We start from the raw sequence: 57,671 nt of genomic DNA, 5'->3' as shown, positions 1-57,671 counted from the left end.
TAAAAAAATTCCCACCTCTTGTATTTGCTGCTGAAGCTAGGTCTTTGCACCAGCAACTTGCTAAGGTTTCTGCAGGTGAAGCTTTTTTGCTTCAAGGTGGAGATTGTGCTGAGTCATTTAATGACTTTAATGCACCTAAAATTCGCGATACATTTAAAACATTATTGCAAATGGCGATTGTCTTAACCTTTAGTGGTAACTGTCCAATTGTTAAAGTGGCTAGAATGGCTGGTCAGTATGCTAAACCAAGATCCGAAGATTTAGAAACGAGAGATGGAGTCAGTTTACCTACCTATCGAGGTGACATCATCAATGGTTTTAACTTTACAGAAGACGAAAGAGTACCCGATCCAGCGAATTTAATTACTGCTTACCATCATTCTTCTTCTACTTTAAATCTGCTAAGAGCATTTGCCCAAGGTGGTTTAGCTGATTTACACGAAGTGAATCGCTGGAATTTAGACTTTGTTGCTAATTCTCCTGTTTCGGAAAAATACCATGAAGTTGCGCACAAAATTCAAGAAGCATTAAGTTTTATGGAAGTGTGTGGCTTAACCGCATTGAATACGCCTACTATAAGAGAAACTGAATTATTTACGTCTCACGAAGCTTTACTATTAAATTACGAAGAAGCTTTAACGCGCAAAGATACTTTGACTGGTTTATGGTATGACTGCTCTGCACATATGGTTTGGATAGGTGAGCGAACGCGTCATTTAGATCATGCTCACGTTGAATTTTTCCGTGGTATCAATAACCCTATTGGGGTTAAAGTAGGACCAACCATTAAGCCGGATGAGTTAATTAAGTTAATAGACGCGTTAAACCCGCTTAATACACCCGGAAGATTGACGTTAATCACGCGTATGGGGGCGGATAAAATAGGTTCGGTATTGCCTGAATTAGTCGCAAAAGTTAAACAAGAAGGTCGACATGTTGTTTGGTCAAGTGATCCTATGCACGGTAATACTATTAAAGCGGCAAATGGCTATAAAACCAGAAACTTCGATAGTATTTTAAGTGAAATAGAGCAATTCTTTGCTGTACATAGAGCCGAATCATCTTATGCAGGTGGTATTCATTTGGAAATGACAGGGCTTAATGTAACGGAATGTACTGGTGGTGCGCATATTATTTCGGAATCTGATTTGGCTCAGAGATATCAAACACAGTGCGATCCAAGGTTAAACCAGAACCAAGTTTTAGAAATGGCATTTAGAATTTGCGATACTTTAAAAACAGCTAGGGCTGATTATCTCGCTCAATAATTGTAAAGCTGAGGAGGGAATCCTGTTTCCCTTCTTCTGGTGTTTGTTACGATTCAATATTATTGAAAACAATAAATTAATTTTGAGTGTTTATTTATCTGCTTTGTTTGATCAACGTTAAAGATTTTCAGCTTATTTATAAGTTAAAATAACTCAGATTTTTGAGTCCGAATCCGCAGTACAATATGAGTTTTTTTGTTAACTTCAACTTTAAAACAAATTAGCGAGTTAAACGCTGTTATCTGGGTAAAGGCCCTTAAGAGAGCACAAGTTGTTATCCCGAGTTGATGTTAGTCACAATGGCTAGCCACTAGAAAAGGTATTACAGGAATTTTTCCTATTTAAAATTGATGAAGCAGACTACTTATAAAATTTATACCTTTTTGATATTTATATTTTTATCGCTCAACATATCAGCTAATACGCTTCGAATTGGTGTCGCAGCGAACTTTAAACCCGCAATGAATCTGATAAAGCCTGATTTTGAATCTAAATATAATGCCAAATTGGTTAGCATTTATGCTTCCTCTGGTAAGTTATATTCACAAATTGTTCATGGTGCGCCTTTTGATATATTTTTAGCGGCAGATGATGTCAAAACTCAGGCTTTAGCAAACCAAGGCTTAATTCTTGATGGCTCTAGGCAGATATATATAAGAGGGCAACTGGGTGTTTGGTCAAGGCACAAAGCTGTCAATTCAATAGAAAGCTTAAAATTGACTATGCGCCAAGCTAATAAGATTGCAATTGCGAACCCTAAATTAGCACCATATGGTCAAGCTGCTAGTCAAGTGATTGAACAGTTAGGATTAAACCAAATCGTTAAATTAAAATTGGTGCAGGGGGAAAATATTTCTCATGCATATCAATTTGTTAAGACAAATAATGCAGAATTAGGTTTTTTATCTTGGTCGCACTTATTAGCAGATAAAGACAAACTTTCAGATTTTATTTACCTGGTTCCTAAACAGTATTATCAACCGATTAATCAGGAAATGATAATCGTAAAAACGACTAAAAATTCAGATTTAGCGTGGGCTTTTCATCAATATTTACAATCCGAAGATGTGCAATCTCGCTTGGTTAAACTAGGTTATATCGCTAGACAGGCACTGAACTAATGTTGACTGAATTAGAATATAGCGCCATCTATTTAACACTCAAGTTAGCTTCTACAGTTACCTTAATTTTATTGTTGGTTTCTTTACCTTTATCTTATTGGTTAGCCAGAACTAAATCCCTTTTAAAAGTCCCTGTATCCAGTTTAATCGCCTTACCTTTAGTATTACCGCCGAGTGTTATTGGCTTTTATCTATTAATCTCATTTGGACATGGCGGTAGCTTGAGCCGGTACTTCGATTTACTTGGCATACAAAATCTCGCTTTTAGTTTTACAGGTTTGGTTATTGCCTCTGTTATTTACTCTTTACCTTTTGTTGTGCAACCAATACAAAATGCTATTGAGTCTATTGGTGAGAGACCTTTTGAAGTAGCCGCGACTTTGGGAGCAAATTCATTAGACACTTTTTTTTCGGTTGTTATGCCTCTCGCTAAACCCGGTATTATCTCAGGTGCTATTTTAGGTTTTACCCACACCATAGGTGAGTTTGGTATTGTGCTTATGATAGGTGGTAATATACCAGGTGAAACTCAGGTGATTTCAGTTCTAATTTATGAGCATGTTGAAGCGCTAGAATATGACAAAGCTCATTTGCTCTCCGCAGGTATGTTGATTTTTTCTTTTGTAGTACTTTTGGTGCTGAACCTTCTCAATCGAGGTTCAAACGGGTTATTTAAAGTAAAATGAATTATTTAGATTTAGCGATAGATTTAAAACTGGCTAATTTTAACCTGAACTTAACCGTTAAATTAAGCTTAAGCGGCATCACGGCTATTTATGGTCACTCTGGTTGTGGAAAAACGTCTTTACTACGTTGCATTGCAGGTCTAGAGGATAAGTTTAATGGTCACGTTCAATTTAATTCTAAAATGTGGCAAGTTGGAAAAACTAAGCTTGCAACACACAAACGTAATATCGGATATGTATTTCAAGAGCCGAGCTTATTTCCGCATTTAACGGTTAAGCAGAATTTATTTTACGGTTTAAATCGAAAACAAACTGTGAATGTGTCCGAGCTGGAAGTACAGAGTATTCTATCGACTTTTGATATTGCAGATTTATTAGCTAGCTATCCAAGTCAACTATCTGGTGGGCAAGCACAAAGAGTGGCTATTGTTAGAGCTTTACTGACTAAACCCAATATTTTATTAATGGATGAACCATTAGCTGCGCTTGATAAAGCACGTAAAAACGAAATTTTACCCTATTTAGTAAAGTTAAAAACAGAAACGAAAATACCTATCCTATATGTCAGCCATTCTTTAGATGAAATTAGTCAAATTGCTGATGATATTTTATTAATTGATAAAGGTAAGTTAGTTGATTATGGCCAGTTAGAATGCGTTTTAGCGAATGCAGAACATCAAGCAGTATTTGCTGATGAGGTTGGCTGTATACTTACGTCTGAAATTGTTGGCTATGATGAAGAATATCAGATTCTCGAAACGTCGATTGCACAATCAGATTTTAAATTATGGCTAAGTACTGGCTCTAACGCAAAACAAAAACAGGAGCAGATTAAAGTTAGAGTCAAAGCCAAAGACGTTAGTATTAGTTTAAATCAGCCTAGTGACACAAGTATCCTGAATGTACTACCTGCGAGAATAGTTCAATTAGAAAGGCAACTTCAGCAGAGTAATTGTTTAATTAAACTGGAAATTGCTGGACAGTTTCTATTTGCACAATTAACTTTAAAATCTGTCGAAAGGTTAGAGTTAAAACCTGAAATGAAAGTATGGGCTCAAATTAAAAGTACAGCTATTCTAATCTAATTTACCGTAAAATTACTTATCTTCGTGTTTAACATCAGATTCTGGATGAGATAAGTTTTCAAGTTCTCGGTAAAGCTCACTTATGTCATTCATATTCAATTCAACTAAACGTTTTAAGTGAGAAGCGCTATCTATATCTAAATGATGCGTTCTTAAGCCAATCTTAATCGAGTCGACATGCGCCAATTTAACAGACATTTGTATTTCAATTTCTGAATTGGGCAACACAAAGCTTAGTGTATATTCATGTGCATCTATGGTTAAGCTTTGTTGGTTTTCTGGCTGGCTAATTAAGGCGCCTTTCAAAGAAAGGTCAATAATATTTACGTCCCAAGTTTGCGATTGTAAACTTAATTGGGCTGGGGTAGAAAAAAAAATTCGGGTAAATTCTCTTCTTTCGTCCATTCTTCACTCGGCTGTTGTCAATAATAAGTAACTTAAATCAAAGATAGCTTATTATCTATTTTTTGCTAGTAAAGTTATGATTTATTTAAGGTTAGTAGAGAATATGATTAAACTTGTGAATACTTAACTTTAGATTTGACCAGCTTAGTGGCAAATCTAAAGTTAGCAATGTATATAAAATTATTTGGTAATTTTTTTATACTTAATTCTATGAGGGTTTAGAACTGCATCGTCACCTAGAGTTTGTTTTAACCAAGCTTCGTAATCAGTATAGTTTCCTTCATAGAAGTTAACTTGACCTTCATCTCGGTAATCTAGGATGTGAGTTGCGATTCTATCTAGGAACCATCTATCATGTGAGATAACCATAGCACAGCCTGGGAAATCAAGTAATGCATTTTCAAGTGCTCGTAGGGTTTCAACATCTAAATCATTGGTAGGCTCATCCAGTAATAAAACGTTACCGCCAGCTTTTAGCAATTTAGCCAAATGAACACGATTTCGTTCACCACCAGATAATTCACCAATTCGTTTTTGCTGATCTGTACCTTTAAAGTTAAAGCGGCTTACATAAGCCCGGCTATTAATTTCAAACGAACCTATTTGGATGATATCAGAGCCTTCAGAAATTTCTTGGAAGACAGTATTTGCGTCATTCATAGAATCTCTAAATTGATCAACACTCGATAATTTAACTGTTTCACCTAATGTAATTGATCCGCTATCAGGCTGTTCGGTTCCAGAAAGCATTTTGAATAAAGTTGATTTACCCGCACCATTTGGACCTATGATACCGACGATAGCACCTTTTGGTAGGCTAAAGCTCAAATCATCTATCAGTAACCTATCGTTAAAAGATTTAGTTAAGTTTTCAACTTCAATAACTTTATCACCTAGACGTTCACCCGGCGGAATATAAAGTTCGTTTGTTTCGTTACGTTTTTGGAAATCTTGATTATTAAGTTCCTCAAATCTAGCCATACGAGCTTTGCTTTTAGCTTGACGGCCTTTAGGGTTTGATTTAACCCATTCTAATTCTTGTTGAATCGATCTTTGACGCGCTTGCTCAGATTTCTGTTCTTGTTTTAATCTTTCATCTTTTTGTTCTAACCAAGAAGAATAATTCCCTTCCCATGGAATACCTTGGCCTCTATCTAGCTCTAAGATCCAACCGGCAACGTTATCGAGGAAATATCTGTCATGGGTGATAGCCACGACTGTGCCTTCATAGTCATGTAAAAATCGCTCTAGCCAAGCAACAGATTCTGCATCTAAGTGGTTAGTTGGTTCATCCAGTAGCAACATGTCTGGTTTTTCAAGCAATAGTCGACACAAAGCCACACGTCTTTTTTCACCACCAGATAGTTTAGTGACATCAGCATCCCAAGGTGGCAGTCTTAATGCGTCTGCTGCTCGGTTCAGAACGTTTTCAATATTATGGCCGTCTTGCGTTTGTATGATGGCTTCTAATTCGCCTTGTTCTTTTGCTAATGCATCAAAATCAGCATCTGGTTCAGCGTATGCAGCATAAACTTCATCTAAACGAGTAATTGCGTTTTTTACTATTGAAACTGCTTCTTCAACATTTTCTCTGACGTTTTTATTTGGATCTAGCTGAGGTTCTTGAGGTAAGTAGCCAATTTTTAAACCGGGTTGCGCTCTAGCTTCCCCTTCGATTTCGGTATCAATACCAGCCATTATTCTAAGTAGAGTTGATTTACCTGCACCATTTAAACCAAGTACACCTATTTTAGCGCCAGGAAAAAAACAAAGATTAATATTTTTTAATATTTCACGTTTTGGTGGGACAATTTTACCAACGCGTGACATCGTATATACATATTGAGCCATATTGCAGAACCATGTAATTGTTAGAAATTATGCGCTTATTCTAGCTTTAGCTTGCAAAGCTTTGAAGTATTTATTCGGATATTTATCAAATATGCACACATTAGGCGTTTAAAAGTGTAAATTTAAATAAAAAGATTGGTTTTTTATTGTAATCAAGCTTTAATATTAGGTTATTGTATTTATAAATAATAAATTGAGTTACGGAAAACTCAGCATAATATGAGGCAATACACTTGCTATGCAGTGGTTGAAAACTAAATTTATTCACTCTATTTCGATTAAGGCTAGTTTAGCCATTTTCACTTCATGTTTGATTGTTGGCAGCATAGCTGCGTTTATCTTCTCTAAATATCAAAATGATTATATTTATAGTGTCGTAAAATCTGAAATAGAAAATTCCGCTAGTCAAACTTCAAATATTATTTCTAACCATTTAGAGCAACTTGTTTACGTTGGCAAACTTGCCAATCACCAGGTAACTGTCGCGTTAAGGAATAAAGCAAGCCAAACCACGGGTTTCTCATTACCACAAGTCACTGATGGTAGTTATCGCTACAGCAAATCGAATGTTGGTGTCTATCTTGCGCAAAGTAAAACAGTTACTGATAAGGTTTTGTTTGAATCTAAGGTAACAAGTGAAATATTTTCCGGCATAGCAACCAACATCCAGCCATTATTTGCTAATTTTTTCTATATATCAGTTAACGGAAATGCTACCGCTTTTCCAAGTGGATTAATTGAAGGCTTAGGCCATGATCATACTTTTACTGATGACTTATTTTATAAACTCGGTACGCCTGAGTTTAATCCTACCCGTCAACCGATTTGGACACCTGTATATTACGACGATATCCAATTTAGCTGGGTAATGAGCCTGATTATCCCTATTTATATAGATAATCAATTCGTTGGGGTAACAGGAAGCGATTTCAAAGTAGATGAGTTAGGTCAACTATTATCAGATAAAATGGATTTAAACCCAAATAAGAAAATTTTTGTTTATGATAAAAAAGGAAATTTAATTTTAGACCCTCAGCTAAGACATATTCAGACTGAACAAAAGCCAGTTCTTAACACGACTTTGAACAATTTTAATACGATATCGCCAGAATTACAGGAGATTATACGTAGCAACATATTGTCTAATAAGTTTATTAAGACCCAAACTTACGAACGTAACGAAAGCAATCAAATCGTGACAATTAATGCGATACCAGAAGTTGATTGGTATTTAGGCGTAGCTGAAAACTTACAAAATAACCCTTGGAGTCCATCAAATGTAAGGTTTTTCTTGTATTTGGGAATTCTATTATCTGCAATTTGTATGGGTGGATTAATCTACTCTTTTATCAATACCCAAATTCTCTCTAGGTTAAAGCAGATTTCAAATGCATTAACCCAAGTTAAACAAGGCGAATTAAATTTATCTGAATTAGCAAGGAACTGTGACGAAATTGGCGCTGTTGCAAAAGCACTGGCAAGCATGTCGGATGATAATCAAAAACTTATTCAAGGCTTGAATTTAAAAATCGAAGAAAAAGAAGTTGCGGAATTATCTGCCATTAAGTTAGCAAATGCAGTGAAACATAGTGAAACAGCAATCGCAATTCTTAATCAAGATTTTGAAATTGAATTTATTAACCCTAAATTTATTGAGTTAACTGGTCGTGAAGAGTATGAATTACAGGGCGCAAAAATAGAGACTGTGGTTGATCCGCAAATGACTTGGGTTTTAGATTCCGCCTACGAACAACTTGCATTAGGCCATGCCTGGAAAGGCGAGCTATTAATTGCACACCCTAACGGTGATAGCATTTGGGTATCACAAACTTTTTCGCCTATGACACAAGATGTTCAAGGCGTTAAACACTATGTTTCAGCGACACAAGATATTAGTTTTATTAAACAAAGCCAGCGTAAAATGGAAAAATTGGCTTACCATGACCCATTGACTAATTTATACAATCGAACATTCTTTAAAGCTCAGCTCACTAAGTCATTAGAGATGACAAAACGTGGACATTTTGCTTTTGCATTATTTTATTTTGATTTAGACAAGTTTAAACGCATCAATGACACTTTAGGTCATGAAGCAGGTGATGAGTTACTAGTCGAAATATCTAAGCGATTGGTTCGACGTTTAAGGGCTGAAGATACTATCGCTAGGCTTGGTGGTGATGAATTTGCAGTCATATTATCTGGCGTTTCAAGTGCTGAAAGAGCGGCTTCCATGGCGCATGATATTCAAAACGTGATTAGTGAGCCAGTTCAATTATCAGCTGCAGAAGTTCTAATCACAACGAGTATCGGTATTACTATGTCACCAAGAGATGCCATTAGCATTGAGAACTTAATGCGAAATGCTGATCTTGCAATGTACCGAGCTAAAGCTGCGGGTAGAAATACACATTATTTCTTTACGGATGATTTAGATAAAGAAGTACAAGAAAGCTTAATTATAGAAACTGAGTTAAGGGAAGCGATAAAAGAGCAGCAATTTGTGCTTTATTATCAGCCTCAAGTTAATCTAGCAGATGGTGAGTTATTTGGTTTTGAAGCTCTAATTCGTTGGAACCACCCAACTAAAGGTATGGTTTCCCCTGCTGTTTTTATACCAGTTGCTGAGCAGTCTGGTCTGATTGTTGCCTTAGGTGAGTGGGTTATCGATGAAGCCAGCCATTTTATCGCAAGATTGAATAAAGAATTTAATAAAAATTATACTGTCGCGGTTAATCTATCTGCACGTCAATTTAAAGATAAGAACATAGTCAGTATCATCAAAGATAGTATCACTAAAGCTAGAATTAATTCTCATTGGCTAGATATAGAAATTACAGAGTCTATGTTAATGGGGGATATTAACGAGGCGTTGAAACAACTTGATGAAATTAAATCTTTGGGCGTTCAAATGTCAATTGATGACTTTGGTACGGGTTACTCTTCATTAAGTTATCTGAAAAAGTTTCCAGTTGATACGCTTAAAGTTGATAGAGCTTTTATTCGTGATATACCAGATGATAAAGATGATATGGCGATTTCAGATGCGATTATAGCGATGGCGCATAAGCTAAACATGCAGGTGATCGCAGAAGGGGTAGAAACTGCAGAGCATGTTGAATTTCTGGTACGTAATAATTGTCAAATCGGCCAAGGTTATTTATTTAGTCAACCATTACCTGAAGCCGAGTTATTTAGTTTTATTAAAACCGAAAAAATCTATCAAAACCTTTTCTAGATAAGCATGCCCTGATGACTCTTAGTTATATCAAATTGAGAGTCAGCTACTCAGTTTAACTTACTTTAATTAGGCGTAAATCGACTTGCATCACAGCATTTGGGCCTATTTTACTGCCATTTCCTTTTTTACCCCAAGCTAGCTCTGGAGGAATTACAAATTCATATCTTGCTCCAACAGGCATAAGCTGAATTCCTTCCTGTAAGCCAGGTATAGCTTCTGATATATCAAATTCGTCCGGTAGACCAGCTTTATAAGTATCCGCTATGACGCTGCCATCTGCTAAGAGTATTCTTTGATTTACTGTAACAGTGTCTGTAAATTTAGGACTAGTTCCCTGAACATCATCAATTACCCGATACAATAACCCTGAATCTAGTGATATCACATCAGCTTTGTTTTGATATTTACTGATGAAGTCTTCCGTTAATTTTTTATTAGATCCGGTAGAGCCTTTTGATGTTTTTTTAGCTTTATTTCTAGCCACAGATTACCTATTATTAAATTTATAATTTTTAGTATTTTAGCAAAAAAAACACTACAGCTACACCAAGATATTAATGTTAGCTATAGTTAGCTGTTAGTGAAGTTTAGTTTCACATATATTTTTAAATGTCGGTTTTGATATTAAAAAGCCTTCGGAGCTAATTTTGCCAATCCGTTACCTAGCAGTTTGGATCGTCTTTTGGGGTTTCCTACCGATTAAATCTTTTGCTCTAGAAAGCATAGTTTTAAATCAAGAGTCACCAATTCATATTAAAGACGAAGGTTTATGGCGAGCGGTACCTGAAAACATCACAGAATTAAATATAAATAACTACAGACAGGTTTGGTCTAATACTCTGCCTATTACAGAAGGCATAGTGGGAAAATCAGGCGGTTTTTTAACAAAAATCAATATTACAAATAATAGTGGTCAAACTTGGTTTTTAATTCCAAATGCTAATTTTCTTGATATTGCCAGAGCGACTTGGATTACAAATTCAAAACAAGAAGAAGAAGTCATAGATTTTTCGCAGTTCCACAATAGTTCTGCTCCTCAATTACTTCACTTTCAAGTGTTGCCGATACAAGTTGATGGTGAAACGAATACGTCAATATGGCTGTATGTTTCTGCTAAACACTTTCCGACACTTGTCTCGTTGACGCTATACAGCTCTGCTGATTTTTATCGTTACCAAACTATGAATAATTCGCTATCCTTGACCGCAATTTCCATAATGTTATTACTCGGCTTATTATCTTTTTTGATCTATACAAGAACCGGTCACCGAATCGCGATAACCTGTGCGGGCTATGTTGGTTTACATGGGGTTGGTTGGGCGGCCGCTTCGGGTCTGGTAAATGATTTATTCAGCGAAATTCAGATTAATTGGAGTTACGCTGGAATGTATATATTTCCATTTGCGATTGCCTGTGCGTGTCAATTTGTTAGTGATTTATTTGAGTGTAAAAACCAACACCTAAAATTAGCTAAATTTCTAAATATATTAACAATAATTTGTACCTTTCTTGGTTTATCCATGGCCTTAATATCATTTCAGCTGAGTTTTTATGTTTCTCATATCCTTGCCATGATTTGGATTTTAGTTACCTTATCTGTCAGTGTAATTATGATGAGCAAAAAGGATTTTAGAGCTAAATATTTTCTAATCGGTAATTTGTTGTACAGCTTTTCATTAGCATATTATATGGCGGCTCATAACAAAATGTTTGGTGCTTTAGATAACCCAGAAGCTGTGGTTTTAATCGCACTATCTGTTGATTGTCTTTGCATTATTTTATGCCTTTCGGAATGGTTTAAATTAAAACAAATTGAGTTTAACCGACATTTTTATTTATCTAGAATAGATCCACTTACCCAGCTAGGTAATCGTTATGCATTAAATGAAACCTTGTCTAATTTAGGCGAACATTATTTTATAGTTTATATTGATTTTGATGGCTTGAAGGCAATTAATGATAAATATGGGCATGCGGAAGGAGATAAACTAATAGAGAAAGGTGCTAAACTGATTTCAAATTTAATCAAGCCTAAAGGCACGACCTTTAGAGTCGGTGGTGATGAATTTATTTGCGTGTTATCAACTAGTACATACGCAGATTTACTGAGTCTTCAACAGATTATAAGCCAGTCTCTGATCGAAATTAATAGCCAGTTAAAGGCATTTTGGGCTGAAGCTGGCTTGAGTTTTGGTATTGCTAATAACCAACAAGGCAATACAGCATCTGAGTGTTTGTCATTAGCAGACAGTGAAATGTATAAATATAAGCAACTAAAAATTAGAGTTGAGACAGCTAAGCAGATTTAACCACTTTATCTAAAAAACGTGTCGGTAATATCCTTTTTAAAAAGCCAATTACATAGGTTGGTTTAGTCACATAATATCTAGCTTGAGGCTTATTTGACTCTAATGCATGAATTAAACGTTTATATACCTGATCAGGTCCCTGTGTAAAAGCCATTCCAGGTCCTTCTTTTTTTAGTCGGGTTAACATTTTTGAATAAGTATTTTTAAACCGGCTTTGCTCTAGATTTATATTTTTTTCAAACTGGGCTAAAGCATTTGCTCTAAAGTGACTTAAAATTGGCCCAGGTTCAATCAAACTAATGTGGATATTTGTGTCCATTAATTCCAATCGTAAAGTGTCAGATAATCCCTCAATGGCATACTTTGATGAATTGTAAGCACCTCGAAATGGCATAGCAACTAAACCTAGCACTGAGCTGTTTTGGATGATTCTACCGCTATTATGTCGATGCATATGCTTAACGCATAAATTAGTGAGTTGGTGCCAGCCGAATACATTTGTTTGGAATTGTTCGAGCAATAAATCTCGGCTAATATCTTCGAGTGCACCTGGTTGAGCGTAGGCTCCATTGTTGAATAATGCATAGATAGATTCATCAGCCTGTTCCTCCGCCCAATTAAATGCATCTAATACACTTTTAGCGTCAGCTAAATCGAGTTGATGGGCATCGAAACCCAGTTCTATTAAGTTTTTTACATCCGGTAATTTACGTGCGGTAGCTAAGACTTGGTAACCTTGTTTCTTTAGCTCTAAAGCGCAATGTAAACCAATTCCAGTAGAACAACCAGTTATTAGAACGGTTTTACGACTCATAGATAAAATCCTGAAAATTTTTGAGGGGGAGGTATTTTCAGGATTTTATCTTATATTGTCCGATTAAGCTAAAGGATTCAAACACTTCGCTTCTATTGTTTCTTTTTTATTATTGGTGTAAATATGTATGTGAAGTGGATAGTCTTTAACACTCATCCATAAATTAGTATGTTCTTTAGCAGGACATATAACTTGCTGTATGTATTGTATTTGTTGGCTTTTAGATAATTCTAATTCATCTGGAATTTGGATATAGGCGTTAATCGCTTGCTTGAAAGCGATTGTGCCTTGAAATCGCCAATCACCATAGATGAAATTTGATTGAAAGGTTTTGTTTACTTGGCTCAATAATTCACTCGGGACTGAGTTATCATTATCACGAACTTGTTTAGCAAGTGCTTTATCACATGCCGTCAAATTCAAGGCTGCAGTTAAAGTAATAACAATAATAATAAATTTTTTAATTAATCGAGTAAACATAACAACCTCTGACAAATGTTATGTTTACTGTATCGGCCTCGGAAAAAAATCTTTAATTTTGTTTTGTCTTAATTTAAATAAATGAGCTTATTTTTATTTTTTTTACTCTTAAAAATAATAAAAATAACAATATTATCAGGTATATAAACGGCTCTGTGATATCAGCTTTACGAGACCAATAAAAATGTATCCAAATTAGTATACTGGCAGGATAGATCCAATTGTGTAGGATTTGCCAATGGCTTCTTAAATGCTTTTTTATTGAATTAGGTGAAGTTAAAGCAAGTAATAATAAAATACTAAAGGCGAGCATTCCCAGCCAAATATATTGTCGTTTAAATAGTTCAGCTAAGAACAAATCAAAATTCAAACCAAGTTCGAACCAAATAAAACTAATTAAATGACAGCAGGCATAAAAGAAACTATATAAGCCAATTAGTCTTCTACATTGCATCAACCAAGCTAGTTTTAACCATTTGGCAATAGGTGAAATGGATAAACAAACCAACAAGCAATGTAAACCACCAATTCCGGTAAAATGTATAATCGCTTTAACTGGATCAGCGCCATTGAGATCGTTAACTGATAGGTAATACTGATATACCAGAATCGGTAATGCTAATACATGTATTACAAGTTTAGTTAGGCGAATTTTAGTTTGATTTTTAATAAGTTAAACCTTATGAATTTGACAAAACCGTTAGAAAAAACGGCTAAGATCCATCCCTTTATACAAAGGGGCAACTTCTTCTTGGTAACCATTGAATGCTTGTGTGGGTATTCTCCTTTGATTTAACAAACCACCACTGGTTATTAATCTTTCAGATGCTTGGCTCCATCTTGGGTGGTCTACCTTAGGGTTTACATTAGCGTAAAAACCATACTCATTTGGTGCTGATAAATTCCAAGTGGTATTAGGCAATTTATCAGTCAGCCTGATATTTGTAATAGACTTAATGCTTTTAAACCCGTATTTCCAGGGGACAATTAGTCTAATTGGTGCACCGTTTTGATTAGGTAATGCTTTTCCATAAAGACCGACAGCTAATATGGTTAAAGGATGCATAGCTTCATCTAGCCGTAAACCTTCAATATAAGGGTAGGGAATGCTACCGCCAATAAATCGGCTAGATTGTCCTCGCATCTCACTCGGTCTTTCTAATGTTTCAAATGCGACATACTTAGCGCTAGATTTGATGTCAGCTAGCTTAAGCAAGTCACTGAGTTTAAAACCAATCCAAGGTACAACCATAGACCAAGCTTCAACACACCTGAGTCGATAGATTCTTTCTTCTAAGCTAAATTTAGAATAAAGGTCTTCATAATTTAATTTAAAAGGTTTGTTTACTAAGCCATTAATTGTTACTTGCCATGGGTCAACTGTGAGTTTATGAGCATGTTCTGCAGGATCGCTTTTACTCGTCCCAAATTCATAAAAGTTGTTGTAACTAATAACCTTACTTTCAGGTGTTAAAGATAGTTGAGAGTTAGTATCACTTTTATAAGTTAACGGTTTTAAGATTTTTGCTTTCGCTGTATCTTGCTTTGGTTTATCGTTATCGAACCAATCTAATAGATTGGCGTTTGCTTTGGCAGTAGGTAACCCTGTAAGTCCTAAAAAGCCAAGGCTAGTTAAAATTTTTCGTCTGTTTTTAAAAATATTTTCATCGGTAATTTGATTGTCTTTAAAATCAGAAATATTCGATTTTATTATTTTCATATGACTCTCATTAATACGAATAATTAGTTAACTAGACCTGCTAAATCGGGTTTTGTATTCAATTTAAAGTGAATCTTTTTTATCATCAGATAAAATTCTAATTTCTCTTTGAGGAAATGGGATCTTAATTCCTGCTTGTTTTAGCCCATCAAAAATCGCTATATTAGCTTGGTACTTAACTTCGTATAGATTCTTTGTTGGTACCCAGAAGCGAACACCTATTTGGATCGAACTGTCGGCAAAACTATCAATACCAACAATTGCAGGACGGCTTGAATCTATCTCACTGATACTATCTATTACTTGTTTGATAGTTTTTATCGCTAAATGTGGATCTGAACTAAAGCTGATTCCGACGATAGTTTCAATTAGTTTCACTTCATGTGAATTTAAGAGAATATCACCAACCAAATACTTATTTGGGATAATAATATCTTCTTTTTCTTCATTTACTAATATGGTGCAAGCTAATTTTACATCTTTTACCACACCGGTTTTATCTTGTACTGTAATCGTGTTACCGACAGTAAAAGGTCGAGTTAAAATAATCGCAAAGCCTGCGCCGTAATTCGATAATAAGCCTTGAAAAGCTAAACCAGCCCCTAATGAGGCTGCACCTATTGCCGCAACAAAGGGGGTAATACTAATACCAATTTTACCTAGTACGATGACGATTGCACAAAATAGAATGATGAACTTTATTAAGTTGGCGATGAATTGGCTAAGTGTAATGTCGACATTTTTAGCCTGCAGAAATTTATAAATGAATCTCGACATCTTATTTGCAAGAACCAAAAATAATAAAAAGATTATTGCTGCACCAACTAATTGAAAGCTATAAGTTAATATATATTCAATCGCCATATCATAATAATGTTGGATTTTTTCGATGTCAGATTCAAACATATTAATCTCGATATATTTTTGTTAAATCAGAATAATGGTCTATTCTTCTGTCTCTTAAATAAGGCCAAATTCGGCGTACAGATTCACTTCTTTCAAGGTCAAGCTCTGCAATGAGGAGCTCTTCTTCACTATCACTCGCATGGGCTAAAATCTCACCTTGTGGACCTGTAATAAAACTATTCCCCCAAAAACGAATACCTTCAGAAACTTGACTCGGATCTGCTTCATGGCCAACTCGATTACAACTTAATACAGGGATGCCATTAGCAACTGCGTGTGATCTTTGTATGATAACCCAAGCATCTAATTGTCTTTGCTGCTCTTCATCTACATCGGTTGGATCCCAACCAATTGCGGTTGGATAAATTAGCATTTCGGCGCCAGCCATAGCCATTAACCTTGCAGCTTCTGGAAACCATTGATCCCAACAGACTAAAACACCTAATTTCCCTAAACTGGTTGAAATAGGTTCAAAGCCTAAATCACCAGGTGTGAAATAAAATTTCTCATAAAAACCAGGATCATCTGGAATGTGCATCTTGCGATACATACCTGCTATAGAACCATCAGCTTCAAACACCACTGCAGTATTGTGATACAAGCCAGCCGCTCGCTTCTCAAATAAAGAGCTAACTATGACTAGGTTAAGTTCATTAGCCACTTCGGATAAACGGTTAGAAGTAGGACCTGGTATAGTTTCAGCTAAGTCAAATTGGTTAGTATCTTCAGTTTGGCAAAAATATAGTGATTTATGTAATTCTTGCAGAACAATTAAATTAGCCCCTTTTTTCGCAGCTTCTTTTATCCCATTAATCGTTTTTTCTAAATTGTGTTCAAGATCACTAGTATTAGAATGCTGAATTAATGCTGCAACGACTTTGTTTTTTACCGTCATTTAAATTTCCTCTCAAGATTACACAAATAACCTGCTGGTAGTTGCATGGTTAAGCAATGCAAACTACCGAACTGTTCAATAATCGGCCTGCAATTTATGGCCAGTACATCATGCTCTGGAAAAGCTTTTTTTAGTATAGTTAAAGCTAGCTCGTCTTGGACAACTCCATAAGCAGGCATTAAAACAGCTTGATTAAGTATTAAAAAATTAGCGTAAGTTGCTGGTAGCCTTTCACCACAGCTTGAATATTGAGCGTCCGGCCAAGGTAATGCTATTAATTGGTATGCTTGGCCTTGTTTATTCTTAAATTCGGCAAGTTCTTGAGCCATGTCGTTTAAAGGTTGGTAATGAATATCATCGGTTTTATCACAAGCTTGGTATATGATTTGGTTGTTAGGCGCGAACCTAGCTAATGTATCTATGTGGGCATCAGTATCATCACCAGCTAAAGCACCTTGAGTTAACCAAAGCATTTTATCTAAGCCAAGTAATGAGAGTAATTCTTCTTCAATTTCAAACTTAGATAGTTGCTTGTTCCTATTAGTATTCAGTAAACAAGCCGCTGTGGTCATTAAAGTACCATTTCCATCCGCTTCTATCGAACCGCCTTCCAGTATCAAGTCTATTTCTTGAAAATTCGTTAGGTTAATTTGCTCAAAAAGCTGCTTATTTATTTGATTATCTAGATTAGCAGAGAACTTATCGCCCCAAGCATTGAAAGTGAAATTAAGAGGCTTAATTTGTTGACTATTACTGTCAACCAAAGTGATAGGCCCATGGTCTCTGGCCCAGGTGTCATTAGATTGAGCAATCACAAATATGAGCTGCTCAACGCCAATGTTTTTGCCTTTTAGTTTGTGGATAACACTTTGTTTTAACTCAGTGTCATGGCAAACAATGACAAGTTTTTGATACTGACTAATAGCGGCTACAAGTTCAAAATATACAGCTTCGACTTGCTTTAGCTGACTTGCCCAATCCGTTTTAGAATGTGGCCAAGTTAGCATAATGGCATCTTGCTTGTGCCATTCGGGTGGTAAGTAATATTGATTCATTATTTTTCTGTTTGATTCGATTTTTCTTGCGCTAGTTTTCTTAAATGTTTACTTTGCTGATGTAAGGCTGTACGGACTAATATCTCTCTGTCTTCATCACGAATTTGACTGTAAACGAATTTATATTCAAAGCCTTGTTCAAACGGTTTCTTTTCTACAATTTCAACATAACAGTATACTGCGCTTGCTTCTTCTGGCATAAATATTTTTAACCTAAATACTTGGTCTATATGCCAATCCTGATTCAAATTAATGCTAAAACCGCCAGCTCCAAATTCTTTAGTAATATACCTTTGTTCTTGATCATCTTCCTGCATCACAATGTAGGACATAATTAAGTCAATTTTTTGTGACTGTAGCTTTAAAAAATTAAACAATTCTTCAGATTGATTACTTAAGCTTCCTACCGCTCGAAGTGAATCTGCTTCTATACTATTAACTTGTGTTGCTAACTTAAATGAATAGGGCATTTCAGCTAAAAATTCCATTTCGTTTGGAATTTTTTCATCTAAAGCAAATGGGGTTAAGTTGACGTTGAGGTTCAAAGGTAAAGTAAAAAATTCTTGATAAAGTTTTTGTTTTTCTTCTAAAAGCATTGTTGAATCCTACGAAGCTAAATTTTCCACTTGATTAATTTTAATTTGAATTGAGTAAGACTTTGCCAATTCTATTCCGTGGCTATACTCGGTTGGATATTTATCTGAAACTTGTTCTACCTTAGCTTTTGCGGGTTCAAAACCATATTCAGAAGCCAGATGCAAAAATGCGATCGCTTTTTCTATATTTTTATCGACACCTTCGCCAATAAAATAACTCCGCCCCAGTGCGCCCATTGCTTTATTTGAACCTAATAAAGCAGCTTGTTCAAACAACTCAACTGCAGCTTGATAATTTTTTTGCTCGCGCTCTGAGTAGGCTTGTTTTAAAACATCACTGACCTTAATTTGATTCTCTTTTGTTTGCTCTACAACTTCTACTGGAGTTAAACTTGTTGCATTTTCTTCTTGTTGAGCAGTCTCTTCAGATTGAGATTCTGTTTTTGTCGTTAATTCCGAATTGTCAGTTTCATCTACGGCTAGGGCACTTGGCTTGGTACTGGGTGTTATATCTTTCTCTAATTGTGGTTTTTTGTCTTTTAAAGCAATAATGACGGCGTCATATCGGCTATTTAATTGGCTCAGGGTTTGTTGCTGAGTGACAATTTGTTGCTGATAAAAGAGACTATCTTTTTCTAGTTTATTTAAGTGGTTTGTTAAAGTAGAAACTTGTGATTGATGTGCTGACTTTAATTCATCAATCCTAGATTGATAACTATTCTCTAATTCTTTTAATCTTTGATCATAACTTTCAGCTAAATCTAATCTATGTTCATCCTTTACCGCTTCAACTCGTTTAAACATAGTATTTAGACTGGTTTCATATGCTCTACGTAAGTCGTCAAACCAACGAAACAAGGTACCAGGAATTTTTTCTTTTTCTAGGGCTGATGCTGAACTGGGAAATAAATTAATAATTTGAGTTTTGTCTAAATATAATTCGCCATTATCTTCATAGGTGTTTAGGGTATGACGGTTATCTTTATACTTACGAATTGTATCTTGTAAGATAGCAACAGAAGCTCCACTAATTTCTGAAGCTTGCTCTAGGGTAATCCACTGAATTTTATCTGTTTGTGACATTTGAAAAGGCATATTTAGATAAACATAATTGGCTAATGCTACCAGTAAAGCTTTAGCCTAATCAATGAATAATGCCAGAATCTTAGTTGTTTAAATAAAAGCTTGGGGTGATAGTAAGATACTATTGGTGTGGCCCGCAGTTAGTAGACCATTTATCATATTTGCTACTCTATGGTCTATGTCGCCTGTATATTGCTTAATCTCGTCAAGTGAACGTATTTGATCTTTCTCTACATGAAGAGAATCTTCAACTTTATCAACAACAAAGCCTAGTTTAGGGCGTCTGCCATCTGTTGTTGTAAATACAGTAACTGGTTTGTAAGTAACTTCTACTTGATCTCTTGCCGTCGCAAATAACCTTCTTAAAGATGCGAGTGTAGAATTGCGCTCAACTTCAATTAAAGTTAAAGCTTCCGTTTGTTTGTCTTGTTCTAGCAAAGTTAAAACTGAATCAGCTAAGTTGTGTATGGCTTTATGCGGCGCATCAAACTTCTTTAATACCTCTGCTAAGTCCATATTTGTAGTTGTAAAACTATCGTACCATTTGCCAAATGCACATTGATGTGGATCTTTTGCCTTAGTAAATTCTATCCCAGTTCTAGCTGTGTTTTCTAAAGCGTCAAGCCAATCTACATGGTCTTTTTCTCTTAGGTGAAGTAATTCAACTAACTCTTTATTTTGATGTTTGGTCGATGTTTTATTCATCGCAATGCTCAAATCATAAATTGGAGTCGGTACTCCCATAAAATCTTTAACGCCAAGAAAAGCGGAGTCATCAGTCGGTACCGATGTTTGATCATTGGTGAATTTTTCAGTAAGTAAAATATCGAGTATATTAAATGCGACTAATCTATTTCCGACGCGAAAATTAACAACTTCCATGGATGATAAACACTTATTTTATAGAGGTATTATTACTCTAGCTTTGTGTGGGAAAATTACAAGTAATGAATTGAATTTAAGCTGTTTTTCATTCAGTTAACTAGATAATTAACTGAATGAATAGCAGTAAATCAGATTTTTTTAACAACCAGCCCTTTTAAATAGAAAGCTTCTGGATAATTTAAACTAATTGGATGATCTTGGGCTTGAGTGAGTTTTTCAACAATTTGAGCTTGAACACCTGCGTCTAAAGCCGCGTCAGCAACTACTTTTTGAAATAGGTCTGCTTCGACTAGGCCAGAGCAAGAAAATGTTAATAAGGTACCACCTGGCTTTAATATTTGCAGAGCAAGCATGTTGATATCTTTATATCCACGACAAGCTGAAACTAATTGTCTTTGATTTTCAACAAATTTTGGTGGGTCTAAAATGATGGTATCGAATTGCGTACCATCTTGCTTATATTCTCTTAATAATTTGAATACATCGGCATTAACATTGGTGTAACCAGTGCTGAAACCGTTTTCTTTATAATTTAATTCTGCCGTGTCTAATGCATTTTGAGAAACATCAACATTGGTTACTGATGTTGCTTGATTTTGTAGAGCGTATAGACCAAATGTGCCAGTATAACTAAAACAATTTAGTACTGATTTATTTTTTACATACTTAGCGGCCTTTTGCCTATTTTCTCTTTGATCTAAATAAAAACCAGTTTTATGCCCTTTATCAATATCAACTAAAATTTTAAGATTATTTTCTTTAATCCAAATTTTAAAGTCTGATTCTCCACTTAACCAACCTTTAACCGGCTTTAACCCTTCTTTTTTACGGACGTCAACATCTGATCTTTCATATATAGGCATATCAGGAAAGACAGTTTGTAAGGCTTGAACGATTAACTTCTTCCAACGCTCAACACCAGCTGACAAGAACTGACCAACGATAACATTGGCAAATATATCTATGGTCAAGCCAGGTAAACTGTCTGATTCACCTGCAATTAGTCGGTATGCATCAGATTTATCTTGGATTAAGCCTTGTCTAATTTGTTTAGCTTGAGTCAATTTTTCAATAAAAAACTCAAGGTCTATCTCTCTATTTTCAAAACTCCAAACACGTGCTCTAATTTGTGATTTTGGAGAGTAGGCGGCTTTGGCTAACCATTGACCTTTAGCACTAATAACATCAACTGTATCACCTGAGTTAGGTGTACCTTCTACTTGTTTTATTGCTCTTGAGAAAATCCAAGGGTGTCTTCTTAATAGTGATTTTTCTCGACCAGGTTGTAATATAATTTGAGCCATTTTATTCTCGAGTGTTACTAGTTATAGATAAACGCATCAACCGAAATTGCCTAGCATTTACCCTTAGCTGGAATTAAAAAGAAAACAGCCGCTTTAGCGACTGTTTTATCATATAAGGTTTTGTTTAAAACGGGTTATTTAACTTGCATGCCTGGTTGTGCGCCTTCTTCTGGATTTAATATCCATATATCTTTACCACCAGGACCTGCAGCTAGAATCATACCTTCCGACATACCAAAACGCATTTTTCTAGGTTTTAAATTAGCTACGACGACGGTTAATTTACCTTCTAAATCTTCAGGCTGATAAGCCGATTTTATCCCAGCAAATATCTGTCTCGTTTCATTACCTAGATCAACTTGTACTTTCAATAATTTGTCTGCGCCTTCGACATGTTCAGCTTTGGTGATTTTAGCAACCCTTAAATCAATTTTAGCAAAATCAGGGAACTCGATTTCTTCAGCGATAGGTTCAATTTGAGCTGCCACTGATTCATTCGATTTATCTACTGAATTTTTGACAGTTTTCTCTACTTTAGTTTCTGCAACCGCCTGTTTCGACGCTTCAGTCATGGCTTCTATGTGCTTCGCTTCTAATCTTTGTAGCAAAGGTTTAAATTTTTCTATTTTATGATTTTGTAATAGTGCTTTATGTGAATTCCAGCTTAAATCATCATTTAAAAACTCTGCTACGTTGGCGGCTAGGTTAGGTAATACAGGCTGTAGATAAACAGTTAAAATCCTGAATAAATTGATACCCATTGAGCATACTTGATGTGCTTGTTCTTTTGTTTCTTCATTTTTAGCAAGTACCCAAGGTGCTTGTTCTGCAATAAATTGATTCGCCTTATCTGCCAGCGCCATTATTTCTCGAATTGCTTTACCGTACTCTTTAGTTTCGTACAATTGTGCGATTGAGTCGCCAGCATTAATAAATTCATCAGCCAATACTGGCTCTAGGATAGTGTCTGATAAACGACCTTCAAACAACTTAGTGATGAAACCAGCACATCGGCTAGCGATATTTACGTATTTTCCGACTAAATCAGAATTAACTCTTTGAACAAAATCTTCAAGGTTTAAATCTAAATCATCGACCCGGCTTGTTAATTTAGCTGCATAGTAATAACGCAAATATTCAGGTGATAAGTGTTCTAAATAGGTTCTTGCTTTGATAAAAGTACCTTTAGATTTACTCATCTTAGTACCATTAACGGTTAAGAAACCATGCGCATGTACTTTAGTCGGTTTTCTTAAACCAGCGCCATCTAACATAGCAGGCCAAAATAAACCATGGAAGTTGATTATATCTTTACCGATAAAGTGGTGTAGTTCTGCGCTAGAATCTTTTTCCCAATAGGCATTAAAGTCTTCATTATTTTGTTCACACCAGTTTTTAAAACTACTCATGTAGCCAATAGGCGCATCTAACCAAACGTAGAAGAATTTATCCGTTGTACCTGGAATGTTAAAACCAAAATAGGGTGCGTCACGACTAATATCCCAAGCTTTTAAACCATCTGTGATCCATTCACCAAGTTTATTGGCCATCTGTTCTTGTAGCGCACCTGAGCGAGTCCACTCTTCTAACATGGTTTGAAACTGACAAACTTCAAAAAAATAATGTTCACTATCTTTTAAAATCGGAGTCGCATTTGAAACGGTAGACTTAACATTTTTAAGTTCAGTCGAACAATATGTTGAACCACAAGCATCACAGTTATCACCGTATTGATCTGCAGCACCACATTTAGGACATTCACCACGGACATACCGTTCAGGCAAAAACATTTGTTTTTCTGGGTCGTATAATTGCTCTATGGTGCGTTTAGTAATGCAGCCCGCTTTTTCTAGTTTAGTGTAAATTTCTTGGGCAAGCACTTTGTTTTCGTCTGAGTGTGTTGAATAATAATTATCAAAACTTATTAAAAAATCATCACAGTCTTTTTTATGTTCAGCTCTAATTTGCTCAACTAATTCTTCAGGTTTAAGTCCCATCTCGTCAGCTTTAAGCATGATAGGCGTACCATGTGCATCCGATGCGCAGACAAAGCGAGTTATATTTTCACGTGACTTTTGAAAACGCACCCAAATATCGGTTTGAATGTGTTCTAATAAATGACCAAGGTGTAATGAGCCATTAGCGTAAGGCAATGCGCAAGTAACTAAAATTTTTCTTTGTTCTGTCATGGAAAATAAGTTTATATTGGGAATATTTAATGGCGTGAATACTACTCAAAATCACGCAAAATTGCATCCGCTTATCTCAAACTAAAGTGAAATAATTGTGTTTAAAACTATTTTTAACGGTCAAAAGAATAAATTGAAGGCTGAGGTCGAACAATTTAGTACTTTTTTACAACAGAAAAACGTGAATCCAGAGTTAGTCGATTATTTTATCTCGCAACTCGAACAAAAAAACTTGGATAAACAAAGTTTACAGCTGCCTTTCCAATTTAAGCAATTAGAAGAATTTATTTCAAACCAGAAAATGGCAGTTAACACAGAATATGCCGCTCAGTTGGCTTCAATTAATAAATCCCATAATAACCCATTAGCAAACATCAAACATATTATTGCGGTTGCTTCTGGCAAAGGTGGGGTAGGTAAATCGACTACCAGTGTTAATATCGCAAGAGCACTTATTGAGCAAGGCGCTGCAGTCGGTATTTTAGATGCAGATATTTACGGACCATCTATTCCAATTATGCTGGGTTTAGAAAATAAAACGCCGACGAGTGAAGATGGCCGAATAATGCAGCCCCTTCTATCTAAAGAGGGTATCAGGACAAATTCAATTGGCTTTTTAGTGGAACAAGAAGCCGCTGCGATCTGGCGTGGGCCTATGGCAAGCAAGGCACTAACCCAATTGTTTAATGAAACCGAATGGGGTTGTTTAGATTATCTCATCATAGATTTACCTCCAGGTACTGGAGATATTCAATTAACCATCACCCAGAACCTACCTTTGAGCGCTGCAGTCGTAGTTACTACACCGCAAAATGTAGCTCTAGCTGACGCAGATAAAGCGATTGCTATGTTTAATAAATTGGATATACCCGTTCTTGGTGTTATCGAAAATATGAGTTCATTTATTTGTGATAATTGCGGGCATGTCGATCATATATTTGGCTGTGATGGTGGGAGAAATTTGGCAAGTAAACATAAAGTCGAGCTATTAGGTGAAATACCTCTGAGTACTAAAATTAGGATACTCATGGATCAAGGAGAAATTACTGATTTCAAAAGCGCGCCTTTTTATCAATATTGTGAGACAATTGCGCTTGAGCTTGCTTGGAAATTATTTAAATTAGCTCAACATTCCCCTGTGAATCGAGCGATTCCAATTAAAACAATATCGTAATTTATTTAGGTTTCATTTATGCGTTTATGTGATAAAGATATTATCGAGCTTTTAGATAGCGGCAAAATAGACATTCAACCAAGGCCAGCTGATGACATGATAAGCGGAGTCAGTGTCGACATTCGCTTAGGTAACAAATTTAGAGTTTTTCAAGATCATGCCGCGCCATATATAGATTTGAGTGGCCCAAAAGAAGAAGTTAATACAGCATTGAACTCTGTGATGTCTGACGAAATAAAAATTGAAGATGGTCAAGCTTTTTTCTTACATCCGGGGGAATTAGCTTTGTCAGTTACCCACGAATCAGTGACTTTACCGAATGATATTGTAGGTTGGCTGGATGGTCGCTCTTCTTTAGCAAGATTAGGCCTAATGGTACATGTAACTGCACATAGAATTGATCCAGGTTGGTCAGGTAACATTGTGTTAGAATTCTTTAATAGTGGTAAATTACCACTAGCTTTAAGGCCTCATATGAAAATTGGTGCGCTCAATTTTGAAACCATGTCTGGACCAGCCTTAAGACCTTACAACACTAGAGTAAATGCCAAATATCGTGGTCAAGACGGAGCTGTTGCCAGCCGTATTAGTGAAGACGACGAACGCAAAACTAACTAATTTAGCTAGCCAAGGCTACGCCTTGGCTAATTATGCTATAAATGGCCTGCCTTAATTTTACTTCATTATGCCTATAGCTAACATCTGAGTCGTTTAGATTAGACTTTATATGTAAGCAATTACTAAGATCGATATCACTAGCGGATTCAGAAGATAATACGGCATCTATATTTAAATTGGGTCGAATGGTTTTCAACCAATTTAACCTTTCATTTAGATCGGTTTTTGAACATGTCCCGTGTTCTTCACCTAAATTATCAATAAAGATAATTTTGGCCTGCGATAGGCAAATCGCATGGTAAATATCTTCAACCAAGAGTGCAGGCATAATACTGGTTAAAAAACTACCGGGCCCAAGTAGAATAACGTTGGCATTTTGAATTGAGCGAATAACACGATTAGGGGCATATACTTTTTCTGTGAGTGATAAGCTTTCTGGCATCTGTCTTAAATTGTCGACTGCAAGTTCGCCTATTATGGTTTTGTCGCCTGATTCAGCCATTAGGTGAGTAGGTTGCTCAGACATAGGATACAAGCGACTATCTATCCTTAATAAGCGCCTAACAATCTCAATTATTTCGATTGGTTTAACTTCTAATTGCTCTAAAGCATGAAATATTAAATTGCCTAAACAGTGATTTTCTAAGTCACCATGTTTGAATCTATAATTGAGTAAATCCGAACCTAGTTTACTTCCTGCCAAATGGGCGATGCAATTTCGTAAATCTCCCCAAGCTATACAGTCGGTTTCATTTCGTAATTTTCCAGTTGAGCCACCATTATCTGTCGTTGCTACAATGCCGGTTAAATTTGAACCGAGCTCGGAAAATGTATTTAGGACTTTTCCTAATCCGTGACCGCCGCCAATTGCGACCATATTAATATATTTTAATTGCATAATTTGTTTCACTAAAAATTGAGCAATGCTTCCTGCTTCATATATGGTGATCTTGAACTAAAACTCAAGCTGAATCTAGCTAAACTTGTATTTTATCTATATATTGTGAGCTAGTTTGTATCCAAGCTTGATTAGTCATAGCTAATGCATATATATTTAAAGCGTGATGAGTTGTAAAAAAGAGTTTGGCTATGAAATTCGATTTGATTAAAACACTTCAAAATGGATATAAGTACAGCCAAGTATGGCCAAACAAACCGCAATTATTTGCGATATTCCCTGAATGCCGTGTTATTTCGGCAACCAAGTTAGCATTACAGCTAATGCCAGTTATTGCTGTTGGCAGTTTTATTCTACAGTTAAACTATTTTGGTCAAAATTATTTACCCCAGTCTTTAGCGCTTAGTCTCCTAGTATTAAGCTTACCTATGCAAGGCTTAATCTGGTTAGGCAAGCGTTCTGAACAAGTTCTCCCAGTTACATTGGCAAGTTGGTATTACGAGATAGGTGATAAATTAGCTGAAAATGGAGTTTTGATAGAGCAAACGAAATCAAAACCCAAGTATCTTGATATGGCCAACACCTTAAGCCAAGCCTTTAATAAGCTTGATAAATTTTGGTATAAAGAGTGGTTTTAAATTCCTTTAAATTCACATCCCATATTTTTCAACGTTAAGATTAATTTTTTAGGGCTAAAAGGTTTAACTAAAAATCCTTTAGCGCCTAATCCCATCGCTTTTTTCACATTATCTATGGTTGAGTGTGCACTGACAATTGCAACTTTTACCTGAGAGTCTATTGCTAGAAGCTGTTCAAATACAGCCAAACCATCATCTTCATCTAACTCTATATCTAAAAATATTAGTTTAGGCTGTTCAGAGATATATTTAGCCAAGGTATCTTGGGCCGAATCTGCTTCGACAAAATTATTAAACCCAAGTTCTGCTAACATTTTTCTCAAAAAGTCTCTCATTATTCTAGAGTCATCTACAATTAATACTTTTTCATTTCTGGCGGAATTTAAGTTTGGAGAATTACTCATGGTGCTTCCTTGTTAATTTTTCTTCTATTACTTTACTTAGCTCTAGAGTAGCTTTTTTTATTGTCTCAACATCTTGTTTGTTTGCTGCAATCTCGATAGTTGAAGCTAATTCGGTAATCTCTGACCAGCCCATATTACCGGAGGTGCCTTTTAATTTATGAGCTTCGTGCGACAATTCTTGATAATTTTCCACTTCAATGAGTTGGTTAAATACAATTATGGTGTTAGTTAAACCACTTTCAAAGTTATTTTTCATTTTTTGATAATCTTCACTTTGTGTAATTCTGTTCTGAAAATCAGCAAAATCAAAGATTTGAGCCTGAGCTTTTAAAAAATGTTGTAACTGTTTAAATAATTCTTTGGTATCAATTGGCTTGGCAACACAAGCATCACACCCTTGGGATAAATAACTTTCTGTTTCGGATTTCATTGAGTTTGCTGTTAAAGCTATTATAGGCCCATCATAGCCCAGTTGCCGGAGCATTTTGGTCGCTTCTAGTCCTCCCATAACAGGCATCTGCATATCCATGAGTATCATGTCAAAATCTTCTGACAATGCGATTTCTACAGCTTCGCTGCCGTTATTCACTAACGTATAGTCAACTTTAGTCGGCTGTAAAATAAGCTTAATAAGCGTCTGGTTGTCTGGGTTATCTTCCGCAATTAACAGTCTAGATTTTGATAAATCTAGCACACTGGTAGGCGAAACAGATTTATCAATTTTGCTAATGTTTATTCTCTCTGCGATTAATTCGACATCTTGATTAGATAAATCCATAGAAAATACAAATAGAGAACCTATACCTTTTTCACTTTTAACGCTAATTTCTGAATTCAAATAGCCCGCTAAATGTCGACTAATTGCAAGCCCTAAACCTGTGCCGCCAAAATGTCGAGTTGTGCTGGTATCAGCTTGAGTAAATGGTTTAAATAATTTATTCAACTCTTCAGGCGACATGCCTATCCCTGTATCTTGGATTTGGAACACCAGTTTTTTATATTTCTCAACATATTCAAGTGTAATTGTGACATGGCCTTTTTGAGTGAATTTAATCGCATTCGAAGTTAAATTAAACAGAATTTGCCTTAAACGAGTCGGATCTGATACAAACTTTACAGGGAGTGGATACTCACAATAAAGATTAAAATCTATGCTCTTCTCAGCGCATAAGGGTTCAGCAAAGCCATTTAATTCATCTATCAAATCAAATAAATGAGTATCTATTTGTTCAATATCCAATTTTCCGGATTCAATTTTTGATAAATCAAGTATATCGTTGAGCAGTGCAGTTAAATGTATACTATTTTTAACGACTTTACTGATTAGCTCATCTTTTTGCTTTACATCGGTCGCCGAATGCAAGGCATGTTCAGAGAAACCTTGAATTGCTGTGAGGGGCGTTCTTATTTCATGACTCATATTAGCTAAAAATCGACTTTTAAGTTCGTTTGCTTGTTCAGCTGTTTGACGCGCATTGATTAGTTCGGTATTCGCATTTTTTAGCGCTAATGTTCTAGAGTCTACTTTTTCTTCAAGATGATCTTTATAATCTTGAATGCTTTGATTACTTGTATTAAGCGAACTAACCATTTTATTAAATGATGAAAATAAAGAACCTATTTCATCATTTCTTTTAACTGGTAATCGAATCGTTAATTGACCGTCACCAACCTGTTTACTAGCTTGATCTAATCGAGCAATTGGTCCGAGAATTGTTTTTTGAATTAAAAAATAAGTTAAAAATGTAGCTATTATTACCATGGTCACTACGGTCAAAATGGTGATGATAGATAAATCTCGGCTACTTTTACTTAATTCGTCAATGGAAATCCCTGAAACTAAGAATAAGTTTAATGGCAGTGATTTAACTTCGAATACCATATCTATATTATTAAAATGAACCTCTAATAAATCATGAGACTGCGCAGAAGCTGTTACTTTTTCGAAGAAAAATTTAGGTAAAAATTGGTTTCTTAATTTAGCTTTATTACTCAAAATGATTTCACCGTCAGTATCTAACATCATAGCAATCCCAGTATCACCCAATGTTTCATCCATAATATTTTGGAATACACTCGGTTCTATCGTCGCAACTAAATAACCCGAAAAGACATTATTAGAGTCAAATAATTTTTCTACTGCAAATATAGCGATTGATTGAGTATCTGGGTTTGTTTCTATACTAAAATGAAATTTATTATGAGTTTGTTTGATCTCTTGGTACCAGAGCATATTACTTTCGTTTTGGCTTTTATTATTGCCAAAAGTCGTCGAAAATCTGGCGTCTTCCAAACCATCTGGTCGAACAATTCTAAATTCATAAAAATCTTGATACGAATCTGAATATTGAGCAAATTGTTCAAGTAATGGCGCTAACAATATCGCGTATCTATGTTGTTCAGACTTTATCGTTATATATTCGCTAACTATATGGCTAGAAGACAGCAAGCTTAATGCTGAATGAATGGTATCTAAGTAGCTCCCTAAAGTAATCGCTTGTTGCTGTAATTGTGACTTAATGGCTAAAGACGCTTGTGTTTTAATGCTTGATTGGGTTGTTGAATAAGCGAAAAAGCCTACAATAACCATAGGTGTAGCGATAATTAAAATAACAAAAATTAATATTTTATGACTAAGCTTCATGCTGGTTTATTGTTTTAATCCTTTATGTGCATACAGTAGCTGATTGTATATAGTGTGGTATAAACGCTCTGACTTAGCACTCAAAGGTTTATTCAATGACGATCTTTTAATTAATTCTTTATTTGGATAAATCGTCTTATTGTTTATTTCGGTTTGTGGCAGTAATGATAGTGCGGTTTTGTTTGTTGTTGCAAATTTATATGTGAGCGCTAGGTGAGTTGCTACTTCTGGTCGTTGTAAATAGTCTAAAAATTGATATGCCTCTTGTTTCATTTTAGATTGCTTTAATATGCTGACACAATCTAGCCATAATGTTGTACCTTCACTTGGGATAACAAAATCTAAATTATCTGAGTATTGTTGTAAATATAATGCATCACCGTTATATGACATGGCCATATAAATTTCACCAGTCAGTATATTTGAGTTAGGTTCTAAATTAAGAGAGCTAAAACCATTAATATATTTGAGGCGGTCGTAGATTAAATTAGCTGCATTGTTAATGCTAACTTCAGGTTTAGTGTTTGGTGGAGAATTCTGAGCTAAAAGTGCCATAGACAATACATCCCTAGAGTCACTCAGTAACTGTATTTTGTTGATTAATTCAGGCTTATCTTCGCTGAAAAATGATTTCCAAGATGTAGGGGGAGTGGTCAAATCTTTTCGATATAAAATGCCAATTGTTCCCCAAAAATAAGGAGAGCAATATTGGCTATTAACAGCCTCAGTTTTCCACTTATCATCAACATGAATAAAATTACTTATTTTACTCTGTTCGAGTGGCTCTAACCAATCACGACTAGCATAGCCAGCTAGTCTAAATTGACTACTGACTAATAAATCATAACCTTTACCGTTTGTAGCATTTAATAAACTGTCTTTAGTTTCATCAGATTCGTAATGGATTACGGTTACCTTGATACCCGTTTGCGTTTCAAAATCCTGTAATACCTTGTCTGAAATATAATTAGGCCAATTCAATAATACTAATGATTTAGCTGCACCAATTGAACTAAAGCTGAGTAATAATAAAATACAACAAGAAAAACGCATATCTCAATCCGTAAACACACTTAAAATAGAGTATAAGAAAAATATAAAAATTTGCATTTAATTTTTCAATTGTTGTTCAATGATTTAAGCATTTAAACTTTTAATGGAATTCGAGTGTAGTTTTGCATTGGTATCAGATAAAATAAAACAAATTCTTATTTATTAAATTTATATGAAACACACTGAAAAAACAGGCATCAGTATTAAAATCAAACCTGCTAAAAATGCATTTGACTGGTTGACTCAAGGTTATAACTTGTTTAATCAAAAAAAGCTCTTTTGGATAGTCACAAGCTTTATTGTATATTTTGCTTCATTGTTGATAGCTCAAGTCCCTATATTAGGTGGCTTAGTCGCTAGCTTGTTATTATCTAGCTTATTGGTCATTGCGCAGATGCAAGATAATAATGTTCAAATTGATAGTAAACCAATAATAAACATAATTAAAACCAAGCTTTTTGCCTTAACCCATTTATTTATATTTAATATAATTTCAGGTGCAATTGCCTCTTATTTGGCTTTGATTAGTTTGAATATAGATATGAGTGACGTTAAAGATAACCAAACTTTAGCAAGCTTTTATATTTTAACACTTTGCTTTTACATCCCTTTTCTTTTTTGCTTTTTGTTTTCGCCAGCCTTAATTTTATTCAATAATTTAAAAGCGGTTGACGCGATGAAACATTCTTTTACGGGGTGTTTTAAAAATTCAGCACCTCTGATTATTTTTGGTATCTTAAGTTTCTTCTTATTTATATTAGCCGCTTTATTATTTGGTTTGGGCTTATTAGTTTTACTACCCGTGCTGCATTGTAGTTTATACATGATTTATAAGGATATATTTTTATCTCGAACCGAGTTTAGTATGCCAAAACCTAGCGATGAAGATGACTCTGGTTTTTATGTTTAATTAGATTAATTTGGAAATATATGCAAGCTTCAGAACTTCTTTTAACAAGACAATCCTACAACAAATTAGTAGAGCCAGCGCCGACTCATAGCGAGTTAGAGTTAATTTTAAACTCTGCTATGGCAGTACCTGATCACGGAAGCTTGATGCCGTGGCAATTTATTGTTTTTCAGGAAAAAGCGAGAAATGATCTAGGTGAAATTTTTGCAGAAGCAGCAGAGATAGATAAGGCTGATGAAGTCAAGATTCATAAAGCGGTCAATATGCCTCTAAGAGCTCCACTTATTATTGCTGTTATCGCTAAAATTAAAGCTGACTGTAAAATTCCAGCACAAGAGCAATTAATTACCGCAGGCTGTTGTGTCCATAGCATGCAAATGATGGCAGTATCTCTTGGCTATCAGGGAATATGGCGAAGTGGGGAATATGCATATCATCCACATGTGCATAAACAACTCAAGTTAGAAAGTCAGGATGAAATTGTTGGCTTTTTATATTTAGGGAGCGCTAAAGACAGCATTGAACCTAAACAAAGACAGTCCTATCAAACGCACACAATTTTTTGGTAATACAACTGACAATGACCTTTAATGGTTATTGTCTTTTTATCTATATTTACACTTATCAATACAGCTACATTAACCTTAATCCAAGGCAGTAAACCTGAAATAAAATGGAAAATACTCCTATTAACCCATGTTTCCTCACTTAATTTGTATGATTCGTTTTAAATTTCTTATAATCATAATTTATTTTTCGTTTTACTGATCTAAATATCTAATTCTCTGATATAAATAAACATAAATATAAAAATGGATATGAATTTATGTCAGAGAATCAGAAACTTAAAATAGGAATCAGTGCCTGTTTACTAGGCGATAAAGTCCGCTTTGATGGCGGCCATAAAGCATTACTTTTTGCTAATAAAACTTTATCTAATTACGTTGATTATCAATCTGTCTGTCCTGAAGTCGGTATTGGCATGAGTATACCAAGAAAACCTATCAGGCTAATTGATCACGAAGATCAAATTAAACTAGTCGCTACTCGCGATAGCTCCATTGACTATACTGAAGATATGCATACTTTTGCTAATCAGAAAATGAAAAGTTGTAATCAACTAGATGGATTTATCGTTACTTCTAAATCTCCTAGCTGTGGTATGGAAAGGCTTAAAGTTTATGATTATGAAGGTAATGTACAACATAGAAAGGGAGTGGGTTTATTCACCCAAACTTTAATGGCTACATACCCAAACCTGCCAGTTGAAGAAGATGGCCGATTAAATGATGCGCCACTTAGGGAAAATTTTATTGAACGTATATTTGCTTTTAATAACTGGCGTACCCAAGTAGCATCATCTAATGAAATGAAAAATTTAATCAAGTTTCATAGTAATCATAAATACCAAATTATGTCCCATAGCTATCAAGGATATAAAAAATTAGGGCAGTTAGTTGCAAATCAGGCTAACCTTGATTTCGACGAGATAAAAGAACTATACATAGCAGACTTCATGCAAATTATGAAAAGTGTTGCCTCTCGTAAGAGACATTCAAACGTATTGCAGCATGTGCAAGGATATTTTAAAAAACAACTGACTACAGAAGATAAAGCTGAGCTGACTAAACTAATAGTAGATTATCGAACTGGACTTGTACCACTGTTATCACCGGTCACTTTAATCAAGCATTATTTAAAAAAGTATCCAAACGATTACTTATCTCAGCAAACATATTTTAATCCTTATCCGTTATCTATGGGGTTAAATGGTTAATGCAATTAGTTTGGTTTAGAAATGATTTAAGAACTTATGACCATACAGGTTTAGCATTAGCTAAACAGTCAGGTGAACCGATAATTGCTGTTTATATTGCAACCCCACAGCAATGGAAGCAACACAAGATGGCTTCTATAAAAACACAGCTAATTTATAGTCGTGTCGACTCATTAAGCCAAGACTTGGCCAAATTAAATATCCCTTTAATTATTAAAGTTGTAGATACATACAGTGATTGCATCTATGTGATGAATGAACTGATAGAAAAATTCCCTATAAAATCTATTCATGTCTCTGCAGAATATGAATTAAATGAAATTAACCGTGATGAATGTGTCGAGCAGATGTGTCAAAAACATCAGGTAAAGTTTCACCAACATCATGATAGTGTCATATTGCCACCAGGATCTGTTGTCAAAAATGATGCAAGTCCTTATTGTGTGTTTAGTGCTTTTAGAAAAAAATGGTTAAATGTCTTTTTGAATAAGCCTGTTACTTGTCTACAACAGATCAAACCACAAGCTAAAATTGAATTAAATTTCGACCTAAATACTAGGGATTTAATAACCGCAGAGCATGATTTAACGCAATGGCCTACTCAACAAGATGTGGTGTTAAATAAACTACGTGTTTTTTGTAGTTCTAATGTCAGTCAGTATAAAAACAATCGAGATTTTCCTGAGGTTGATGGTACAAGTAAGTTATCGCCTTACTTGAGTATTGGAATTATTAGCCCAAGACAAGCCGTAAATCGAATGATGGCAGAACACGGGGACCAGGTGTTTAATTTTGATACAAACGAAGGGACCTGGGTATCTGAATTAATTTGGCGAGAATTTTATCGTCACCTTTGTTTCTTTTATCCCGAAATTAGCAAACGAAAGTCAGTCAAAACTAAATTTGAATCCATAAAATGGCGTAACCAAGTTGAAGAATTTTCATCTTGGAAACAAGGTGTTACTGGTTACCCCATAGTAGATGCCGCAATGAGGCAATTAAACCAGACTGGTTGGATGCACAATAGACTCAGAATGATAACAGCCAGCTTTCTAGTCAAAGATTTACAAGTGGATTGGCGCTGGGGTGAAGATTACTTTATGTCTAAGCTGATTGATGGTGACTATGCTGCAAATAATGGCGGGTGGCAGTGGTGTGCATCAACTGGACATGATTCAGCGCCGTATTTTAGAATTTTCAACCCAACAACCCAAGGTCAAAAATTTGATCCTGACGGTCGATTTATTAAACGGTATTGTCCAGAGCTTGGATCTATACCTGACAAACATATACACACGCCCTGGCAATACTGCGACAAATTAGGGTGCAATATCAATTACCCTAGGCCAATAGTGGATCATAAGCAAGCTAGAGAAATTACATTGAGTTTATATAAAGAATAATTAGCTTCGATTTATCTAAGTTTAATGTTAGCTAGCCCAATTTTTTCTCTATGTAACTGGACTAGCTATATGAGTAAGGGCTGAGTAAATTAAAAATTAAACTCAACCCCAACCGCTACTTCTCTCCCTTTTTCCAACTGATAAGCAAAAGCTGCATCTGTAGATAATGGGATTATAGTTGTCATACTGGTATATTCTTTATCTAGTAAATTATATATCGCAAGATAAAAAGAGGTATCCCAATTGGCCTGTGTTAATTCAAGCTGATAATCTAATAAAGAATAAGCCGTTTGTTGAGTTTGAACCTCATTGTCTGATGCGGTGCCATGCTCACTTTTGTAACTTAAATTTAGTAAATGGCGTACCAATAGGCTAGAGCCAATTTCATTATGGTATTCTAAGTTTACGTTAGCTTTGTATTTTGGTGTAAATGGAGTGGAGCGGCCACTCCAATCACACAAACTAGTTCCTGTTGCTAATTCTTCTGTTTTACTACAGTTTGCTTCTGGATAAACATCATACTCAAAGTCTAGATATTCCCCTGAAACACTGAGTACTAAAGAGTTAGTTAAATAGTTAACAAAATTTACACTGATCCCTTTAGATGTACTTGATGGTGCGTTAGCGACATTAAAACCAATAGCGCCGTTAAAAACACTAACTTGAAGATTGTCGTAACTACCGTGGAACAAAGCTAAGTTTAATCTATTATTTTGCCAAGCATGCTTAACCCCTAATTCGTACACTCTAGCGACTTCACTATCATATTCAGCGTCATCAGCTACATTACTTTCGTTAACTAGATCAAAACCGCCCGCTTTGTAGCCTTTTGCATAAGTTGCATAAATATTTGTATGCAAGCTGGCTTGGTATCTCAAACTTAAGTTGTACATGAGGTGTTTTTCTTCACGCTCTAACCCCTTTAATGAGTGCGGAGTCGCGGTGAAATTAGTGAATATATTGTAGCCTAAAAGATAATCAGGTATTGGCGCAGGCTCAACCGTTTGGTTATTGCTATCGGTGTAAACATATTGATTGGGGTCAGATAAATATGATTGGTTGGCTAGCAGTTCTGGGTAACTAAGCCACCTAGAATCTGTAATATCCCCGTTACTAATTTGGTGCAGTATATTTGCAGTTAAGGCAGATTGATTTGCAGTTTTAGATATTTTAGTCCATCGAGAACCTAAGCCGATATATAAACGCTCCGTTAATGGCTGTTCTATATCGAGCCATAATGCTTGCTGCTGAGTTTCTTGATTTAAATTAAGCGCTCTAGAAAAGGGAGAAATTAAACTATTTATGGCTGGGAAAAACTCAGCGCCAAATTGCCCAGCTAACAACATAGGTGTATTAAAGTCAGCAAAGTAATCACTCAACAAGTCATCTTTTTGTAAGCTAACACCTGCAATATATTGAGTATCTTGGATTTGACCACTTACTCTAAATTCTTGCGAATATTGCTTATATTCTTCAACTAAATAAGTGTTGATTAATGGTAAAGGTGTTAAATCCGAATCTAATGACTGTTGATATTTGTACTGGCTCAATGCAGAAAGGGACTTAAATTCAAAACTATCAGATTTATAATTGAGTTCAACTAAAGCCTCATCTGATTTCGTATCCCAAAAGGTGTTCTCAGGGGTAAACAGACCTGCGTTACCCACATTTAATGTTCCATCTCCTTGGCCAGTATAAATTGAGTTTTCAATTGGGTTACCATCTTTATCTACATGTTTTAGAACATCTAAAAAGTGCCCTTGTTGGCTAAATTGACCTGTTTCGGCTCTTAGGTATAGATCCCAACTAGGGTTTAGCTGCCAACTTAAGCTTAATCGATAAGCTTCATTTTTTATTTTAGGCTCAGACTGACTATTAAATAAATTATTTGCTATCCCTTCATTTTGATCGAGATATTTGGCAGACAATCTCACAGCGACATCTTGGCTTAATGGTAAATTGATCGCTGATGTCACTAAATGTGTTTGGTAATTTTTTTCGTATTTATAATTAACATAGCCTGAGAAATCATTTTCAGGCCGAGCAGAGCGAATAGAAACGGCACCACCTATAGCACTATTGCCATAAAGAGTAACTTGCGGGCCATGTAAAATTTCAACGCTTGATGTATCAAACATACCAGTTCTATGTTGATGCATTCTACCTCGGTAAACTTCATCAACATAAATACCGACAGCTTGTTCAAAAGAAGCATTATCTCCAGATGAAACACCTCTAATGCTGAGCCTACTTTGGATGGGGAGTTTAGGTTGCTCTAAAGAAACAGCATATTTACTCAGCTGCTGTAAATCGTGGATGTTTAAATCCTTGAATTGCTGATGACTAAAAGCAGTGATAGATAAAGGTACTTCTTGGATATTTTCTATTCTTTTTCTTGCATTGACCTCTATCACTTCAATCTTGGATTGATCATCTAGTTCCTGCTCAGCATTTCCGTACGCTCCATATGAAATTTGCATCATGCAAAAAAATATAGCGGTATTCATGGGTGCCGCGCGCATATGATTCTCCAATAAGAATATAAGTAACCATACAATTTTGGTAGATAATCGGATTAATTCAATTTTTTAGTTGAAAAATCATTATCTTCAATTAGGTTAAAATGGTTATAAATTAAATATTTGTATTAAACAGCCGATTATACACAAGGCTATATTTTTTAATAATATAACCTTAATAACTAAATTTAGTTTAGCTTAACCATCTCTTTGTGGTAGCAGACTTTATAAGTTAACCGAGGAGACGTTTAAATTATAACTGATACTGGCTCAAGCAGTTTAACCAAAAATAAAGGTACAAAAAATAAACATCGATCAAGTTCTATTTTATAGTATCTAAATTATAAGGAAAACGGATGAAAAAAGTGAGTTTACCGGCTGATGACGCCTTTTTAACTGATGAATTAGCTCAGTGGTGGTATTGGACTGGACATTTAAAAACAAAATGTGGCAAAAATTTTGGATTTGAACTTTGTTTTTTTGCCGTCGATGCAGATGCCTCACATTTATTTGAGCTGATTGCACATAAAATTCACGGCAATCAAGTACCGCATGATTTATTAACGGTTCAAATGATGAATGCAGCGATAACAGACATTGATAATAATAAATTTTATAGTCGTGTAGATTATTTACCTGGTCCACCCAAAGTAATAGAAAATGGTTTTTCACTGGAGAACATTTTTAAAAATTGTCGTGCTACAGGGGGAGACGGCAATGATAAATTAACTAGCAAGGTCAATCAATTTGAGTTGTCACTTGATGTTAAAAGTCAAAAACCTGCAGTCGTGCATTATCAAGGTGATAAGTACGATTACACTTTCGGCGGCTATACCTATTATTACTCAAGAGAAAGTATGGTAGCGGATGGAAGCTTAACCATAGCTGGCACTGAGTATGAGGTTGAGGGTGAAGTTTGGTTCGATCGTCAATATGGCGACTTACTCCAAGCCTGCTTTTTAGTCGGCTGGCAATGGTTTGCAATTCAATTAGATGACAACACCCAAATCATGGTGTTTGCCTATCATAGCGAAGCTGATCAAATGGCTTCAATCACAGATTCAGCAGGTAATACGACTCAGTATTCACCCTCAGAATTCGCAGTTGAGATTTTACAATGGTGGAAAAGTCCGCATACAGGTAAAAATTATCCAGCTAAATGGAAAATTCAAATTGCTGATTATGAATTAACAATTACGCCACAAGTACAGGACCAAGAATTACATGAAGCTTGGCTATTTCCTAAATACTGGGAAGGCGCGTGCACAGTAGAAGGCAATCAAACTGGTTCGGCATATGTTGAGTTGGTTGGTTACAAGCGTAAACATTGGTTATAACAATAAAAAGAGAGAAAAATGAAAAAAAATAACATAAAAGTTGCAATCTTAGGGGGCGGCGTTGGGGGAATGAGCGCTGCACATATGCTGATTCGAAAAGGGTTTGACGTCAGTGTTTACGATATATTAGATATTCCAGGTGGTAAAGCACGTAGCATGCCTGTACCAAATACAGGCACTGATGGAAGACCTGATTTACCAGGTGAACATGGTTTTAGATTCTTCCCTTATTTTTATAAAAACTTACCTGAAACAATGAAGGAAATTCCGTACAAAGATGGCAAAACATGTTTTGATAACTTAGTACCAGGTGAATTTGCTCAATTACTTAGATATGGTTTACCTTCTGTCGAGATACCAGCTAAATTACCCTCCAACTTAAAAGAAGCCTTGAAAGATTTATACGTTTTTTGGAAAGATGCTCATGCTGATTTGGGAATCGGGGAAGAAGAACTTAAGTTTTTCATGAATCGGATTTGGCAAATATTAACATCTTGTGCTGACCGACGCCTCGCTGAATACGAAAAGTTAGGTTGGTGGGATTATACTCAAGCAGACAAAATGAGTAAGGCTTATCAAGAATGTTTAGTTGAAGGTTTAACTCGTTCGCTAGTAGCAGCACAAGCTGAAGTTGCAAGCACACGTTCAACTGGCGATATCTTAGTCCAACTAATTCTTGGGATGACGCATTTCAAAGAAAGTGGCGATAGATTATTAAATGGCCCAACCAATGATGTCTGGATTGACCCTTGGCTTACCTACCTTCAGGAACAAGGCGTTTCATACCACTTCAATTATAGTGTCGTGGGCATAACATGTGATCAGGGTAAAATTTCCAGTGCTCAGGTTCAGCCAGTTAAAGATTATGAACCAATTGGCCCAGTTGAACATATTGAAGCAGATTATTTTATTGCTGCATTACCGGTAAACAATTTTGCGCCTTTGATTACTCAGGACATGCTAAATATTGACTCGACTTTAACCAATATCCAGGAATTAGCGAATTACACTTCTTGGATGAATGGAATACAAATTTATCTAAATAAAGATGTAAAAATCGTTAATGGACATAGCATTTATGTCAATTCTCCATGGGCTATTACTTCTGTTTCTCAGCAACAATTTTGGAAAGATCATAATTTACAAAATATGGGCAATGGTGATGTTAAAGGCTGCATTTCGATTGATATTTCTGAGTGGCAAGTAAAAGGTTCTTTTATTAAAAAAGCCGCAATAGATTGCTCTCCTGAAGAAATCATCGATGAAGTTTGGCAAGAATTGAAAGCTTCACTGAATGTTGACGGCAAAGTAGTGCTAAAAGATGAAGATAAGGTTGATTGGTTTATCGACCCAGATTTAATTTTTAAAGACGATAAAGTGGTTGAAAATAAACAACCTTTGTTAGTTGATCACGATAATACTTGGCATTTACGGCCACAAGCCTATACCTTAATTCCTAACCTATTTCTTGCATCAGACTATGTTGCTACATATACTCAAATAGCAAGTATGGAAGGAGCTAACGAAGCGGCTAGACGGGCGGTTAATGCGTTAATAAATAATTCAAACGTAGACGTTAAGCTAAATGATGTTTATGCTTTACATGAACCAAGTCTATTAGCCCCAATGAGATTGCTGGATCAGGAAAGATTCAATAAAGGCTTACCATGGGATGAAAGCTGGAATATTAATTTTTAAAACCTACAAATTAACCCCAGTAATATAACTGGGGTTATAGGATTCTATGCGTTTATTAGTCATTTTATTTTTTATATTCAGTTTATTTAATGCCTGTTGGGCTGACAATAGCCAGATAAAATTAAAGAAATTTTTACTGAGTGAAATTAATACTCAAGAGATTTCTAAAAATTTAGAATTTTATCCATTACCACAAACTAAGCTGGACCCCAAATCGTTAATTCAGCTTACCTCCAGCTTACAGCCTACTAAAAGCTTACCTATGTTAGGGGGCTCATTCTTCACTAATTTTGAGCTTATAAATGATACGTCAGAACAAAATTGGTTTATTTACCCTTTTGGAACGGTTATAGAAGATATTGAAATTATCTCACTCGATGATGATATGAGCTTTAAAACAGGTTTGAAACACTTACATTTCAATCCAGTAGATTACCATTATGGCAATAAGATACATATCGGCGCCGGCGAATCTAAAAAAATCCTAATAAAATTCACTAGCAACTTTTATTTTGCCCCGATAAAACTAAAAATTTCACCCGAGTCAGTTCAAGTTAATCAATTAGAAGCGGAAAATATCGTTTTTTTACTTTGCTTAGGTATATGTCTTTGTCTAATTCTCTATAACTTCTTTATTTATATTGGCTCAAGAGCCAAGATGTATTTGTTCTATTCAGGTCAAACATTTTTCTTATCTTTAGCTTGGGTTTCTATGTTTGGTGTGTTGCCAACACACTTTGATATAGTAAATTCAGGTTTGCTGAATATACCTTTCTCACTCGCATCTGTTTTCTTTTTATTATTTTGTCGGGAGTTTTTAGACTTAAAAAATAATTCTCCTAAATTAGACATCTTAGCTAAATGGCTGGCCTTACTTATTTTGATTATATCGCCAATCGCTTATTTCATGCCAAATATAGGTATGATAATCGCTACTGTGTCGACTAGTGCTTCAATGGGCGTATTAGGTTTAGTTGCTTGTATTATTTCGTTAAGAAATAATTATCGGCCTGCGCGTTATTTCCTATTGGCTTTACTCGCTATTATTGTTCCAGGCATGTTAAGTAATTTAACCAACCTAGGATTAGTCCCATCTTTGGATGTTAATATTTATTTATTAAGCTACATTGGCAGTACATTAGAAGGACTACTTTTTGCTTTTGCATTAGCGGATAAAGTTCGTTTGGTAAATGAACGTAATGTTGAATTAAACCAAAATTTAGAAACTAAAATAAAAGAAAGAACCTCGGAATTAATAAAAACCACCAAAGAATTAGAACACGCAAATGATGCTAAAAGTCGCTTTTTAGCGCAAATGAGTCATGAAATCAGAACCCCGATGAATGCTGTAATAGGTTTAAGTCAGCTTGCATTAAAAACTAATCTTGATTATGAACAAAGGGATTATGTAGAGAAAATATCGAATTCAGCTGACGTTTTGCTCGGCATTATAAATGACGTTTTAGATTACTCTAAAATAGAAGCCGGTAAGTTAAAAATCGAAAACATAAACTTTAACTTAGACAAGGTCATTCAACGTTCAGTTAATGTGTGTTCACTAAAAGCACATAGTAAAAGTGTTGAGCTAATTCTAGATGTAAAAAAAGATGTCCCGCAATACATTGAGGGCGACCCATTAAGAATCCAGCAAATCCTTGTAAACTTAATATCAAATGCGGTTAAGTTTACAAATGATGGTCATGTCAGTATTAGAGTAAACGCAATAACTAAAGGCGATAACGAATTAACACTCGATTTTGCCGTCGTTGATACTGGTATAGGTATGACGGATGAACAATTACAAACCTTGTTTGAATCTTTTACCCAAGCTGATACATCTATCACGCGTAAATATGGTGGTACTGGATTAGGTTTGTCAATTTGTAAAGAATTAGTCGGTTTAATGGGCGGGAGAATATGGGCGAATAGTAAACTTGGCGTTGGTTCAGCATTTCATTTTACGATTGAGGCTAAAGCCAGTTCAGCATCAGAAAAGAAACCAAGTTACTCTATATCTGGTAAACCAATCAATGTTTTAGTTGTTGATGATAATAAGATTGCCAGAAATGTAATCGAAGAGATGCTTAAAAATAAAAATGCTCATGTCACGTCTGTAGAGAATGGTATTCAAGCGATAGATGCAGTTCAATCTGCAATTAAACAGCAAGCTATGTTTGATCTTATTATTATGGATTGGAAAATGCCAGAAATGGATGGTATCCAAGCATCAAAACTAATTAAGCACGATATAGGTTTACAGCAAGTACCCGCTATATTAATGATTTCAGCATATGATAGGGATGATGCTAAACAATTAAGTGCAGCAGCTGGTATTGATGGTTTCCTTGAAAAACCGATAAGTCAATCAGCTTTACTAGATTCTATGATGCATTGTTTAGAGCTGGATTTATCTGATGTTGAAGAATTCGTTGAATCTCAATTAGAAGGGAAACTAATCGATTTATCGAGTGTTAAATTGTTATTAGTTGAAGATAATAAATTAAATAGACAAGTAGCAGTCGGTTTCTTAAAAGAAACTGGGGTTAAGATTGATATTGCAGAAAATGGTATTGAAGCCATAGATAAGGTAATCAACAATGATTACGATATTGTTTTGATGGATATTCAAATGCCTGAAATGGACGGATTAACTGCGACTCAGGAAATCCGTAATATTAAAGAATATAAAGACTTACCTATTCTTGCAATGACAGCACATGCAATGGCTGGCGATGCACAAAAGAGCTTAGATGCTGGAATGAATGGGCATATTACTAAGCCTATCGACCCGGATGAAATGCTTAGAAATATAATCTATTGGGTATCTAAAGATAAATTAAAAACCCCAGAAAAGAAACAATTTAAAAATTCGGAATCTTTATCTTATTTGAGTTCTTTAACCTTACTTGATGTTGCTTCTGCTTTAAAATCTATGCAAGGTAAAGAATCCTTGTATTTAGAGTTACTTGAAACTTTCTATACTGAAAACTTAGACTTAGTTGATGAACTTAAATTATTGTCGGCACAAAATGATACCAGTAAACTCTATCTTAAAATTCATACATTAAAATCTAACGCAGCTTATATTGGCGCTAAAGATTTAACTACAAAAGCGAAGGAATTAGAAGAATTAGTTGAATCACGATTAGAATATTCGACTCAAATGTTAAGTTTATCTAATGATTTAACTGCATTATTAGCACAACTAGAGCCAGTTGTTAGTAGACTATCACAGACTCAATTTTCGGATACCAGTTTGACCCAAGCTGAAGTTGACGAGTTATTTGAGCAGCTTAAAGTTTACTTAGCGCAATCTAATGCTAAAGTTGAAACTTATATACCTAAACTTAAAGCACTCAGCTTAAATGTAACTAATGGTTATGTCATTGATAGCTTGATAAAATTAATTGATGATATTGAATACGATGAGGCACTAGAGTTAATCGAAAATCAAGATGTTAAGTTTAAGATAAAGGAAAGTTAGGTAATCATTTGTGAATGATCTTAAAGTATTAATAGTCGATGATGATAAAACTAATCGCCGTGTTTTAAAAGAAATCGTCGAGAGTATGGCACTAGTGCTTTTTGCCAAAAATGGTCAGCAAGCTATTGATAAGTCAGTAGAATTGCAGCCCGATCTCATTTTACTCGATATTGTTATGCCAGATATTTCAGGCTTTGACGTTTTAAACCAATTAAAAAATAATCCAAAAGTGGATCACATTCCGGTAGTGTTTATTACGGGTAAACATGAGAATGAAATCGAAGAACGTGGCCTAAGAATGGGGGCGATAGATTTTATTACGAAACCATTTCATTCGGGAATAGTACAGGCTAGAGTATACAACCACCTTCAATCCGTCATACAAAAAAAGTTATTAGATCATTACGCCTACATAGATCCATTAACTTCAATACCTAATCGACGCCAATTTAACGCTCGTTTACAGCAAGAATATTTACATGCCTTAGAGTCTAATCAAATATTAACTTTGGCAATTGTCGATGTTGATAATTTCAAGCTTTATAATGATCACTATGGTCATTTAAAGGGAGATCAAGTACTGAAACAAGTCGCAAAAGCAGTTGAAAATCAAATGAAAATACTGGGTGGTTTTGTTGCTCGTTTTGGCGGTGAAGAGTTAGTTATATTGATGCCTAATACAAATGCAATAGAAGCTAGCTCGCGGCTAGAAGAAATACGCCAGAGCGTAGAAAGCTTAGAGATCCCACATATCAAAAATATTTCGGACTATGTGACTGTCAGTATTGGATATAGTTCGGCAAATATTTTGCAAAAAGGCCATGCTAATACTATTTTTGAGATAGCAGACAAGTATTTATATATTGCAAAAAGTAATGGACGTAACCAAGTGAATGGTCAGACTTCGACCATAAAATAAATTAGGTAAATGCATGGACTCAATATTGATTGTCGATGATGACAAATTAAACCTAAAAAACCTAAGTAATTTGTTAGTTGCAGACTATCAAGTCATCTTAGCCAAAAATGGTTCACAAGGTATAGACAAAGCAAGTCGCTACGTGCCTGATTTAATATTATTAGACCTCTATATGCCCGATATGGACGGTTTTGATGTTGTTAGGCAGTTAAAATCTTCCATTCTCACTGAAGACATACCGATAATCATTTTAACTGGCTCTGTCGCTGGTGATAATGAGGAATTAGGCCTAAATTTAGGTGCTAATGATTATGTCCATAAACCTTTTAATCCAGCTGTTTTAAAGGCTAGGATAAGAACTCAATTAGCACTGCGCGAACAGAAAAAAAGCTTAAGCTTACTAACTCAAAAACTGCAAGAGGCTAATGTCGCAAAAAGCCGATTTGTTGCCAGTATGAGTCACGAAATCCGAACCCCTTTGACTACGGTTTTAGGCTTTGCAGAAGCGTTACGAAATCAAGAAATTAAGCCAGAAAATTATGCTGATGCTTTTATCCAAATTGAGCAAAATGGTCGACACTTACTCGGTTTAATTAATGATGTACTGGATTTTTCTAAAATTGAAGCAAAGCAGCTTGAGCTGAATATTGAATCTTATGACTTTATTCAATTGATAAATGAAATCAAGTCGATTTGCACTAACATACACAGAAAAAATGGTGTTGATTTTATCTGTGATTTTCAATACCCGTTGCCGCAAACAATTGAAATTGATGCGGTGAGATTAAGACAGATTTTACTAAACCTAGTATCTAACTCGGTTAAATTTACAGAAAAAGGCTATATTCGACTTGAAATTAGCTATATTCCAGAGAAAAATGAGCTTCAATTTAAAGTGACAGATACCGGTATTGGTATGGATAGTCAAACAATTGAAAAGCTATTTAAACCTTTTACTCAAGCTGGTGCCAATATCACCAGCCGTTATGGTGGCACAGGTTTAGGCTTGAGTATCAGCCAACATCTAGCAACTGCCATGTTTGGAGAGATTAAAGTAGCTAGCCAGTTAGATAAAGGTAGCGAGTTTTGTTTACATTTATATCAAGTTGCTAAAACTAACGTTCCTCTTATCAAAAAAGAAAAACATTACACGCATCAAACAACGAATGAGTTAAAACTGTATCCATTAAGTGGTCGAGTTTTACTCGCTGAAGATCACCATGTAAACCGTCAATTAGTTGAAATGTTATTACGCCAATGGGGTTTAGAAGTTTTATCCGTTGCTAACGGTGAAGAAGCTACTCAAGCTGTTATTTTGCATAATTTCGATTTAATTATTTTAGACATTCAAATGCCTGTTATGGATGGCGTACAAGCAGCTGGATTAATCAGAGATATGGGGTATTTAGATACCCCAATTGTTGCGCTAAGCGCACATGCAATTAAAGCTGAAATAGATAGTTTTATGGAATCGGGTTTTGATGATTACTGTCCAAAACCTATAGATAGAAGATTTTTCTACGGTTTACTTGCAAAATATTTAACTGCTGATAAAACAGTCAATATCCAAGCAAATCAAGCATTAATAAATATGAGCAAAAAAGCAGAAAATGCATTAATTGATGATTTTATTGCAGATTTAATTATAGTAAAACAATGCTTAATTGATGCTCAGGCAATGAATAATAAAAAACAGTTGGCCAAAGAAGTGCATAAGTTAAAAGGCAGTGCTGGCAGTTTTTCATTTCATAATTTAAGTTTAGAAGCTGATAAATTAGAAAAGGCTTTAATTCCAACAGAGTCACTTGCTTCAGTGGAGCCTCAGCTCAATAATCTATTAAAACAAATCGATGAAGTTCTGGCTAAATAAATTTTAGCTAAGACTAAAACTCTAGCTGCAAATTTGTCATAATGGCTCAAATTTAAGTTTTGGGTCCGTAATGAATAAACAAGACAAGCCTTTCCCTTACACATTTAATACCGAAGACATTAAACTCGAATCAAAAGAAAAATTATTTGATCGTTTCTTTAATGTTTCTCTCGTGAGTTTTAAACATAAGTTATTTGCTGGTGGTTGGTCTGATACTGTACAACGTGAAGTATTTGAGAGATCGGACGCTGTTGTTGTTTTACCTTACGACATAACTCGAGATGACATTGTCATGATAGAGCAGGTGAGAGTTGGCTGTATCGAAAATGGCGAAAATCCCTGGATGTTCGAGCTGGTTGGCGGCATGGTTGAAGAAGGTGAATCAATAGAAGATGTGGCTAAACGGGAAACAGAAGAAGAAACTGGACTAAGTGTAAAGCAATTAGTCTCTATGCAAAGTTACCTCTCTAGTTGTGGTGGTACAAGTGAAAGAATTCATCTTTATTTAGCCATCGTGGACTCAACTCAATATAAATCAATTTGTGGCGTCGAGCATGAGCATGAAGATATCAAGGTGCATGTATTTGAACGGGAGCAAGTATTAGCTTGGTTAAATGCTGGGAAAATTGATAACGCCTCTGGTGTGATTGCTCTATATTGGTTTCAAAATAATCTAACAAGATTAAATCAGATGCTAGAAGCATAGGTCGTAAATGAAAGCATTTAACCGAAATAAATACAATGTAGATTTAGTTAAAATGAATACTATCTGCGAGCGTAATTATTTCTCAATAAACCAATTGGTCGCAGAATGGGAGCCACTTCAAGCTAAAGTCATATTTGAAACGTCACCGCAATCGATTATTCAAATTAAAATTTTAGAAGTGAGTCGCTATACTAACTTGGTTGAAATAAGGCAGCTATCACCTAGCTTACCTGATGTTTTCCAACCAAATTTAATTGTACGTGTTTATCATGATGCGAAAATGGCAGAAGTCATTAGCTGTCAAAATATCGGTCGTATTCAACCTAGTTATTTATACCCTAATAAACAAATGCATCAACCAGATGAAAAATTACAAATTAATGCATTTTTAAATGATTGGCTGAATTTCTGTCAAGAGCATGGCATGTCTACACCGGTAAAAGTTTTTTCTGAATGAAGATTTACATACAAATTTCTGATTGCCATTTACGCCAAAATAAATCAGATTTATTTTATCAAGCTAACCCGTATAAAAATTTAGTAAAAATCTTAACTGAAATTAATACCAATCAAAATAAATACAATGGGATCCTATTTACTGGCGATATAGTTCAAGATATTGATTGGGCAAGTTATCAAAACTTTTTAGATGCAATCGCTCTATTTAACTGGAATATTCCTTTTTACTTAATCCCAGGTAACCATGATTTACCGCAATACATAGATAAGGTTAAAAAGTTATCACCTTTCGTTGCAACTAAAATAATTCAGGATGGTGATTGGAATGTTTTTTTGTTTAATAGTTATTTGCCTGACGGTGGCGGAGCTGGATTAATTTGTTCAAACCAAATAAATCAAATTACCAACCGTTCAAATCCGATTAAAGGCTTTAATTTGGCAGTTTTACATCACCATGTTCAGCCATTTAATAGTTTTATCGATAATTACCCATTAAAAAACGCAGACGACTTTTTAACTAGTCTGGAGCAACTTGGACAAGTAAAAGGTATTTTACATGGTCATGTACACGATTTCAGACAAGGACAAATTAATGGGATAAATTGGTTTTCGTCACCTGCCAGTTCTGTCACTTTTGATCATGAAACAGATTCAGCACCGAGTTTGAAATTTGGTTATAATCAAATTAGTTTATCCCCACAAGGGGAATGTATAGTTGCACCCAGATGGTTAGCTTAATGTTAGATATCAATCAAGAACAGCATTCGAATATGAGTACGGATAAGGTAGCAGATACAGAACAGTGCAAAAAAACGATTTTATATCTACATGGCTTTTTAAGTTCTAATCAATCAGCTAAAGCGGTTGAGACGATTAATTATGTAAAGGAACATCACTCAGATATTGACATAATCGCGCCTTTATTGCCAAGTAGACCTGATGAAGTAGTCAAATTACTCAATGTGTTGTTGAAACAATATAGAACAAGTTTAATTGGATTTATCGGCAGTTCACTTGGCGGCTATTTTGCTACTTGGTGTGCAGCACAAACGTCAAAGCCAGCGGTCCTAATTAATCCAGCTGTTAAACCATATGCTTTACTTGATGATTATATGGGGTGGCACCAAAATCCATATACCAAAGATGAATTTGAAGTCACTGCTGACTTTAAACAAAAAATCAAATCACTTGAAGTAGAGTCAGTTGCTGAATTGAAAATTTTAGCCTTACTACAAACTAAAGACGAAACGCTTGATTATAAAGAAGCGGAAGCAAAATTTGCTGCTAATGAGCTAGAGGTAATAGAAGGGGGAAATCATGCATTTGAACATTATTCAGATTATCTCCCCCAAATAATAAAATTTTTAAACTCAAGCACTTGCTAATTAGTGTCAAATTTAATAAAACACCTGTGAATTAAACAGAAACATTTAAATAAGAAGAAAATATGTCTGAACAAGCCTATAACGCAGAATCGATTGAAGTCCTAAGTGGGTTAGAACCAGTTCGTCGCCGTCCCGGAATGTATACGGATACAATAAGACCAAATCATATAGGTCAAGAGGTTATAGATAACTCTGTCGATGAAGCTATGGCAGGGCATGCCAGTCAAATTAAAATTATTCTACATCCAGATCAATCGCTAGAAGTTATTGATAATGGGCGAGGTATGCCTGTTGATATTCACCCCGAGCAAGGTGTCTCAGGTGTCGAACTAATCATGACTAAATTGCATGCCGGTGGTAAATTTTCCAATGATAATTATCAATTTTCAGGCGGTTTACACGGTGTTGGTATTTCGGTAGTAAATGCTCTATCAACTCGAGTTGAAATTACAGTCAGACGCGATGGCCAAGTTTATGAAATAGCCTTTGGAAACGGAGAAAAAGTTTCTGACCTAACTATTACAGGTACTTGTGGCAAACGCAATACAGGTACGCGGGTTCAATTTTGGCCGGATGCTAGTTTTTTTGATACATCTAAATTTTTAGTTTCTCGTCTTATCCATGTACTAAAAGCTAAAGCGGTTTTATGCCCAGGTTTAGAAATAGAATTTCAAGATAAAGTCGGCAATGAAACTCATAAATGGTGTTTTCAAGACGGCTTACGTGATTATTTAGTTAAATCCGTCGAAGGATTTACTTCATTGCCAGAAAACCCATTTGTCGGTGAATTTTCAAGCCAGACAGAAGCTGCTGAATGGGCGGTGACTTGGTTAGTTGAAGGCGGTGAAAATATCACTGAAAGCTATGTTAATCTTATTCCAACCGCCCAAGGTGGTACGCATGTAAATGGTTTACGTCAAGGTTTGTTAGATGCCGTTAGAGAATTTTGTGAATTTAGAAATTTGCTACCAAGAGGCGTAAAATTAACACCAGAAGATATTTGGGACAGATGTAGTTATATCTTATCGGTTAAGATGCAAGATCCTCAATTCGCTGGACAAACTAAAGAAAAATTATCTTCAAGGCAATGCTCTGCATTTGTATCTGGCATAGTAAAAGATGCTTTTAGTTTGTGGTTAAACGAACATACTAATATTGCCGACTCATTAGTCGAAAGTTTTATTTCAAACGCGCAAAAGCGAATGCGAGCAGCTAAAAAAGTTGTTCGTAAAAAAGTAACTTCTGGGCCTGCGTTGCCCGGTAAATTAACTGACTGTACTTCACAAGATCCAGCCAGAGGCGAGTTGTTTTTGGTCGAGGGTGATTCTGCTGGAGGCTCGGCAAAACAAGCAAGGGACAGAGAGTTCCAAGCAATCATGCCATTGAGAGGGAAAATCCTAAATACTTGGGAGGTCGATTCTAGCCAAATATTATCTTCGCAAGAGATACATGATATTTCGGTTGCTATCGGCATCGATCCGGATTCAGAAGACCTCTCTGGCTTGCGTTACGGCAAAATTTGTATCCTTGCCGATGCTGATTCAGATGGTTTACATATAGCAACTTTGTTATGTGCACTCTTTATGAAGCATTACCAAGCACTGGTTAGTGCTGGACATGTATTTGTTGCTATGCCACCGCTATATCGAATTGATGTTGGGAAAGAAGTATTTTATGCGCTGGACGATGACGAACGTAAAGGCATTTTAGATCGAATCGAAGCGGAGAAAAAACGGGGTAAAGTCAATGTTCAGCGCTTTAAAGGTCTAGGTGAAATGAATCCTCTTCAACTAAGAGAAACCACAATGGATCCTAATACACGACGCTTAGTGCAATTAACCATAGATGAAATCGAAACCACCAATGAGTTAATGGATATGCTATTAGCTAAGAAACGAAGCGGTGATAGGAAATCTTGGTTAGAAGAAAAAGGCGATCAAGCTGCGTTAGCCGCAGCTGAATTAGCAGAATAGATAAATGTTAGAAAATGTCGTCATAATAACAGGTGGGGCACAAAGGGTTGGTTTGTGTGTCGCCTTAGATTTAATAAAAGCAGGTTATCAAGTTGTTGTCACTTACCGAACCCACAGGCTAGGTGTTGAAGAACTAAAACAAAACGGAGCTACTTTAATCCAAACTGATTTTTCGAATCAAGATGGCATTGATAATTTTATCCAATGGGCTAACGAGAATATTCAATCTATTCGTGGTTTAATTCATAATGCGAGTGATTGGCAGGGGGAATCAAGTACAAATTGCAATAATTTAATTGCTGAATGTATGATGCAAATTCACTTTCACACACCATATCAACTAAATTTAGCCTTAACTGATTTAATGAAAAAGTTAGATATGGCAGATATTATTCATATCTCTGATTATGTAATTGAAAAAGGCAGTGATAAACATATTGCTTATTCAGCCAGCAAAGCCGCTATGGATAATTTAACCTTGTCTTTCGCAAAGCTGTTAGCACCTAGTATTAAAGTGAATTCGATCTTACCTTCACTTATTGTATTTAATGAGCATGATACTGAAAGTTATAAAACTAAAACCTTAAAAAAATCAGTTTTAGGAATTGAGCCAGGCGAAGCTGAAATCAGCAATGCTATTTTATTTATTTTAAACAGTCGCTACATGACAGGCCGCCAACTTAAATTGGATGGTGGACGTCACATTTTATAAAATGAAGTAGATGGAGACTCAAACAAACATGAACCAATTGGATTCACTCGGAGCAGAGTGGCAGACATTACAAAAGTCTTATGACTTATATGAAGTCTTTTCTTTAGTAATTAAAATGACAGCAATTATTTTAGCTTCATTTGTTTTAATCGTTTATCCGAGTGAATATAAAATTGTCACAGGGTTAACCTTAACATTTTGGTTATTAGACGGTATTTGGAAAACATTCCAATCCAGGTTTGAACTCCGCTTAGTCCAGATCGAAGTTTTGATTCAACAAGGTAGTTCAAATTCAGGTATGCAATTTAATCAAAATTGGCAACAAAATCGACCAAATACGGTTAAATTAATTACTAGTTATATGATCAACTCAGTCAAACCAACAGTCGCATTCTGTTACTTAGCAATACTGGTTTTAACTGGATTGAAAGCATGCGGAATCATCTAGAAGACAGACGATTAAGCTACATCTTTGGCGTTTAGTAACGCCATTAATTCAGGTTTTAAAGACAAATAACGACGCATATTGTTTTCGGTTAAATCAGATTGTTCAATAACACTGACACAATTACTGCACATGTCTTTCATTTCTTTTGGACTTCTACCTTGGGTTAAGAAAGTACCAACTTTAGTAATAGCCTGAACTAGATTTAAAGCTAAACTAGCGTTACTTGGCATGTATTGATAAGCCTCAACAAAGCATTCTACCGAACGTGTATATTTGGCACTTTGATACATAGCTAAGCCTTCGTTATTTAGTTCTCTTATCCTTTCTTTTAAAACCTCATGGCTTTCTTTTTCTTTATTAATTAAGACAGTTAGGGTACTTGATATTAAATCATCTTTATCTGCAATTCCTTCTAACGATTCCATAATCTCTTCACTTCGAGATAAATTGCCGGTAGAAAAATAGGCCTTTGCTTTATCTAATCTATCATCAGCTGTATCGTAAGGAGAATCATGCTTTTCACTTTCTTCTAAATTATTTCTTGCTTCATCAACATTTCCTTTAAGAACTTGCACTCTCGCTTTTATAACTAGTTCTTGGGCTTTAACTGCATCAGAATAAAAGCGTCTGTCTATATCTTGAAGTAGTTCGGTACATTTACTGATTTGTTTAGCAATTTCTAATTTGTTGCCTTCATTTGATAAATCCAACAAACACCGAGCAAAATTTAAATAATTTTCTGGTGTGTCAAAGACCGAGTATCGACTACTTTTGAGGATTCGAGAATAAGCTCGTACTGCTTCTTCTGTTTCATTATTCGCAATAGCTAGATTAGCGATAGCCCTTTGTCTAAATAAATTGCGAGGAGAAATTTTACCGGCTTCCATCAACATTTCGAATGCAGTTACTGTATCTTGGCGGGCCATGTTTAGTCGCCCTAACCAGTCATAGGCTTCTAACCGTGTATCATCTCTATCAAGTAATTCAAAAAATAATCCTTCTGATTCAAAATGTTCCCCTAGTTTGAAGGTTGAAATTGCTTTACCAAGCAATGCCCAACTATATTCTCTTTTTTGTAATACATTATTGTAGAGTTTTAGTGCTTTTTCTGGTTGTTTTTCACTAAGGAGTAGTTCGCCTTTCATTCTAAGTGCAAGTAAAGCGTTTTGAGTTTCATTTTTAATCACGTCATTACAGGCTTGAATTGCTTCAGCAGGAAGGTTTTCATTAATTGCTTCATAGACTTTACCTAAGGCAACTTTTTTAGCTAAAGAACGGGCAAACCTTTTTTCAAGGCCTTTATAAGTAAAAGGTTTTAATAAGAAATCATCAGGTTGTAATTCGACTAAGCCATGAACATGAGGACGGCGATTTTCAGCTGAAATGATGAAAAAGCAACAATGCGAAGCGAGTAGTTTTTTATGTTTTAATTCTTCAAATAGTTGATACCCATCTTTACCATCGCCCAAATTGAAGTCAGCTAAGATAAAATCAAACCGCATATCCGTTGCTTTTTGTAATGCTTGTGTACCATTATTTGCTGAAGCAATCGTTACAAAGCCAATTTTTTGCAACATGCCTTTTACGGCAGAACGTATTGGTTCGCAGTCATCGACAACCATTACTTTCTTTTTTGCATAAAAACTGCTGCGAAACATCATACTTATACAAGTGACCTTAAACCATATATATAACTTAAACTTTAACAGAAAATTAACTAAAGTTGTATTTTTAAACAATCAAAGCCAATTATTTCACGATTTTTATCATAAAAAAGCAAAACTTTTTATTTATAATCAACTTGAAAAAGCAAAATTTGTTAATATATATACTTAAGTTTTTGGGGGTAGTGTAAGGGATATAGTTGTATTGCATATATGTATAGTCATTGTAATGAATATTTATCATACAAAGGCTAGTAAATTATGCTTACTATAGTAAAATCCCCCAAGTTTTTGATAGACCAACTTAAAATCGATAGGATCATTATACATGACTACTAAGCTGGAAAACCTCCGTAAATTAACGACTGTTGTTGCAGATACAGGCGACATCGAAGCAATTAAAAAATTTCAACCTCAAGATGCTACAACAAACCCAAGTTTGTTATTAAAAGCAGCTCAAATCCCTGAGTATGAGCCACTAATCCAAGATGCAATCGAGTGGGCTAAAGCTCAATCTAGCGATGTAGAACAACAAATCATTGACGCTGGCGATAAATTATCTGTAAACATTGGTTTAGAAATCTTAAAAATCGTCCCTGGACGTATCTCTACAGAAGTAGATGCTCGTTTATCTTTTGATAAAGAAGGTTCATTAGCTAAAGCTCGTAAATTAATGAAATTATATAACGATGCTGGTATCGCCAACGAGCGCGTATTAATTAAACTTGCTTCAACTTGGGAAGGTATCCAAGCTGCTGAAATCTTAGAGCAAGAAGGCATCAACTGTAACCTAACTTTATTATTCTCATTTGCACAAGCACGTGCATGTGCTGAAGCTGGCGCTTTCTTAATTTCTCCTTTCGTTGGCCGTATCTTAGATTGGTACAAGAAAGCAGAAGGTAAAGACTCATATGCACCAGCTGAAGACCCAGGTGTAGTTTCAGTAACAAATATTTATAACTACTACAAACAACACGGTTATGAAACAGTTGTTATGGGTGCTAGCTTCCGTAACGTCGATGAAATTACTGAATTAGCTGGTTGTGATCGTTTAACGATTGGTCCTAACTTGTTAGAAGACTTAGCTGCTCAAGAAGGCGAGTTACCAGTTAAACTAGCTTATAGTGGTGAAGTTAAAGAGCGTCCAGCTCGAATGACTGAAGAAGAGTTCCGTTGGGAACATAACCAAGATCCTATGGCGACTGAAAAGTTAGCTGAAGGTATCCGCAACTTCGCAGTTGACCAAAATAAATTAGAAGCTGATTTACGCGCACGTTTAAGCTAATTAGCATTTAAGATTATTTATAAGGCGGTTTTAAACCGCCTTATTTGTTTAAGCAATTTGAAAAGAATTTTATTATGGCTTTATTTACAGAATTAAAAAGCTTTCAAGCTTTGAAAGCTCATTTTGAAGAAACCAAAAATCTTCATATGCGAGATTTATTCGCTCAAGATGCTGAGCGTTTCGCTAAATTTTCGACTACTGCATGTGGTATTGAATTAGATTATTCAAAAAACCGTATTACAGAAGAAACAAAAGCGTTATTACTTGATTTAGCAAGAGAAGCTAAAGTTGAAGAAAAACGTGACGGCATGTTTGCTGGTGCACGCATTAATACATCAGAAGACAGAGCAGTTTTACACACAGCATTACGTAATAAATCTGGCAAGCCAGTATTATGTGATGGTGTTGATGTCATGCCTGAAGTACAAGCAACACTTGCGAAAATGAAAGCATTTGTTAACGAAGTACATAATGGCACTCGTACTGGTTACACTGGTAAAAAATTCACTGACGTTTTAGCTATTGGTATTGGTGGTTCATTCCTAGGTCCTAAAATCATGACTGAGGCACTTAAGCCTTATCGTGTTGATGGTATCAAGGTACATTTTGTTGCTAACGTTGATGGCTCACACATACATGATGTACTTGCAACTCTACCAATTGAAAGCACATTAGTATTAATGTCTTCTAAATCTTTTGGTACGCAAGAAACATTAAAAAACACTGAAACTGCTAAAGAATGGTTCTTAGCAAACGGTGGTAAATTTGAAGATATCGCTAAACACTTTATGTGTGTTTCTTCAAACATAAAAGCTGCTACTGATTTTGGTATGGATGCAGACAACATTTTCCCTATGTGGGATTGGGTTGGCGGTCGATATTCACTTTGGTCTGCTATCGGATTACCAATTGCACTTGCATTAGGTTTTGATAACTTTGAAGCCTTATTAGACGGCGCTTATGAAATGGACCAACATTTCTTAAATACGCCATTAGAAGATAACGTACCAGCATTACTAGGTGTTTTAGGTGTTTGGTATATCAACTTCTTTGGTGCTCAAAGCCATGTATTATTACCATATGACCATTACTTACGTGGTTTCCCTGCATATGTACAGCAGTTAGATATGGAATCAAATGGTAAATCAGCTACACCAACGGGTGATTATTTAGATTATTCAACTGGTCCTGTTATTTGGGGCGGTGAGGGCACAAATGGCCAACACGCATTCCATCAGTTAATACACCAAGGTACAGTATTAATTCCAGCTGATTTCATCATGCCGATTCATTCTCAACATGAAATGTCAAACCACCATGCTATGTTAGCATCTAACTGCTTTGGTCAAACTCAAGCTTTAATGCAAGGTAAAACAGTAGAGCAAGTTAAAGCTGAATTTGCTGGTAAAGGTTTAACTGACGAAGAGATCGAAAAAGTAGCGCCGCAAAAAGTATTCGAAGGTAACAAGCCAACTAATACAATTTTGGTAGATAAATTAACACCTAAAGCTTTAGGTCAAATTATCGCTATGTATGAGCATAAAGTTTTTGTTCAAGGCATCATTTGGGGTATAAATTCATTTGACCAATGGGGTGTTGAATTAGGTAAAGTACTAGGTAATGATGTACTTGCTAAACTTGAAGACAGTAGCATTGAATTAAATGGCGATAGCTCAACTAATGCTTTAATCGAGCGTTTTAGAAATCGTAACGCATAAAATAAACTGAACAGAGTTTCATTTTATCTTTTATAAAATCCGCTACTTGCTAGCGGATTTTTTTTATCAAACACGCTTAGTTTAG

At 35.4% G+C, this 57,671-nt stretch carries 48 protein-coding genes (1 of these 48 running past the window's edge); 27 read left to right on the top strand and 21 right to left on the bottom strand.

The window, feature by feature from the left end:
• From XM47_RS15705 to modC, 4 genes are all read left to right on the top strand, one after another.
• Positions 1–1,268, top strand: partial view of a class II 3-deoxy-7-phosphoheptulonate synthase gene (locus XM47_RS15705; RefSeq protein ID WP_048694622.1) — the 3' portion only. It extends 97 nt beyond the left edge of the window; the window shows 1,268 of its 1,365 coding nt (coding positions 98–1,365); the start codon falls outside the window, past its left edge; the stop codon is at positions 1,266–1,268.
• 350 nt (positions 1,269–1,618) lie between these two features.
• On the top strand, positions 1,619–2,389 hold the full coding sequence (gene modA / locus XM47_RS15700) for a molybdate ABC transporter substrate-binding protein (RefSeq protein WP_048694619.1): 771 nt from the start codon (positions 1,619–1,621) through the stop codon (positions 2,387–2,389).
• The gene (gene modB, locus XM47_RS15695) at positions 2,389–3,075 is read left to right on the top strand and encodes a molybdate ABC transporter permease subunit (protein ID WP_048694614.1); all 687 of its coding nucleotides are present in this window, start codon (positions 2,389–2,391) and stop codon (positions 3,073–3,075) included. Before modA ends, modB begins: the two co-directional genes overlap by 1 nt.
• Positions 3,072–4,160, top strand: coding sequence for a molybdenum ABC transporter ATP-binding protein (modC, locus tag XM47_RS15690; protein WP_048694612.1), 1,089 nt, complete (start codon positions 3,072–3,074; stop codon positions 4,158–4,160). Before modB ends, modC begins: the two co-directional genes overlap by 4 nt.
• A gap of 12 nt (positions 4,161–4,172) precedes the next feature.
• On the opposite strand, the gene XM47_RS15685 is transcribed toward modC, so the two are convergent.
• Both XM47_RS15685 and ettA read right to left on the bottom strand, forming a co-directional pair.
• Positions 4,173–4,565 (bottom strand): PilZ domain-containing protein, encoded by a 393-nt coding sequence (locus XM47_RS15685; protein WP_048694609.1) that lies wholly within the window; start codon positions 4,563–4,565, stop codon positions 4,173–4,175.
• A gap of 180 nt (positions 4,566–4,745) precedes the next feature.
• Positions 4,746–6,416 carry an energy-dependent translational throttle protein EttA gene (ettA, locus tag XM47_RS15680; protein ID WP_048694608.1) on the bottom strand — a complete coding sequence of 557 codons (1,671 nt, stop codon included), beginning with the start codon at positions 6,414–6,416 and terminating at the stop codon, positions 4,746–4,748.
• 238 nt (positions 6,417–6,654) lie between these two features.
• On the opposite strand from ettA, the gene XM47_RS15675 reads away from it, so the two are divergent.
• Complete coding sequence (locus tag XM47_RS15675) at positions 6,655–9,651, top strand: EAL domain-containing protein (protein WP_048694605.1); 2,997 nt, start codon at positions 6,655–6,657, stop codon at positions 9,649–9,651.
• A 55-nt stretch (positions 9,652–9,706) separates the two neighbouring features.
• On the opposite strand, the gene XM47_RS15670 is transcribed toward XM47_RS15675, so the two are convergent.
• Entirely contained in the window at positions 9,707–10,138 is a 432-nt protein-coding gene (locus tag XM47_RS15670) for an FKBP-type peptidyl-prolyl cis-trans isomerase (RefSeq protein ID WP_048694603.1), read from the bottom strand.
• 163 nt (positions 10,139–10,301) lie between these two features.
• Here XM47_RS15670 and XM47_RS15665 point away from each other — a divergent pair, with 163 nt between their 5' ends.
• Positions 10,302–11,963: a GGDEF domain-containing protein gene (locus tag XM47_RS15665; protein ID WP_048694601.1), complete on the top strand. Its 1,662-nt coding sequence runs from the start codon at positions 10,302–10,304 to the stop codon at positions 11,961–11,963.
• Here the strand turns inward: XM47_RS15665 and XM47_RS15660 are convergent.
• The 12 genes from XM47_RS15660 to metG form a co-directional block, all read right to left on the bottom strand.
• Entirely contained in the window at positions 11,950–12,777 is an 828-nt protein-coding gene (locus XM47_RS15660) for an SDR family NAD(P)-dependent oxidoreductase (RefSeq protein WP_048694599.1), read from the bottom strand. The genes XM47_RS15665 and XM47_RS15660 overlap by 14 nt on opposite strands.
• Positions 12,778–12,840: 63 nt before the next feature.
• The gene (locus XM47_RS15655) at positions 12,841–13,257 is read right to left on the bottom strand and encodes a hypothetical protein (protein WP_048694596.1); all 417 of its coding nucleotides are present in this window, start codon (positions 13,255–13,257) and stop codon (positions 12,841–12,843) included.
• A 73-nt stretch (positions 13,258–13,330) separates the two neighbouring features.
• A complete protein-coding gene (locus tag XM47_RS19415; protein ID WP_342669148.1) occupies positions 13,331–13,786 on the bottom strand; it encodes a protein-methionine-sulfoxide reductase heme-binding subunit MsrQ in 456 nt (151 codons plus the stop codon).
• Positions 13,787–13,957: 171 nt separating this feature from the next.
• Complete coding sequence (msrP, locus tag XM47_RS15645; RefSeq protein ID WP_048694591.1) at positions 13,958–14,977, bottom strand: protein-methionine-sulfoxide reductase catalytic subunit MsrP; 1,020 nt, start codon at positions 14,975–14,977, stop codon at positions 13,958–13,960.
• Between the two features lie 63 nt (positions 14,978–15,040).
• On the bottom strand, positions 15,041–15,883 hold the full coding sequence (locus XM47_RS15640; protein ID WP_048694589.1) for a mechanosensitive ion channel family protein: 843 nt from the start codon (positions 15,881–15,883) through the stop codon (positions 15,041–15,043).
• Position 15,884: 1 nt separating this feature from the next.
• Positions 15,885–16,778: a carbon-nitrogen hydrolase gene (locus XM47_RS15635; RefSeq protein WP_048694587.1), complete on the bottom strand. Its 894-nt coding sequence runs from the start codon at positions 16,776–16,778 to the stop codon at positions 15,885–15,887.
• Positions 16,775–17,833, bottom strand: coding sequence for an agmatine deiminase family protein (locus XM47_RS15630; protein ID WP_048694585.1), 1,059 nt, complete (start codon positions 17,831–17,833; stop codon positions 16,775–16,777). The genes XM47_RS15635 and XM47_RS15630 overlap by 4 nt, the downstream gene beginning before the upstream one ends.
• Positions 17,833–18,429, bottom strand: coding sequence for a PilZ domain-containing protein (locus XM47_RS15625; RefSeq protein ID WP_048694582.1), 597 nt, complete (start codon positions 18,427–18,429; stop codon positions 17,833–17,835). Before XM47_RS15625 ends, XM47_RS15630 begins: the two co-directional genes overlap by 1 nt.
• A gap of 9 nt (positions 18,430–18,438) precedes the next feature.
• A complete protein-coding gene (locus tag XM47_RS15620) occupies positions 18,439–19,512 on the bottom strand; it encodes a tetratricopeptide repeat protein (RefSeq protein ID WP_149865534.1) in 1,074 nt (357 codons plus the stop codon).
• Positions 19,513–19,602: 90 nt separating this feature from the next.
• A complete protein-coding gene (locus tag XM47_RS15615) occupies positions 19,603–20,394 on the bottom strand; it encodes a CZB domain-containing protein (RefSeq protein WP_048694577.1) in 792 nt (263 codons plus the stop codon).
• Positions 20,395–20,525: 131 nt separating this feature from the next.
• A complete protein-coding gene (locus XM47_RS15610; RefSeq protein ID WP_048694574.1) occupies positions 20,526–21,701 on the bottom strand; it encodes a class I SAM-dependent rRNA methyltransferase in 1,176 nt (391 codons plus the stop codon).
• A gap of 134 nt (positions 21,702–21,835) precedes the next feature.
• Entirely contained in the window at positions 21,836–23,890 is a 2,055-nt protein-coding gene (metG, locus tag XM47_RS15605; RefSeq protein ID WP_048694570.1) for a methionine--tRNA ligase, read from the bottom strand.
• Between the two features lie 97 nt (positions 23,891–23,987).
• Between metG and apbC the strand changes: the two genes are divergently transcribed.
• Positions 23,988–25,064 carry an iron-sulfur cluster carrier protein ApbC gene (gene apbC / locus XM47_RS15600; RefSeq protein ID WP_053084591.1) on the top strand — a complete coding sequence of 359 codons (1,077 nt, stop codon included), beginning with the start codon at positions 23,988–23,990 and terminating at the stop codon, positions 25,062–25,064.
• 18 nt (positions 25,065–25,082) lie between these two features.
• A complete protein-coding gene (dcd, locus tag XM47_RS15595; protein WP_048694569.1) occupies positions 25,083–25,682 on the top strand; it encodes a dCTP deaminase in 600 nt (199 codons plus the stop codon).
• 1 nt (position 25,683) lies between these two features.
• Here dcd and XM47_RS15590 read toward each other — a convergent pair whose 3' ends face one another.
• Positions 25,684–26,580: a gluconeogenesis factor YvcK family protein gene (locus XM47_RS15590; RefSeq protein WP_053084590.1), complete on the bottom strand. Its 897-nt coding sequence runs from the start codon at positions 26,578–26,580 to the stop codon at positions 25,684–25,686.
• Positions 26,581–26,771: 191 nt separating this feature from the next.
• Between XM47_RS15590 and yfbV the strand changes: the two genes are divergently transcribed.
• Complete coding sequence (gene yfbV / locus XM47_RS15585; RefSeq protein WP_048694566.1) at positions 26,772–27,218, top strand: terminus macrodomain insulation protein YfbV; 447 nt, start codon at positions 26,772–26,774, stop codon at positions 27,216–27,218.
• Here the strand turns inward: yfbV and XM47_RS15580 are convergent.
• From XM47_RS15580 to XM47_RS15570, 3 genes are read right to left on the bottom strand one after another with little or no spacing between them, the layout of a single operon-like run.
• Positions 27,215–27,622, bottom strand: a complete 408-nt coding sequence (locus XM47_RS15580; RefSeq protein ID WP_048694564.1) for a response regulator — start codon at positions 27,620–27,622, stop codon at positions 27,215–27,217. The two genes, yfbV and XM47_RS15580, sit on opposite strands and share 4 nt — an antisense overlap.
• Entirely contained in the window at positions 27,615–30,266 is a 2,652-nt protein-coding gene (locus tag XM47_RS15575) for a hybrid sensor histidine kinase/response regulator (protein WP_048694562.1), read from the bottom strand. Before XM47_RS15575 ends, XM47_RS15580 begins: the two co-directional genes overlap by 8 nt.
• A 6-nt stretch (positions 30,267–30,272) precedes the next feature.
• Positions 30,273–31,319, bottom strand: a complete 1,047-nt coding sequence (locus XM47_RS15570) for a polyamine ABC transporter substrate-binding protein (RefSeq protein ID WP_048694559.1) — start codon at positions 31,317–31,319, stop codon at positions 30,273–30,275.
• Positions 31,320–31,491: 172 nt separating this feature from the next.
• On the opposite strand from XM47_RS15570, the gene XM47_RS15565 reads away from it, so the two are divergent.
• The 4 genes from XM47_RS15565 (at position 31,492) to phrB (ending at position 35,409) form a co-directional block, all read left to right on the top strand.
• On the top strand, positions 31,492–32,229 hold the full coding sequence (locus XM47_RS15565) for a BPSS1780 family membrane protein (protein WP_048694558.1): 738 nt from the start codon (positions 31,492–31,494) through the stop codon (positions 32,227–32,229).
• Between the two features lie 20 nt (positions 32,230–32,249).
• Entirely contained in the window at positions 32,250–32,798 is a 549-nt protein-coding gene (locus XM47_RS15560) for an NAD(P)H nitroreductase (RefSeq protein ID WP_048694555.1), read from the top strand.
• A gap of 257 nt (positions 32,799–33,055) precedes the next feature.
• Complete coding sequence (locus XM47_RS15555) at positions 33,056–34,006, top strand: YbgA family protein (RefSeq protein WP_048694554.1); 951 nt, start codon at positions 33,056–33,058, stop codon at positions 34,004–34,006.
• Entirely contained in the window at positions 34,006–35,409 is a 1,404-nt protein-coding gene (gene phrB, locus XM47_RS15550) for a deoxyribodipyrimidine photo-lyase (RefSeq protein WP_048694551.1), read from the top strand. Before XM47_RS15555 ends, phrB begins: the two co-directional genes overlap by 1 nt.
• A gap of 89 nt (positions 35,410–35,498) precedes the next feature.
• Here the strand turns inward: phrB and XM47_RS15545 are convergent, their stop codons facing one another.
• The gene (locus XM47_RS15545; RefSeq protein ID WP_048694550.1) at positions 35,499–37,931 is read right to left on the bottom strand and encodes a TonB-dependent receptor; all 2,433 of its coding nucleotides are present in this window, start codon (positions 37,929–37,931) and stop codon (positions 35,499–35,501) included.
• Positions 37,932–38,284: 353 nt separating this feature from the next.
• Between XM47_RS15545 and XM47_RS15540 the strand changes: the two genes are divergently transcribed.
• The 12 genes from XM47_RS15540 to XM47_RS15485 all read left to right on the top strand — a co-directional run bounded on the left by XM47_RS15540 (position 38,285) and on the right by XM47_RS15485 (position 52,919).
• Positions 38,285–39,265 carry a lipocalin family protein gene (locus XM47_RS15540; RefSeq protein ID WP_048694547.1) on the top strand — a complete coding sequence of 327 codons (981 nt, stop codon included), beginning with the start codon at positions 38,285–38,287 and terminating at the stop codon, positions 39,263–39,265.
• An 18-nt stretch (positions 39,266–39,283) separates the two neighbouring features.
• Positions 39,284–40,963: a hydroxysqualene dehydroxylase gene (locus tag XM47_RS15535; protein WP_048694544.1), complete on the top strand. Its 1,680-nt coding sequence runs from the start codon at positions 39,284–39,286 to the stop codon at positions 40,961–40,963.
• 46 nt (positions 40,964–41,009) lie between these two features.
• Positions 41,010–44,447 (top strand): response regulator, encoded by a 3,438-nt coding sequence (locus tag XM47_RS15530; RefSeq protein WP_048694541.1) that lies wholly within the window; start codon positions 41,010–41,012, stop codon positions 44,445–44,447.
• Positions 44,448–44,457: 10 nt separating this feature from the next.
• Positions 44,458–45,366 carry a GGDEF domain-containing response regulator gene (locus XM47_RS15525; protein WP_048694539.1) on the top strand — a complete coding sequence of 303 codons (909 nt, stop codon included), beginning with the start codon at positions 44,458–44,460 and terminating at the stop codon, positions 45,364–45,366.
• Positions 45,367–45,379: 13 nt separating this feature from the next.
• On the top strand, positions 45,380–47,236 hold the full coding sequence (locus XM47_RS15520; protein WP_048694536.1) for a response regulator: 1,857 nt from the start codon (positions 45,380–45,382) through the stop codon (positions 47,234–47,236).
• A 70-nt stretch (positions 47,237–47,306) separates the two neighbouring features.
• The gene (locus XM47_RS15515; protein ID WP_048694533.1) at positions 47,307–47,942 is read left to right on the top strand and encodes an NUDIX domain-containing protein; all 636 of its coding nucleotides are present in this window, start codon (positions 47,307–47,309) and stop codon (positions 47,940–47,942) included.
• A 7-nt stretch (positions 47,943–47,949) separates the two neighbouring features.
• On the top strand, positions 47,950–48,399 hold the full coding sequence (locus XM47_RS15510; protein WP_048694530.1) for a DUF1249 domain-containing protein: 450 nt from the start codon (positions 47,950–47,952) through the stop codon (positions 48,397–48,399).
• On the top strand, positions 48,396–49,139 hold the full coding sequence (locus tag XM47_RS15505; protein ID WP_048694529.1) for a metallophosphoesterase family protein: 744 nt from the start codon (positions 48,396–48,398) through the stop codon (positions 49,137–49,139). Before XM47_RS15510 ends, XM47_RS15505 begins: the two co-directional genes overlap by 4 nt.
• Positions 49,139–49,786, top strand: coding sequence for a YqiA/YcfP family alpha/beta fold hydrolase (locus tag XM47_RS15500; protein WP_172656549.1), 648 nt, complete (start codon positions 49,139–49,141; stop codon positions 49,784–49,786). Before XM47_RS15505 ends, XM47_RS15500 begins: the two co-directional genes overlap by 1 nt.
• Positions 49,787–49,848: 62 nt before the next feature.
• Positions 49,849–51,759, top strand: a complete 1,911-nt coding sequence (gene parE / locus XM47_RS15495; protein WP_048694524.1) for a DNA topoisomerase IV subunit B — start codon at positions 49,849–49,851, stop codon at positions 51,757–51,759.
• Positions 51,760–51,763: 4 nt separating this feature from the next.
• Positions 51,764–52,471 (top strand): dihydromonapterin reductase, encoded by a 708-nt coding sequence (folM, locus tag XM47_RS15490; RefSeq protein WP_048694522.1) that lies wholly within the window; start codon positions 51,764–51,766, stop codon positions 52,469–52,471.
• Between the two features lie 28 nt (positions 52,472–52,499).
• Positions 52,500–52,919, top strand: coding sequence for a hypothetical protein (locus tag XM47_RS15485; protein WP_048694516.1), 420 nt, complete (start codon positions 52,500–52,502; stop codon positions 52,917–52,919).
• Between the two features lie 11 nt (positions 52,920–52,930).
• On the opposite strand, the gene XM47_RS15480 is transcribed toward XM47_RS15485, so the two are convergent.
• Entirely contained in the window at positions 52,931–54,580 is a 1,650-nt protein-coding gene (locus XM47_RS15480) for a tetratricopeptide repeat-containing response regulator (protein WP_048694513.1), read from the bottom strand.
• Positions 54,581–54,911: 331 nt separating this feature from the next.
• Here XM47_RS15480 and tal point away from each other — a divergent pair, with 331 nt between their 5' ends.
• Together tal and pgi are read left to right on the top strand one after the other, a co-directional pair.
• Positions 54,912–55,868 carry a transaldolase gene (gene tal / locus XM47_RS15475; RefSeq protein WP_048694510.1) on the top strand — a complete coding sequence of 319 codons (957 nt, stop codon included), beginning with the start codon at positions 54,912–54,914 and terminating at the stop codon, positions 55,866–55,868.
• A gap of 74 nt (positions 55,869–55,942) precedes the next feature.
• The gene (gene pgi, locus XM47_RS15470) at positions 55,943–57,586 is read left to right on the top strand and encodes a glucose-6-phosphate isomerase (RefSeq protein WP_048694507.1); all 1,644 of its coding nucleotides are present in this window, start codon (positions 55,943–55,945) and stop codon (positions 57,584–57,586) included.
• Positions 57,587–57,671 lie beyond the last annotated feature (85 nt).

The organism is Catenovulum maritimum, assembly GCF_001050375.1.
Classification (GTDB): Bacteria; Pseudomonadota; Gammaproteobacteria; order Enterobacterales; family Alteromonadaceae; genus Catenovulum; species Catenovulum maritimum.
The sequence above is the reverse complement of the archived record's forward strand: the minus strand, read 5'-3'. Positions and strand labels throughout refer to the sequence as shown.

Excerpts from the sequence above, each read along its gene's own strand:
- modA (WP_048694619.1), top strand. The coding sequence starts at position 1,619 with ATGAAGCAGACTACTTATAAAATTTATACCTTTTTGATATTTATATTT.
- modB (WP_048694614.1), top strand. The coding sequence starts at position 2,389 with ATGTTGACTGAATTAGAATATAGCGCCATCTATTTAACACTCAAGTTA.
- modC (WP_048694612.1), top strand. The coding sequence starts at position 3,072 with ATGAATTATTTAGATTTAGCGATAGATTTAAAACTGGCTAATTTTAAC.
- XM47_RS15685 (WP_048694609.1), bottom strand. The coding sequence starts at position 4,565 with ATGGACGAAAGAAGAGAATTTACCCGAATTTTTTTTTCTACCCCAGCC.
- ettA (WP_048694608.1), bottom strand. The coding sequence starts at position 6,416 with ATGGCTCAATATGTATATACGATGTCACGCGTTGGTAAAATTGTCCCA.
- XM47_RS15675 (WP_048694605.1), top strand. The coding sequence starts at position 6,655 with ATGCAGTGGTTGAAAACTAAATTTATTCACTCTATTTCGATTAAGGCT.
- XM47_RS15660 (WP_048694599.1), bottom strand. The coding sequence starts at position 12,777 with ATGAGTCGTAAAACCGTTCTAATAACTGGTTGTTCTACTGGAATTGGT.
- XM47_RS15655 (WP_048694596.1), bottom strand. The coding sequence starts at position 13,257 with ATGTTTACTCGATTAATTAAAAAATTTATTATTATTGTTATTACTTTA.
- msrP (WP_048694591.1), bottom strand. The coding sequence starts at position 14,977 with ATGAAAATAATAAAATCGAATATTTCTGATTTTAAAGACAATCAAATT.
- XM47_RS15640 (WP_048694589.1), bottom strand. The coding sequence starts at position 15,883 with ATGTTTGAATCTGACATCGAAAAAATCCAACATTATTATGATATGGCG.
- XM47_RS15635 (WP_048694587.1), bottom strand. The coding sequence starts at position 16,778 with ATGACGGTAAAAAACAAAGTCGTTGCAGCATTAATTCAGCATTCTAAT.
- XM47_RS15630 (WP_048694585.1), bottom strand. The coding sequence starts at position 17,833 with ATGAATCAATATTACTTACCACCCGAATGGCACAAGCAAGATGCCATT.
- XM47_RS15625 (WP_048694582.1), bottom strand. The coding sequence starts at position 18,429 with ATGCTTTTAGAAGAAAAACAAAAACTTTATCAAGAATTTTTTACTTTA.
- XM47_RS15620 (WP_149865534.1), bottom strand. The coding sequence starts at position 19,512 with ATGTCACAAACAGATAAAATTCAGTGGATTACCCTAGAGCAAGCTTCA.
- XM47_RS15615 (WP_048694577.1), bottom strand. The coding sequence starts at position 20,394 with ATGGAAGTTGTTAATTTTCGCGTCGGAAATAGATTAGTCGCATTTAAT.
- XM47_RS15610 (WP_048694574.1), bottom strand. The coding sequence starts at position 21,701 with ATGGCTCAAATTATATTACAACCTGGTCGAGAAAAATCACTATTAAGA.
- metG (WP_048694570.1), bottom strand. The coding sequence starts at position 23,890 with ATGACAGAACAAAGAAAAATTTTAGTTACTTGCGCATTGCCTTACGCT.
- dcd (WP_048694569.1), top strand. The coding sequence starts at position 25,083 with ATGCGTTTATGTGATAAAGATATTATCGAGCTTTTAGATAGCGGCAAA.
- XM47_RS15590 (WP_053084590.1), bottom strand. The coding sequence starts at position 26,580 with ATGCAATTAAAATATATTAATATGGTCGCAATTGGCGGCGGTCACGGA.
- yfbV (WP_048694566.1), top strand. The coding sequence starts at position 26,772 with ATGAAATTCGATTTGATTAAAACACTTCAAAATGGATATAAGTACAGC.
- XM47_RS15580 (WP_048694564.1), bottom strand. The coding sequence starts at position 27,622 with ATGAGTAATTCTCCAAACTTAAATTCCGCCAGAAATGAAAAAGTATTA.
- XM47_RS15575 (WP_048694562.1), bottom strand. The coding sequence starts at position 30,266 with ATGAAGCTTAGTCATAAAATATTAATTTTTGTTATTTTAATTATCGCT.
- XM47_RS15570 (WP_048694559.1), bottom strand. The coding sequence starts at position 31,319 with ATGCGTTTTTCTTGTTGTATTTTATTATTACTCAGCTTTAGTTCAATT.
- XM47_RS15565 (WP_048694558.1), top strand. The coding sequence starts at position 31,492 with ATGAAACACACTGAAAAAACAGGCATCAGTATTAAAATCAAACCTGCT.
- XM47_RS15560 (WP_048694555.1), top strand. The coding sequence starts at position 32,250 with ATGCAAGCTTCAGAACTTCTTTTAACAAGACAATCCTACAACAAATTA.
- XM47_RS15555 (WP_048694554.1), top strand. The coding sequence starts at position 33,056 with ATGTCAGAGAATCAGAAACTTAAAATAGGAATCAGTGCCTGTTTACTA.
- phrB (WP_048694551.1), top strand. The coding sequence starts at position 34,006 with ATGCAATTAGTTTGGTTTAGAAATGATTTAAGAACTTATGACCATACA.
- XM47_RS15545 (WP_048694550.1), bottom strand. The coding sequence starts at position 37,931 with ATGCGCGCGGCACCCATGAATACCGCTATATTTTTTTGCATGATGCAA.
- XM47_RS15540 (WP_048694547.1), top strand. The coding sequence starts at position 38,285 with ATGAAAAAAGTGAGTTTACCGGCTGATGACGCCTTTTTAACTGATGAA.
- XM47_RS15535 (WP_048694544.1), top strand. The coding sequence starts at position 39,284 with ATGAAAAAAAATAACATAAAAGTTGCAATCTTAGGGGGCGGCGTTGGG.
- XM47_RS15530 (WP_048694541.1), top strand. The coding sequence starts at position 41,010 with ATGCGTTTATTAGTCATTTTATTTTTTATATTCAGTTTATTTAATGCC.
- XM47_RS15520 (WP_048694536.1), top strand. The coding sequence starts at position 45,380 with ATGGACTCAATATTGATTGTCGATGATGACAAATTAAACCTAAAAAAC.
- XM47_RS15515 (WP_048694533.1), top strand. The coding sequence starts at position 47,307 with ATGAATAAACAAGACAAGCCTTTCCCTTACACATTTAATACCGAAGAC.
- XM47_RS15510 (WP_048694530.1), top strand. The coding sequence starts at position 47,950 with ATGAAAGCATTTAACCGAAATAAATACAATGTAGATTTAGTTAAAATG.
- XM47_RS15505 (WP_048694529.1), top strand. The coding sequence starts at position 48,396 with ATGAAGATTTACATACAAATTTCTGATTGCCATTTACGCCAAAATAAA.
- XM47_RS15500 (WP_172656549.1), top strand. The coding sequence starts at position 49,139 with ATGTTAGATATCAATCAAGAACAGCATTCGAATATGAGTACGGATAAG.
- parE (WP_048694524.1), top strand. The coding sequence starts at position 49,849 with ATGTCTGAACAAGCCTATAACGCAGAATCGATTGAAGTCCTAAGTGGG.
- folM (WP_048694522.1), top strand. The coding sequence starts at position 51,764 with ATGTTAGAAAATGTCGTCATAATAACAGGTGGGGCACAAAGGGTTGGT.
- XM47_RS15485 (WP_048694516.1), top strand. The coding sequence starts at position 52,500 with ATGAACCAATTGGATTCACTCGGAGCAGAGTGGCAGACATTACAAAAG.
- XM47_RS15480 (WP_048694513.1), bottom strand. The coding sequence starts at position 54,580 with ATGATGTTTCGCAGCAGTTTTTATGCAAAAAAGAAAGTAATGGTTGTC.
- tal (WP_048694510.1), top strand. The coding sequence starts at position 54,912 with ATGACTACTAAGCTGGAAAACCTCCGTAAATTAACGACTGTTGTTGCA.
- pgi (WP_048694507.1), top strand. The coding sequence starts at position 55,943 with ATGGCTTTATTTACAGAATTAAAAAGCTTTCAAGCTTTGAAAGCTCAT.